The organism is Streptomyces griseoloalbus, assembly GCA_014650015.1.
In the GTDB taxonomy this organism is placed as follows: Bacteria; Actinomycetota; Actinomycetes; order Streptomycetales; family Streptomycetaceae; genus Streptomyces; species Streptomyces griseoloalbus.
Window position 1 is genome coordinate 1 of the sequence record BMUD01000031.1, and the last position, 56,266, is coordinate 56,266.

The 56,266-nt window shown below is 70.7% G+C and carries 52 protein-coding genes (1 of these 52 cut by a window edge); 25 read left to right on the plus strand and 27 right to left on the minus strand.

Annotation, left to right across the window (positions count from 1 at the left end; all coding sequences use genetic code 11):
- Nucleotides 1-248 precede the first annotated feature (248 nt).
- Nucleotides 249-1,226: an arabinan endo-1,5-alpha-L-arabinosidase gene (locus IE178_RS31800; protein ID WP_193514664.1), complete on the plus strand. Its 978-nt coding sequence runs from the start codon at nucleotides 249-251 to the stop codon at nucleotides 1,224-1,226.
- Nucleotides 1,208-2,641, plus strand: a complete 1,434-nt coding sequence (locus IE178_RS31805) for a family 43 glycosylhydrolase (protein ID WP_193514665.1) — start codon at nucleotides 1,208-1,210, stop codon at nucleotides 2,639-2,641. Before IE178_RS31800 ends, IE178_RS31805 begins: the two co-directional genes overlap by 19 nt.
- A 23-nt stretch (nucleotides 2,642-2,664) precedes the next feature.
- Here the strand turns inward: IE178_RS31805 and IE178_RS31810 are convergent, their stop codons facing one another.
- The 8 genes from IE178_RS31810 to IE178_RS31845 all read right to left on the minus strand — a co-directional run bounded on the left by IE178_RS31810 (nucleotide 2,665) and on the right by IE178_RS31845 (nucleotide 13,179).
- Nucleotides 2,665-4,392, minus strand: a complete 1,728-nt coding sequence (locus tag IE178_RS31810; protein WP_193514666.1) for a pyridoxal phosphate-dependent aminotransferase — start codon at nucleotides 4,390-4,392, stop codon at nucleotides 2,665-2,667.
- Nucleotides 4,393-4,550: 158 nt separating this feature from the next.
- Nucleotides 4,551-5,705 carry an aldose epimerase family protein gene (locus tag IE178_RS31815; RefSeq protein ID WP_193514667.1) on the minus strand — a complete coding sequence of 385 codons (1,155 nt, stop codon included), beginning with the start codon at nucleotides 5,703-5,705 and terminating at the stop codon, nucleotides 4,551-4,553.
- A gap of 52 nt (nucleotides 5,706-5,757) precedes the next feature.
- Nucleotides 5,758-6,999 (minus strand): multiple monosaccharide ABC transporter permease, encoded by a 1,242-nt coding sequence (gene mmsB, locus IE178_RS31820; protein WP_184766441.1) that lies wholly within the window; start codon nucleotides 6,997-6,999, stop codon nucleotides 5,758-5,760.
- Nucleotides 6,996-8,546, minus strand: a complete 1,551-nt coding sequence (mmsA, locus tag IE178_RS31825; RefSeq protein WP_184766440.1) for a multiple monosaccharide ABC transporter ATP-binding protein — start codon at nucleotides 8,544-8,546, stop codon at nucleotides 6,996-6,998. The genes mmsB and mmsA overlap by 4 nt, the downstream gene beginning before the upstream one ends.
- A gap of 33 nt (nucleotides 8,547-8,579) precedes the next feature.
- Nucleotides 8,580-9,692: a multiple monosaccharide ABC transporter substrate-binding protein gene (gene chvE, locus IE178_RS31830; RefSeq protein ID WP_193514668.1), complete on the minus strand. Its 1,113-nt coding sequence runs from the start codon at nucleotides 9,690-9,692 to the stop codon at nucleotides 8,580-8,582.
- Between the two features lie 139 nt (nucleotides 9,693-9,831).
- Entirely contained in the window at nucleotides 9,832-10,800 is a 969-nt protein-coding gene (locus IE178_RS31835) for a hypothetical protein (RefSeq protein ID WP_193514669.1), read from the minus strand.
- A gap of 173 nt (nucleotides 10,801-10,973) precedes the next feature.
- The gene (locus IE178_RS31840; protein WP_184766437.1) at nucleotides 10,974-11,978 is read right to left on the minus strand and encodes a zinc-dependent alcohol dehydrogenase; all 1,005 of its coding nucleotides are present in this window, start codon (nucleotides 11,976-11,978) and stop codon (nucleotides 10,974-10,976) included.
- A 37-nt stretch (nucleotides 11,979-12,015) separates the two neighbouring features.
- Entirely contained in the window at nucleotides 12,016-13,179 is a 1,164-nt protein-coding gene (locus IE178_RS31845) for a mandelate racemase/muconate lactonizing enzyme family protein (protein ID WP_193514670.1), read from the minus strand.
- 241 nt (nucleotides 13,180-13,420) lie between these two features.
- Between IE178_RS31845 and IE178_RS31850 the strand changes: the two genes are divergently transcribed.
- Nucleotides 13,421-14,278 (plus strand): SCO2400 family protein, encoded by an 858-nt coding sequence (locus IE178_RS31850; RefSeq protein WP_193514671.1) that lies wholly within the window; start codon nucleotides 13,421-13,423, stop codon nucleotides 14,276-14,278.
- A 105-nt stretch (nucleotides 14,279-14,383) separates the two neighbouring features.
- Here IE178_RS31850 and IE178_RS31855 read toward each other — a convergent pair whose 3' ends face one another.
- Nucleotides 14,384-14,827 (minus strand): MarR family winged helix-turn-helix transcriptional regulator, encoded by a 444-nt coding sequence (locus IE178_RS31855; RefSeq protein ID WP_193514672.1) that lies wholly within the window; start codon nucleotides 14,825-14,827, stop codon nucleotides 14,384-14,386.
- Between the two features lie 93 nt (nucleotides 14,828-14,920).
- Here IE178_RS31855 and IE178_RS31860 point away from each other — a divergent pair, with 93 nt between their 5' ends.
- The 3 genes from IE178_RS31860 (at nucleotide 14,921) to IE178_RS31870 (ending at nucleotide 17,627) form a co-directional block, all read left to right on the plus strand.
- Nucleotides 14,921-15,943, plus strand: coding sequence for an NADP-dependent oxidoreductase (locus tag IE178_RS31860; protein ID WP_184766433.1), 1,023 nt, complete (start codon nucleotides 14,921-14,923; stop codon nucleotides 15,941-15,943).
- Between the two features lie 278 nt (nucleotides 15,944-16,221).
- Entirely contained in the window at nucleotides 16,222-17,016 is a 795-nt protein-coding gene (locus tag IE178_RS31865; RefSeq protein ID WP_193514673.1) for an EI24 domain-containing protein, read from the plus strand.
- Nucleotides 17,013-17,627, plus strand: a complete 615-nt coding sequence (locus tag IE178_RS31870; RefSeq protein WP_193514674.1) for a LysE family translocator — start codon at nucleotides 17,013-17,015, stop codon at nucleotides 17,625-17,627. Before IE178_RS31865 ends, IE178_RS31870 begins: the two co-directional genes overlap by 4 nt.
- On the opposite strand, the gene IE178_RS31875 is transcribed toward IE178_RS31870, so the two are convergent.
- Nucleotides 17,599-18,843, minus strand: coding sequence for a pyroglutamyl-peptidase I (locus IE178_RS31875; RefSeq protein WP_193514675.1), 1,245 nt, complete (start codon nucleotides 18,841-18,843; stop codon nucleotides 17,599-17,601). The two genes, IE178_RS31870 and IE178_RS31875, sit on opposite strands and share 29 nt — an antisense overlap.
- Nucleotides 18,844-19,122: 279 nt before the next feature.
- On the opposite strand from IE178_RS31875, the gene IE178_RS31880 reads away from it, so the two are divergent.
- Nucleotides 19,123-21,549: a glycoside hydrolase family 3 protein gene (locus IE178_RS31880; RefSeq protein ID WP_318280362.1), complete on the plus strand. Its 2,427-nt coding sequence runs from the start codon at nucleotides 19,123-19,125 to the stop codon at nucleotides 21,547-21,549.
- 81 nt (nucleotides 21,550-21,630) lie between these two features.
- Here IE178_RS31880 and IE178_RS31885 read toward each other — a convergent pair whose 3' ends face one another.
- Nucleotides 21,631-22,611: an aldose epimerase family protein gene (locus IE178_RS31885; RefSeq protein ID WP_184766428.1), complete on the minus strand. Its 981-nt coding sequence runs from the start codon at nucleotides 22,609-22,611 to the stop codon at nucleotides 21,631-21,633.
- 15 nt (nucleotides 22,612-22,626) lie between these two features.
- Complete coding sequence (locus tag IE178_RS31890) at nucleotides 22,627-23,535, minus strand: SGNH/GDSL hydrolase family protein (protein WP_193514677.1); 909 nt, start codon at nucleotides 23,533-23,535, stop codon at nucleotides 22,627-22,629.
- A gap of 271 nt (nucleotides 23,536-23,806) precedes the next feature.
- Between IE178_RS31890 and IE178_RS31895 the strand changes: the two genes are divergently transcribed.
- Entirely contained in the window at nucleotides 23,807-24,301 is a 495-nt protein-coding gene (locus IE178_RS31895) for a DUF3145 domain-containing protein (protein ID WP_184766426.1), read from the plus strand.
- Nucleotides 24,302-24,622: 321 nt separating this feature from the next.
- On the opposite strand, the gene fabF is transcribed toward IE178_RS31895, so the two are convergent.
- From fabF to fasR, 5 genes are all read right to left on the minus strand, one after another.
- Entirely contained in the window at nucleotides 24,623-25,894 is a 1,272-nt protein-coding gene (gene fabF / locus IE178_RS31900; protein WP_184766425.1) for a beta-ketoacyl-ACP synthase II, read from the minus strand.
- Between the two features lie 108 nt (nucleotides 25,895-26,002).
- Nucleotides 26,003-26,251 carry an acyl carrier protein gene (locus IE178_RS31905; protein WP_004931691.1) on the minus strand — a complete coding sequence of 83 codons (249 nt, stop codon included), beginning with the start codon at nucleotides 26,249-26,251 and terminating at the stop codon, nucleotides 26,003-26,005.
- An 80-nt stretch (nucleotides 26,252-26,331) separates the two neighbouring features.
- Nucleotides 26,332-27,363, minus strand: coding sequence for a ketoacyl-ACP synthase III (locus tag IE178_RS31910; protein WP_193514678.1), 1,032 nt, complete (start codon nucleotides 27,361-27,363; stop codon nucleotides 26,332-26,334).
- Nucleotides 27,364-27,386: 23 nt separating this feature from the next.
- Nucleotides 27,387-28,298: an ACP S-malonyltransferase gene (locus IE178_RS31915; protein ID WP_184766423.1), complete on the minus strand. Its 912-nt coding sequence runs from the start codon at nucleotides 28,296-28,298 to the stop codon at nucleotides 27,387-27,389.
- Nucleotides 28,299-28,387: 89 nt separating this feature from the next.
- Entirely contained in the window at nucleotides 28,388-29,593 is a 1,206-nt protein-coding gene (gene fasR, locus IE178_RS31920; protein ID WP_184766422.1) for a fatty acid biosynthesis transcriptional regulator FasR, read from the minus strand.
- Between the two features lie 62 nt (nucleotides 29,594-29,655).
- Here fasR and IE178_RS31925 point away from each other — a divergent pair, with 62 nt between their 5' ends.
- Both IE178_RS31925 and IE178_RS31930 read left to right on the plus strand, forming a co-directional pair.
- Complete coding sequence (locus IE178_RS31925; protein ID WP_193514700.1) at nucleotides 29,656-30,327, plus strand: pirin family protein; 672 nt, start codon at nucleotides 29,656-29,658, stop codon at nucleotides 30,325-30,327.
- A gap of 31 nt (nucleotides 30,328-30,358) precedes the next feature.
- Nucleotides 30,359-30,586, plus strand: coding sequence for a hypothetical protein (locus tag IE178_RS31930; RefSeq protein WP_318280364.1), 228 nt, complete (start codon nucleotides 30,359-30,361; stop codon nucleotides 30,584-30,586).
- Between the two features lie 133 nt (nucleotides 30,587-30,719).
- Here the strand turns inward: IE178_RS31930 and IE178_RS31935 are convergent, their stop codons facing one another.
- Entirely contained in the window at nucleotides 30,720-31,541 is an 822-nt protein-coding gene (locus IE178_RS31935) for a serine hydrolase domain-containing protein (RefSeq protein ID WP_193514679.1), read from the minus strand.
- Between the two features lie 18 nt (nucleotides 31,542-31,559).
- A complete protein-coding gene (locus tag IE178_RS31940) occupies nucleotides 31,560-32,033 on the minus strand; it encodes a GNAT family N-acetyltransferase (protein ID WP_193514680.1) in 474 nt (157 codons plus the stop codon).
- 102 nt (nucleotides 32,034-32,135) lie between these two features.
- On the opposite strand from IE178_RS31940, the gene IE178_RS31945 reads away from it, so the two are divergent.
- On the plus strand, nucleotides 32,136-32,600 hold the full coding sequence (locus IE178_RS31945) for a MerR family transcriptional regulator (RefSeq protein ID WP_438874430.1): 465 nt from the start codon (nucleotides 32,136-32,138) through the stop codon (nucleotides 32,598-32,600).
- A complete protein-coding gene (locus IE178_RS31950; RefSeq protein ID WP_193514682.1) occupies nucleotides 32,597-33,613 on the plus strand; it encodes an aldo/keto reductase in 1,017 nt (338 codons plus the stop codon). Before IE178_RS31945 ends, IE178_RS31950 begins: the two co-directional genes overlap by 4 nt.
- Before the next feature lie 79 nt (nucleotides 33,614-33,692).
- On the opposite strand, the gene IE178_RS31955 is transcribed toward IE178_RS31950, so the two are convergent.
- The 3 genes from IE178_RS31955 to IE178_RS31965 form a co-directional block, all read right to left on the minus strand.
- On the minus strand, nucleotides 33,693-34,559 hold the full coding sequence (locus IE178_RS31955) for a DUF4429 domain-containing protein (protein WP_184766417.1): 867 nt from the start codon (nucleotides 34,557-34,559) through the stop codon (nucleotides 33,693-33,695).
- Nucleotides 34,560-34,604: 45 nt separating this feature from the next.
- Nucleotides 34,605-35,822, minus strand: coding sequence for an alpha/beta hydrolase (locus IE178_RS31960; RefSeq protein WP_193514683.1), 1,218 nt, complete (start codon nucleotides 35,820-35,822; stop codon nucleotides 34,605-34,607).
- Between the two features lie 81 nt (nucleotides 35,823-35,903).
- Nucleotides 35,904-36,566: a TetR family transcriptional regulator gene (locus IE178_RS31965; protein ID WP_193514684.1), complete on the minus strand. Its 663-nt coding sequence runs from the start codon at nucleotides 36,564-36,566 to the stop codon at nucleotides 35,904-35,906.
- A gap of 111 nt (nucleotides 36,567-36,677) precedes the next feature.
- Here IE178_RS31965 and IE178_RS31970 point away from each other — a divergent pair, with 111 nt between their 5' ends.
- Nucleotides 36,678-38,297: an MFS transporter gene (locus IE178_RS31970; RefSeq protein ID WP_184766414.1), complete on the plus strand. Its 1,620-nt coding sequence runs from the start codon at nucleotides 36,678-36,680 to the stop codon at nucleotides 38,295-38,297.
- A gap of 263 nt (nucleotides 38,298-38,560) precedes the next feature.
- On the plus strand, nucleotides 38,561-38,869 hold the full coding sequence (locus IE178_RS31975) for a small hydrophobic protein (protein WP_184766413.1): 309 nt from the start codon (nucleotides 38,561-38,563) through the stop codon (nucleotides 38,867-38,869).
- A 351-nt stretch (nucleotides 38,870-39,220) separates the two neighbouring features.
- On the opposite strand, the gene aceE is transcribed toward IE178_RS31975, so the two are convergent.
- Entirely contained in the window at nucleotides 39,221-41,968 is a 2,748-nt protein-coding gene (aceE, locus tag IE178_RS31980; protein WP_193514685.1) for a pyruvate dehydrogenase (acetyl-transferring), homodimeric type, read from the minus strand.
- 402 nt (nucleotides 41,969-42,370) lie between these two features.
- On the opposite strand from aceE, the gene IE178_RS31985 reads away from it, so the two are divergent.
- From IE178_RS31985 to IE178_RS32010, 6 genes are all read left to right on the plus strand, one after another.
- The gene (locus IE178_RS31985; RefSeq protein ID WP_184766411.1) at nucleotides 42,371-42,808 is read left to right on the plus strand and encodes a DUF3052 domain-containing protein; all 438 of its coding nucleotides are present in this window, start codon (nucleotides 42,371-42,373) and stop codon (nucleotides 42,806-42,808) included.
- A gap of 114 nt (nucleotides 42,809-42,922) precedes the next feature.
- Nucleotides 42,923-43,381: a peroxiredoxin gene (locus IE178_RS31990; protein WP_184766410.1), complete on the plus strand. Its 459-nt coding sequence runs from the start codon at nucleotides 42,923-42,925 to the stop codon at nucleotides 43,379-43,381.
- 113 nt (nucleotides 43,382-43,494) lie between these two features.
- Nucleotides 43,495-44,070 (plus strand): calcium homeostasis/redox stress adaptation protein, encoded by a 576-nt coding sequence (locus tag IE178_RS31995; RefSeq protein WP_184766409.1) that lies wholly within the window; start codon nucleotides 43,495-43,497, stop codon nucleotides 44,068-44,070.
- 133 nt (nucleotides 44,071-44,203) lie between these two features.
- Nucleotides 44,204-44,779 (plus strand): TerD family protein, encoded by a 576-nt coding sequence (locus IE178_RS32000; RefSeq protein WP_184766408.1) that lies wholly within the window; start codon nucleotides 44,204-44,206, stop codon nucleotides 44,777-44,779.
- Between the two features lie 49 nt (nucleotides 44,780-44,828).
- Nucleotides 44,829-45,968: a DUF475 domain-containing protein gene (locus tag IE178_RS32005; protein ID WP_184766407.1), complete on the plus strand. Its 1,140-nt coding sequence runs from the start codon at nucleotides 44,829-44,831 to the stop codon at nucleotides 45,966-45,968.
- A 133-nt stretch (nucleotides 45,969-46,101) separates the two neighbouring features.
- Entirely contained in the window at nucleotides 46,102-46,839 is a 738-nt protein-coding gene (locus IE178_RS32010; protein WP_184766406.1) for a TerD family protein, read from the plus strand.
- Nucleotides 46,840-47,083: 244 nt separating this feature from the next.
- Here IE178_RS32010 and IE178_RS32015 read toward each other — a convergent pair whose 3' ends face one another.
- Nucleotides 47,084-48,049, minus strand: coding sequence for a TerD family protein (locus tag IE178_RS32015; RefSeq protein ID WP_193514686.1), 966 nt, complete (start codon nucleotides 48,047-48,049; stop codon nucleotides 47,084-47,086).
- A gap of 171 nt (nucleotides 48,050-48,220) precedes the next feature.
- Between IE178_RS32015 and IE178_RS32020 the strand changes: the two genes are divergently transcribed.
- From IE178_RS32020 to IE178_RS32030, 3 genes are all read left to right on the plus strand, one after another.
- Nucleotides 48,221-49,387: an HpcH/HpaI aldolase/citrate lyase family protein gene (locus tag IE178_RS32020; RefSeq protein ID WP_184766404.1), complete on the plus strand. Its 1,167-nt coding sequence runs from the start codon at nucleotides 48,221-48,223 to the stop codon at nucleotides 49,385-49,387.
- A gap of 109 nt (nucleotides 49,388-49,496) precedes the next feature.
- A complete protein-coding gene (locus tag IE178_RS32025; RefSeq protein WP_193514701.1) occupies nucleotides 49,497-52,163 on the plus strand; it encodes a phosphoribosyltransferase in 2,667 nt (888 codons plus the stop codon).
- Nucleotides 52,163-52,975: an HAD family hydrolase gene (locus IE178_RS32030; RefSeq protein ID WP_184766403.1), complete on the plus strand. Its 813-nt coding sequence runs from the start codon at nucleotides 52,163-52,165 to the stop codon at nucleotides 52,973-52,975. Before IE178_RS32025 ends, IE178_RS32030 begins: the two co-directional genes overlap by 1 nt.
- 9 nt (nucleotides 52,976-52,984) lie before the next feature.
- On the opposite strand, the gene IE178_RS32035 is transcribed toward IE178_RS32030, so the two are convergent.
- Nucleotides 52,985-53,701 (minus strand): DedA family protein, encoded by a 717-nt coding sequence (locus tag IE178_RS32035; RefSeq protein WP_184766402.1) that lies wholly within the window; start codon nucleotides 53,699-53,701, stop codon nucleotides 52,985-52,987.
- Between the two features lie 131 nt (nucleotides 53,702-53,832).
- Between IE178_RS32035 and IE178_RS32040 the strand changes: the two genes are divergently transcribed.
- Both IE178_RS32040 and IE178_RS32045 read left to right on the plus strand, forming a co-directional pair.
- A complete protein-coding gene (locus tag IE178_RS32040; protein WP_184766401.1) occupies nucleotides 53,833-54,975 on the plus strand; it encodes a sensor histidine kinase in 1,143 nt (380 codons plus the stop codon).
- Entirely contained in the window at nucleotides 54,966-55,610 is a 645-nt protein-coding gene (locus IE178_RS32045; protein WP_184766400.1) for a response regulator transcription factor, read from the plus strand. Before IE178_RS32040 ends, IE178_RS32045 begins: the two co-directional genes overlap by 10 nt.
- A 27-nt stretch (nucleotides 55,611-55,637) precedes the next feature.
- On the opposite strand, the gene IE178_RS32050 is transcribed toward IE178_RS32045, so the two are convergent.
- Both IE178_RS32050 and IE178_RS32055 read right to left on the minus strand, forming a co-directional pair.
- Entirely contained in the window at nucleotides 55,638-55,859 is a 222-nt protein-coding gene (locus IE178_RS32050; RefSeq protein WP_193514687.1) for an FmdB family zinc ribbon protein, read from the minus strand.
- Between the two features lie 28 nt (nucleotides 55,860-55,887).
- Nucleotides 55,888-56,266, minus strand: partial view of a hypothetical protein gene (locus IE178_RS32055; RefSeq protein WP_193514688.1) — the end only. 1,061 nt of this gene lie beyond the right edge of the window; the window shows 379 of its 1,440 coding nt (coding positions 1,062-1,440); its start codon lies beyond the right edge, outside the window; it ends in the stop codon at nucleotides 55,888-55,890.

Sequence of the window (56,266 nt, forward strand, 5' to 3'; positions counted from 1 at the left end):
GGAACGTGAGGAAGTCTGCCCAGGTGGTGGGGGAGAGGGCGAGCAGGGGACCCGCCTCGCATCCGCTGCAACAGGCTCACGGAGTCTTGGACGGGTAGAGCCTGCGGAGGGCGATGTCACAGCGGGCGTCGATCGGGGTTGCGCGGGCCATTGACGCGCAAGTGGTTCGATTCTACGGTCCGTTCGAACTTGCGATCGTTGTTCGGAATTCCGAACATGCCGTGACCCCCACCGCAAGGAGAACCCGTATGAGCCGCATCCTCCGAAAGCGCACCGCCCTGCTCGCGCTCCCCACCGCCGCACTGCTCGCCCTGATGCCGACCACCGCCTCGGCGTACCCCAACCCCGGCCGTGTCACCGGCTCCGTCGTCACCCACGACCCGTCGATGATCCGGACCTCCTCCGGGCAGTACCTGCTCTACGCCACCGGCGGCGGCATCGCCAACAAGACCTCCGGCGACCGCACCGCCTTCTCCGCCGGCGCCGACGCGTTCTCGTCCCGGCCGAGCTGGTGGCGCGCCTACTCCTCCGTGCCCGAGGCCTGGGCGCCCGACATCTCGTACCACGGCGGCAAGTACCTGATGTACTACTCCGTCTCGAAGTTCGGCTCGAACACCTCCGCCATCGGGCTGGCCACCTCCAGCACCGGGCAGCCGGGCAGCTGGACCGACCAGGGCACCGTCTACACGTCCGGCTCCTCCAGCGACTTCAACGCCATCGACCCCAACCTCTTCGTCGACGACGACGGCACGTGGTGGCTGTCCTTCGGCAGTTGGTGGACCGGCATCAAGATGATCCAGGTCAACCCGTCCACCGGGAAGCAGCTCTCCTCCAACACCACCCGGTACTCCCTCGCCTCCCGTCCCTCCGGGACCAAGGCCGTCGAGGCGCCGTTCATCGTCAAGCGGGGCGGCTCCTACTACCTCTTCGCCTCCTACGACACCTGCTGCGCCGGCACCAGCTCGACCTACAAGGTCAAGGTCGGCCGCGCCGACAGCGTCACCGGGCCGTACCGCGACAAGAACGGCGTCTCGATGATGAACAACGGCGGCACGCCGGTCCTGGAGTCGCACGGCAGCGTCATCGGACCCGGCGGCCAGTCGATCATGAACGACGTCGACGGTGACCTGATCGTCTACCACTACTACGACGGCAACGACAACGGCACGCCCAAGCTCGGCATCAACCTCCTGAACTGGAGCAGCGGATGGCCCGTCGCCTACTGACCCTGCTGGCCGCCCTGCTGCTCGCCCTCTCGCTCGGGCAGCCGTCCGCGCAGGCGGCCTCCTTCGGCAACCCCGTCAAGGCCCAGAAGGGCGCCGACCCCTGGATCGTCCACCACGACGGCAACTACTACCTGATCAGCACGTCCTGGACCGACGTCATCACCGTCCGCAAGTCGCCCACCCTCGGCGGCCTCGCCACCGCTCCCAGCGTGCAGGTGTGGCAGGGCGACGCGGCCTCCCGCTGCTGCAACATCTGGGCGCCGGAGCTGCACCACCTCAACGGGCGCTGGTACCTGTACTACGTGGCCGGGCAGAACGTCGCCGACTACAACCCCACCCAGCGCAGCCATGTGCTGGAGAGCGCCGGTTCCGACCCCATGGGCCCCTACACCTACCGGGGGCAGCTCAACTCCTCCTGGATGCTGGACCCGACCGTCGCCACCATCAACGGGCAGCTGTACCTCTTCGGCAGCACCCACAACGGGACGCAGAACATCGTCGCCGCGCGCATGTCCAATCCCTACACGGTGAGTTCCTCCTTCACCACCGTCTCCACGCCCACCTACGACTGGGAACGGCAGGGCGGCACCGTCAACGAGGGGCCGGAGATCCTCCAGCGCGACGGGCGGACGTTCCTCATCTACTCCGCGAGCGGCTGCTGGACCCCCGACTACAAGCTCGGGCAGCTCGCCCTCACCGGCTCCAACCCGGCCTCCGCGTCCTCCTGGACGAAGAAGGCCACGCCGGTCTTCCAGCGCAGCGACGGCAACGGCGTCTACGGTCCCGGCCACAACGGGTTCTTCACCTCGCCGGACGGCAAGGAGAGCTGGATCGTCTACCACGCCAACGACTCCGCCTCCGAGGGCTGCGACAACGGGCGTACGGCACGGGCGCAGAAGTTCACCTGGAACTCGGACGGTTCCCCGAACCTCGGTACGCCCGTGCGGCTCGGGGCGGGGCTCGCCGGGCCCTCCGGGGAGCCGTCCACCGTGTCCACCACGTACACCCTCACCAACCGCAACAGCGGGAAGTGCCTGGAGGTGGCGGGGGGTTCGTCGGCCGATGGCGCCAATGTGCGGCAGTACGCCTGCAACGGCGGCGCCAACCAGCGGTGGCGCCCGGAGGATCTCGGGGACGACACGCACCGGTTGGTGAACGTCGCCAGTGGCAAGGCGCTGGACACCGAGAACTGTTCGTCCGCCGACGGCGCCGACCTGCGCCAGTGGTCGTGGCTGGACAACACCTGCCAGCGCTTCCGGTTCCTGGCCACCGACGGTGGTCACGTCCGGATCGTCAACCAGGCCACCGGCAAGGTCGCCGACGTCGCCGACTGTTCCACCGCGGACGGCGCCGACGTACGGCAGTGGTCCTGGCTGAACAACGGCTGCCAGCAGTGGCGGCTGAACCCCGCCTGATGCCGGGGCGGTGAGGGGTGGGCTCAGCCCGTCTGGCCCATCCCCGCCGCGTTCGGCCGGCTCTGCGGTCCCGGCCAGCCCGTCGCCGGGGCCGCGGAGAGGCCGTTGGTGCCCCTGACCTGCGCGGCCGTCAGGCCGCCGCGCGCGGGGACGCCGGGCGGGGTGGGGCCGGTGGGCGGCGGCATCCGTGCCGGTGCCGGGAACGCCGCCGCGGCGGGCATCGGCACCGCCCGCGCCGCGGGCGTGAGCGGCGGGGCGGGCGCCGGCATCGGCGCGGGCGCGGGCTGGGGGAAGGGCACCGGACCCTGCTGGGGTACGGGCGGTGGTATCTGCTGGGGTGCGGGCTGCGGACCCTGCTCCGGCACCGGCTGGGGAACGGCCTGCGGTCCGGGCTGGGCCACCGGCTGTGGCACCTGCTGCGGCATTCCTTGCGCCCCCGTCGACGCGGCGGCGGGGAGCGGCATGCCGGTGCCGGTGCCCGGAGCGGCGGCGAGACCCGGAGCGCCGGCACCGACGGCTCGCGCGGCCAGGCCCCGGGTGCCCGCCCCGTTGGTCTGGCTCACCAGGCGGTCCACGGCCGCCGTGCCCGAGCTGTAGCCGGTCCCGGTGGCCGGCCCAGGCGCGGCGGCTCCCCTTCCGGACGTCCCGTAGAGCACCTGTTCCAGGCCGGACACCAGGCGACGCACATCCACCTGGGGGCGTACCACGAGACGCAGGAAGCGACTGGACGAGCCGATCTTGTTGCCGCACTCGCGGACCAGGATCCGGTGCTCGGTGAGCATCCGGTCCCGGACCACGGTGCCCTCGGCGCCCACGGGGAGGCGCACGAAGAGGAAGTTGCCCTGGGACGGGTAGACCGTCAGCCCGGGCAGTGAGGAGAGCCGGCCGGACATGTCCATCCGGTCGCGGCGGACCTGGTGGAGGCTCTGGGCGTACTCGGCGCCGTGCTCCTTCAGCATGAACACCACGTGCTCGGCGAAGCCGTTGAGGTTCCACTTGGGGAGCATGGACCTCACCCGGCCCGCCAGCGCCGGGTTGGCGACCAGATAGCCGAAGCGGATGCCGTGCAGGCCGAAGTTCTTGCCGAGGCTGCGCAGCACGACGACGTTGGGCCGCAGCATCGCCTCCCGCACCACGCTCGGCTCCACCTCCGCGTCGGCGAACTCCAGGAACGACTCGTCGATCACCACCAGGTCCAGGTCGGCCATCGCGTCCATGAACTGCACGACCGCGTGCTTGTGCAGAAAGCCGCCGTCGGGATTGTTCGGGTTGCAGATCACGGCGACCCGGGTGCCGCGCGCGCGGATGAAGTCGGCGTACCGCGCGAGGTCGAGGGCGAAACCGCTCGACTCCTGGAGCGGGAACATGTCGACCCGCTTGCCGGTCTCCATGGGCTGGTCGGTCCAGCGGCCGAACGTGGGGACGGGGACGGCGAGGGACTCGCGGACCAGGAGGTGGTCGATCCAGGTGATCAGCTCGGTCGATCCGTTGCCCATCGCCACGCACTGCGGCGGCAGCCGGAGCAGACCGCACAGCTCGGCGGTGATGGTGTCGGCGCTGCTCGGGTAATAGGTGATGATGTCGCGCAGCCTGACGGCCATCTCCTCGAACATGGCGGGGGTGGGGAAGTAGGGGTTGCAGGGGATGCAGAAGTCCACCGGGCCGGCCCCGTCGCTCTCCCGCGTCAGCGCCGCCATCGACGGACTGTGCGCTGCGGTGGAGCGGAACAACGAGGTGACGTTGTCGGCCAAGGGAGGACCTCCGTGTGCGGCAGGCCCGCCGGGGACATGCGGCCCGTCATGCCTGGGTGGCCCGCGCGGGGGAGCACGGGCCACCCAGGAGTACGGAGCGGGGCACATGGCCGTTCAGCTCATGTGAGGAAATGGTGAGAGCCGGCGACGTCCGGGGCTCACGATCCGAACGAGTGGACCGTTGTCGTCCGGTAGGTCTGGCCGGGGCGCAGCACGGTCGACGGGAACGACGGCCGGTTCGGCGCGTCCGGGAAGTGCTGGGTCTCCAGGCACAGTGCGTCGCCCTGCCGGTAGACCCGGCCGCCGGTGCCGGTCAGGGTGCCGTCGAGGAAGTTGCCCGAGTAGAACTGCAGGCCGGGCTCGTTGGTGGCGATCCGCAGGGTGCGTCCGGAGGACGGGTCGCGCAGCGTGGCGATGTGCTCGGGGCGGGCGGTGAGGCCCTTGTCGAGGACCCAGTTGTGGTCGAAGCCCTTGGCGGTGATCAGCTGCGGGTGCGCGGCCCGGATGTCCCGGCCGATCGGCTTCGCCCGCCGGAAGTCGAAGGGGGTGCCGGCCACCCGCGCCAGCTCACCGGTGGGGATGAGACCCGCGTCGGTGGGCGTGTAGCGGGAGGCGGCGATCGACAGCTCGTGGTCCTCGATGCCGCCGCTGCCCTCGCCGGCCAGGTTCCAGTAGACGTGGCTGGTGAGGTTGACGACGGTGGCCTTGTCGGTGGTCGCCTCGTAGTCGACGCGCCAGTCGCCGTCGCGGGTGAGCGTGTACGTCACCTTCGCGCGCAGCGTGCCCGGATAGCCCATCTCGCCGTCGACGCTCGTGTAGTGCAGCCGCAGACCGACATCGGAGCCCGCGGTGAACGGCTCGACGTCCCAGACGCGCTGGTCGAAGCCCTTCGCACCGCCGTGCAGACTGTTCTCCCCGTCGTTGACGGACAGCTGGTACGCCGTGCCGTCGAGGGTGAAACGGCCCTTGCCGATGCGGTTGCCGTACCGGCCGATCAGCGCGCCGAAGTACGGGCTGGAGGCGACGTAGTCCTCGATGGTGTCGAAGCCGAGGGAGACGTTGGTGTGACGGCCCCGGCGGTCGGGGATCTCCAGGGACTGGACGATGCCGCCGTAGGACAGGACCTTCATCCGGGTCCCGCCGTTCTCCAACGACCAGCTGTGGACCTTCGTACCGTCCGCGAGCTTGCCGAAGAGCGTCCTCACCGGCTTCCCCCTGCCTCCCGAGGCGTGTGCCGTCCCACCGAACGCGGTGGTGGCGGCGACTGAGGCCGCTGCGGCTCCTGCGATGACCGTGCGTCTGTTCAGTTCCATGTGCGGCTCCCGAAAAGGAGGGGCCCCGCCTTCCGGCGGGGCCCGAGCTGACCTACGAACCGACCTTGCGCTTGTTCCACACGTCGAAGCCCACCGCCGCCAGCAGCACCAGGCCCTTGATGACCTGCTGCCAGTCGGTGCCGATGCCGACGAGGTTCATGCCGTTGTTCAGCACGCCCAGGACCAGACCGCCGATGATCGCGCCGAGCACGGTGCCGACACCGCCGCTCATCGACGCGCCGCCGATGAACGAGGCCGCGATCGCCTCCAGCTCGAAGTTGAGGCCGGCCTTGGGAGAGGCCGCGTTGAAGCGGGCGGCGAAGACCAGACCCGCCAGGGCCGCGAGCATGCCCATGTTCAGGAAGACCAGGAAGGTGACCTTCTTGTCCCGCACACCCGACAGCTTGGCCGCGGGCAGGTTGCCGCCGATGGCGTAGATGTGGCGGCCGATGACGGCGTTGCGCATCACGTAGCCGAAGCCGACGAGCAGCGCGCCGAGGATCAGCAGCACGATCGGGGCGCCCTTGTAGCTGGCCAGCAGCATCGTCACCACGAGAATGGCGGAGCCCAGCGCGACCAGCTTCAGCAGGAACAGCTTGGCCGGCAGGACCTCGAGGGCGAACTCCTTCTGGCGCCGGCGGTCGCGGACCTCCTGGAGGACGACGAGTCCGATCAGCGCGAGGCCGAGAAGCAGGGTGAGATTGTGGTAGTTGGTCTCCGGGCCGACCTCGGGCATGAAGCCGTTGGCGACCTTCTGCAGTCCCTTGGGGAACGGGCCGAGGGTCTGGCCCTCCAGGAAGATCTCGGTCAGACCGCGGAAGGTCAGCATGCCCGCGAGGGTCACGATGAACGACGGTATGCCGCCGTAGGCGATGAACCACCCCTGTATCGCGCCCGCGATGGCGCCCACGGCCAGACACAGCACCACCGCGAGCGGCCACGGTATGTCGTTCCTGACCATGAAGACGGCGGCCATGGAGCCGACGAACGCCGTCAGTGAGCCGACCGACAGGTCGATGTGGCCCGCGATGATGACCAGCATCATGCCGATCGCGAGGATCAGGATGTAGCTGTTCTGCAGCACCAGGTTGGAGACGTTGCGCGGCAGCAGCAGGTCGCCGTCGGTCCACACCGCGAACAGCGCCACGATCAGGCCCAGGGCGATCAGCATGCCGTACTGCCGCATGTTGCGGCGCATACCGTCCAGCATCAGCTGGAGCAGGCCGTCACCGCCGCCCGCCCCGTTCCTGCCCGGCGGCGCCGCGGCCGGGGTCTTGTCGGTGACTGTGCTCATCGGGATACCTCTTTGTCCTTCGTCATCTGACGCATCAGCGATTCCTGGGAGGCCTCGGCCCGCGAGAACTCACCGGTCAGCCGCCCCGCGGCCATCGTGTAGATGCGGTCGCACATGCCGAGCAGCTCGGGCAGTTCGGAGGAGATGAAGACGACCGCCTTGCCCTCGGCGGCCAGTTGGTCGATGACCGTGTAGATCTCGTACTTGGCGCCGACGTCGATGCCGCGCGTCGGCTCGTCCAGGATCAGCACATCGGGACCGGCGAAGATCCACTTGCTGAGGACGACCTTCTGCTGGTTGCCGCCGGACAGCTTGCCCACCGGCTCGAAGACCGTCGGCGCCTTGATGTTCATGGACGTGCGGAAGCCCTCGGCGACCTGCCGCTCCTCGTGCTCGTCCACCACACCGCGCTTGGCGACCTTCTTCAGGGCGCTGAGCGAGATGTTGCGGTTGATGGTGTCGATGAGGTTCAGCCCGTAGTGCTTGCGGTCCTCGGTGACGTACGCGATGCCGTGGCCGACCGCCTCGGGGACGGTCTTCGTACGGATCTCCGCGCCGTCCTTGAGGACGGTGCCGCCCGTGTACCGGCCGTAGGTGCGGCCGAAGACGCTCATCGCGAGCTCGGTGCGGCCGGCGCCCATCAGCCCGGCGATCCCGACGATCTCGCCGCGCCGGACCTCCAGGGACACGTCGTCGACGACCTTGCGCTGCTGGTCGATCGGGTGGTGCACGGTCCAGTTGCGGACCTCCAGAGCGGGGGCGACGCCCTCCTCCGGCCGGTGCGGGGTGCGCTCCGGGAAGCGGTGCTCCAGGTCGCGGCCGACCATCCCGCTGATGATCCGGTCCTCGCTGGTCTCCGCGGCCTTCACGTCGAGCGTCTCGATGGTCCGCCCGTCCCGCAGGATCGTCACCGAGTCGGCGACCTTGCGGATCTCGTTCAGCTTGTGGGAGATGATGATCGAGGTGATGCCCTGGTCCTTCAACTGCAGGATCAGATCCAGGAGTTTGCCGCTGTCCTCGTCGTTGAGCGCCGCGGTCGGCTCGTCGAGGATGAGCAGCTTCACCTCCTTCGACAGCGCCTTGGCGATCTCCACCAGCTGCTGCTTGCCCACGCCGATGTCGGCGACGCGGGTCTCCGGGTGCTCGTCGAGCCCGACCCGGCGCAGCAGCTCGGCGGCGTGCTTGAGCGTCTCGTTCCAGTTGATGAACCCGCGCGTGGCGTGTTCGTTGCCGAGGAAGATGTTCTCCGCGATCGACAGATACGGCACCAGGGCCAGTTCCTGGTGGATGATCACGATGCCGTGTTCTTCACTGGCCCGGATGTCCTTGAACCGGCAGACCTCCTCCTCGAAGAGGATCTCCCCCTCGTAGGTGCCGTGCGGGTGGACGCCGGAGAGGACCTTCATGAGGGTCGACTTGCCGGCGCCGTTCTCGCCGCAGATGGCGTGGACCTCGCCCTGCTGGACGGTCAGTGTGACGTCCGACAGCGCCTTGACGCCGGGAAAGGTCTTGACGATCGAGCGCATTTCCAGGACGGGTCCCGCCATGGTCGTGCCTTCCAATCCGTGGTGAGTCGGCGGTTACTTGAGGTCGCTTTCCTTGATGTAGCCGGAGTCGACCACGGCCTTCTGGTAGTTCGCCTTGTCCACGGCCACCGGCTCCAGCAGGTACGCCGGGACGACCTTCGCGCCGTTGTCGTAGGTCTTGGTGTCGTTGACCTCGGGCTTCTTGTCGTTGAGCAGCGCGTCGACCATGTTGGAGGCCACCTTGGCGAGCTCACGGGTGTCCTTGTAGACGGTCATCGCCTGCTCGTCGGCGACGATCGACTTCACCGAGGCGACCTCGGCGTCCTGACCGGTGACGATCGGCAGCGGCTTGTTCTTGGAGCCGTAGTCGTCGGACTTCAGCGCCGACAGGATGCCGATGGAGATGCCGTCGTACGGGGAGAGGACCGCGTCCACCCGCGTGCTCTTGTAACTCGAGGTGAGGATGTCGTCCATGCGCTTCTGCGCGGTGCCGCCGTCCCAGCGCAGGGTGGTGACCTGGTTCAGGGCGGTCTGCTTGGAGCGGACGACGAGCTGCTTCTTGTCGATGTACGGCTGCAGGACGTTCATCGCGCCCTGGAAGAAGTAGCGGGTGTTGTTGTCGTCGTTGGAGCCGGCGAACAGCTCGATGTTGAAGGGGCCCTTCTCGCTGCCGTCCTTCAGGCCGAGCTTGTCGACGATGTAGGTGCCCTGGAGCTCGCCCACCTTCTCGTTGTCGAAGGAGGCGTAGTAGTCGACGTTCTCCGTGCCGAGGATGAGGCGGTCGTAGGAGATGACCGGGATGTCGGCTTCCTTGGCCTGCTGCAGGACGTTGTTCATCGACTTGTTGTCGATGGCGGCGACGATCAGCGCCTCGACGCCCTGCGTGATCAGGTTCTCGATCTGCGAGACCTGCTGGTCCGGGTCGTCCTCGCCGTAGACCAGCTTGGTCTTGTAGCCCTTGGACTCCAGGTCCTTCTTGACGTAGTTGCCGTCGGCGATCCAGCGCTCGGAGGACTTGGTCGGCATCGCGATGCCGATGGTGGCTCCGTCCGAGCCCGACTTGTTCTCCTCGCTGCCGCCCTCGCTGTTCTGGCCGCAGGCGGTCAGGGTGAGGGCGAGGGAGGCGGCTCCGGCTACGGCGGCGATGGCGGCTCTGCGGTTACGCATGATCATCATCCTTGATGTGTGGGCACGGTCGGTCTGGACGGGCGAAGGCGCTTCCGGGGTGGAACCAGGAGAGACCGAGAGAGGTGTGTGCGATTGTGCGCGGCTGTGTCTACTTCTGTGAAGCCGAGTTTCCGGAACGTTATGACGGAATGTCGAACCGGCTCAGATCGCCCGGAAGCCGCGAACCGAGCGGCGCCATGTCGCCGTCCGCGCCGTGCCGGGCCAGCAGGTCCAGGGCCAGTCTGCCGCGCCGCACCCGCTCCTTCGCGGTCGTCAGGGTCAGCTCCCGCAGATGGTGGCCGTACGGATAGATCCCGGGTGCCTTGGACAGACCGAACTTCAGGTACAGCGGCGCGCCGCGCCGGATCAGTTCGGCGACCTCGTACATCCGCACATAGCCGCCGAGGTCGTCGGGGGCCTCGATGTACATGTCCATCGGGGTGGCCGAAACCCGTCGTATCTCGGTGAGATGATCGAGCGTCAGGTCGCTGGGAACGTTGATCGAGTCCGCGCCGAGCCGCTCGTGGACCGCGTACGCGGCCGGGTTGACCGGTCCGATGAGCGCCGAGACCTTCAGCGTGGTGTCGGCGGGCAGGATGCCGGCCGCCCGCGCCCGGTGCAGCGTCCACAGCACGCCCTCGTCCGCGACGAGCAGGCACTTGACGCCCAGCTCCGTGGCGCGCACGGCGTCTTCGACGCAACCGGCCACCGCGTCGTGGCCCCGGGCGCGCGGTCCGGCGCCGCGCGAGTCGGTACGGGTGGAGCCGCCGATGTCCCAGGTGCCGCGCGGGCCGGTGAACAGGCAGAGCTCGATGTCCCGCTCGGCGGTGGCCTCGACCATCTCGGTGATCTCGGCGTCGGTCAGCATCCAGACGCCGCTGCCCTGGCTGATCCGGTGGATCGGCACATCGAGGCGCGAGGCCTCCTTCAGTACCACGGCCAGCGCCTCGGGGCCCTCGCAGGAGGGGATCTCGGTGCGCCAGCGGCCGCCGCCGGGGAAGGAGTGCGGCGAGGCGTCGGCGGGGTCGAGGGCCGGTGCGGCCAGGCCGAGCGCGGTGAGCGCCTGCTCACCGGGCCTGCGGGGCGCCGTGGTGGAAGCGTCGGTCACAAGGTGTCCTTAGTGTTCGAAATATCGGACAAAGTTCGCGGCTCGGGGTGCGGGTCGGGCCGAGCGGGGAGCGGGGAGCGGTCGGGGTGAGGGCGGGGTGAGGGCCGAGGGCTGGGTGTCCTGGGTGCACGCCGGTACGGGGGCCGTCAGGTCGCCCCCGTACCGGCGTACGTCTAGGGCCGCAGCAGGACCTTGCCCACCTTCGGATCGCCGGATCCCACCAGCTCGATGGCGCGCGGGAACTCGGCGAGCGGCAGCTCATGGGTCACCAGCGGCAGCGGATCGAGCAGCCCGGCGGCGAACACCCGCACGGTGTGCGCCCAGGCGTCCGGCGGCGCGCCGAAGACCGTGTGCACCTCCAGTTGCCGTACGACCAGATCCGTGGGGTCCAGCCCGTCGGCGCCCGGCGCCGGGATGCCGGTCAGGACCAGCCGCCCGCCGCGCCGCAGCAGCGAGGCCGCCGTACGGGCCGCGTCGGCGGACCCGGCGGTCTCGATCACCACGTCGAAGTCGTCCGGGAGTCGCTGCTCCTTCGTGCGGAAATCGGTCGCCCCGTACTGCCGGGACAGCGCCTCACGGTCGCCCCGGGTGCCCACCACCAGCAGCTCGGACGGGGAGTTCGCCCTCAGGAACTGCACGGCGAACATGCCCAGGGTGCCGGTGCCGACCACCGCCACCCGCTCACCGGGAACGGCGTGCGCCTTCAGCGCGGCGGCCGCGATACAGGCGGCCGGCTCCAGCAGCGCGGCGGCACCGAGGTCGGCGTCGTCCGGGAGGACGTGCAGCAGACGGGCCGGAAGGGTCAGCGTGGCGGCCATGGCCCCCGGCTGGGTGAACCCGGTCTCCTCGTACCCCGCCGAGCACAGCGTCGTCTCACCGGCGTGGCAGCGGTCGCAGACCTGACAGTTGCGGAACCCCTCACCGACGACCTTGCGGCCGACGAGCGACTCCGGCACCCCCGCGCCCACCCCCCGCACGGTCCCGGACCACTCGTGGCCCGGCGTCAGCGGGTACCGCACGTACCCCTCGGGCCGGTTGCCCTGGTACACCTCGCGGTCGCTGCCGCAGATACCGGCGGCGTGCACACGGATCAGTGCCTCGCCCGGGCCGGGTTCGCGCGGCTCGTGCGGGACGAGGCGGTGCTCACCGGGGCCCTCGACGACGACGGCGGTGCTCATCGTGCCTCCCCAAAGCGGCAGCGGCGGTGGGCGGCGGTCACTTGGTGCCCTTGGGCTTGCGCTGCTCCCAGCCCTCGGCCCACAGGTCGAAACGGGCCTGCTGCTGCGGGAACTCGGCCGCCGCGTCGACGTCCAGCTCCACGCCGAGGCCGGGGGCGTCGGAGAGGTGGAAGCAGCCGTCCTCCGGGTTCACCTGCGGCGCGCCCTTGACGACCTTCTTGATCTCCGCGTCGGCGAAGTCGTTGAAGTGCTCAAGGATCTTGAAGTTCGGGGAGGTGAAACCGACCTGGAGGGACGCGGCGGTGAGGACCGGGCCGCCGACGTTGTGCGGAGCGACCAGCATGTAGTGGGTCTCGGCGGTCGCGGCGAGCTTGCGGGTCTCCCAGATGCCGCCGATGTGGCCGACGTCCGGCTGGAGGATGTCCACGGCCTGGCTCTCGAACAGCTCGCGGAACTCGATGCGGTCGTGGATGCGCTCACCGGTGGCCACCGGCATGTCGACCTTCGCGGCGACCTTCTCCAGCGCCTTGAGGTTCTCCGGCGGCACCGGCTCCTCCAGCCAGGCAGGCTTGAAGGGCGCGAGCTCCTTGGCCATGCGGATGGCGGTGGCGGGGGAGAAGCGGCCGTGCATCTCCAGCATCAGCTCGGCGTCGGGGCCGATCGCGTCGCGTACCGCCTCGATCAGGGAGACGGCGTACAGGCTCTCCTTGTGGTCGAGCTCGAAGTGGCCGGTGCCGAAGGGGTCGATCTTCAGCGCCCGGTAACCACGCTCCATCACCGTCCGCGCGGCCTTGTGGTACGCCTCCGGCGTGCGCTCGGTCGTGTACCAGCCGTTGGCGTACGCCTTGACCTTGTCGGTGACCTTGCCGCCCAGCAGCTGCCAGACGGGGACGCCGAGCGCCTTGCCCTTGATGTCCCAGCACGCCATCTCGACGACGGCGATACCGGACATCACGATCTCGCCGGCGCGGCCGTAGTCGCCGTACTTCATCCGGCGGACCAGGTCCTCGACAGCGAACGGGTCGGAACCGAGAATGTGATTGACCTCGGCTTCCTTCAGGTAACCCAGAAGGGCGTCGGTGTGGCCCAGCATCCGGGTCTCGCCGACTCCCGTGATGCCCTCGTCGGTGTGCACCTGGACGTACGTCAGGTTGCGCCACGGCGTCCCGACCACGTGTGTGCTGATTCCGGTGATGCGCACGGCAGTCGCCCCTCGCTGCTGTTGTGGACCTGTTGTCGGTGTCTGTACGGTTCGACGTGTTCGATATTTCGGCACACGTTCGAAATGCTGGCGTGACAGTAAGGACGGGGCGGTAGGGGTGTCAATGGGTCACGCGCATAACGGTTTCGGCAGTTTCGAAACCAATGGGCGCTGGTCCACACCGAACATTCACAGCAGGGCCTATGAAGCGGACCCGAACGGAACCTAACCTTCCCGCGTCATGGACTTTTGTCACCCGTGCCGACGGCACCTCAACGGCGCCCTGGCCTGCCCGGGCTGCGGCACGCCCGCCGGGGTGCTCCGCGCCTACGCGGGGGAGCCCGTCGCGCCTGCGGCGTACGAGGGGGAGCCGGCCGGCGCCGGCCGGGGTGAGGAGTCCGGGCACGGGTACGGCGACGGGTACGGCGACGGCTACAGCGCCGAGGACCGTGCCGAGCATCGCGAGGGGTACGACGCCGAGCACCGTGCCGAGCATCGCGAGGGGTACGACGACGAGTACGGCGACGAGGAGCCGCAGGGGCGGCGGGCGGCTCGGCGCCGGGGGAGCGAACCGGGCGCCGAGGGCCGCGGGGCGGGTGCGAGCCGGCGGGACCGCAAGGCCGCGGCGCACCGTCGGCGGCGGCGCCGCACGCTGCTGATCGTGGGGGGCTTCGTCCTCGCGGCGGGCGGGCTGAGTCTCGCGGAACTCGGGATGGACGCGCCCAGGTCGGCGCCGCAGCCGGCGGCGGCCGGGGAGGAGTCCCCGGACGGCGGCGGGGCGGAGCTGGATCCGACGAAGTCGGCGGGCGGCGACTCGGACGCGCCCGCGCCCGGAGAGTCCTCCGGCGCGGCGGCGTCCGGCTCCCCGTCGGCCTCCGGGTCGCCGGAGGACAAGGAGTCCGAGGAGGCGGACGACGAGGGCGAGGGGGACGCCTCGTCCTCCCCCGGGGACGCGCCCTCGACCGACCCGACGACGCCTCCGCCGGCGGAGCCCCCGTCGGAACCGGAGAGCCCGGGGCCGGAGCCGACCACGAAGGAGCCCGAACCGGACCCCGAGCCGACGGAGACGTGCGACCGGTTCCTGTGGTGGTGCGCATAGCGGCCGACTGGCCCGGCCCGGCGTTCGGGCCCCGCTCGGCCCGCTCAGGCAAGGTTCAGCCCGCTCGGCCCTCTCGGTCCGCGCTCGGCCCCCATCGGCCCTCGCTCAGCCCTCGCGCAGCATCCTGCGCAGGGCATCGCGCAGTGCCAGCCGCTCCGCCTCCGAGAGCCCCGCCAGTGGCTCGCGCGCGAACCGCAGGGAGTCCTGCAGGCTCCGGGCCACCCGCCGCCCCTCGGCCGTCGCCGCCGCCAGCTTCACGCGCCGGTCCGCCGGGTCCGGACGGCGCTCCACCAGGCCCCGGGACTCCAGACGGTCGACGATGCCGGTGACGTTCGACGGCTCGCACTTCAGCCGCTGCGCCAGCTTGCGCATGGGAAGCGGCTCCAGGGACAGCAGACTGAGCAGCCGCGCCTGGGCACCCGTCAGCGTGTGACCGGCGGCCGCTTCCTCGTACTCCTCGTGGTAGCGCGCCACCACCGAGCCGATGAGGTCGACGACCTCGAGGGTGAGGTCGTCGGGACGGCGGGGCGTGGTGCGCGGTGTGACCATGCTCCGAAGGGTACCCACTTGCTTGACATCCTGAAATATTCAGCCGCATGGTTGTTTCAGTTAATGAAGTATTTCGAGGAAAGGTGCCAGGTCATGTCCGACGCCCCCACACTCCCCACCACCGGCCGCGAGTGGCATCTGCTGAGCCGGCCCGTCGGCTGGCCGAAGCCCGAGGACTTCGCCCTCGTCGAGGCGGAGGTCCGCACCCCGGGTGAGGGCCAGGTGCTGGTGCGGAACACGTACCTCTCCGTCGACCCGTACATGCGCGGCAGGATGTCGGCCGCCAAGTCCTACGTCGCGCCCTTCGAGCTGGGCAAGGTCATGCAGGGCGGCGCCGTCGGCGAGGTCGTCGCGTCGAACGCCGAGGGGATCGCCGTCGGCGACCACGTCCTGCACTTCTTCGGCTGGCGGGAGTACGCCGTCGTGGACGCGAAGAACGCCGTCACGGTGGACCCCGAGGCGGCGCCCCTCTCGGCGTACCTGGGCGTGCTCGGCATGACCGGCCTCACCGCCTACGCCGGCCTGCTGCGCACCGCCTCCTTCAAGGAGGGCGACTCCGTCTTCGTGTCCGGCGCCGCCGGTGCCGTCGGCAGCCAGGTCGGGCAGATCGCGAAGCTCAAGGGTGCCTCCCGGGTGATCGGCTCCGCCGGGTCCGACGAGAAGGTCAAGCTGCTCGTCGAGGAGTACGGCTTCGACGCCGCGTTCAACTACCGGAACGGCTCCGTGAGCGAGCAGCTGCGCGACGCCGCCCCGGACGGGATCGACGTCTACTTCGACAACGTGGGCGGCGATCACCTGGAGGCGGCCATCGGATCCCTCAACCGGGACGGCCGGATCGCCGTCTGCGGGATGATCTCCGTCTACAACAACACCCGGCCCGCGCCGGGACCGAAGAACCTCGCCCGGCTCATCCAGACCCGGGGCCGCATCGAGGGCTTCCTCGTCGGCGACCACTACGACCTCCAGCCGCAGTTCGTGCGGGAGGTCGGCCCCTGGGTCCGCTCGGGCGAGCTGAAGTACCGCGAGACGGTCGTCGAGGGCATCGAGAACAACCTCGAGGCATTCCTCGGCGTGCTGCGCGGCGACAACACCGGAAAGATGATCGTCAAGCTCTGACGCCGTCCCGGGATGTCCGCCATCCGGTGACTTCTTGGCGACTCGCGGCGACATCACCGTGACGCCGGTCCGACCACGGTCGTTGCGCAGGGCGAGGGCCGCATCCTTGGACGTGGGGTGCGGCCCTCAGCCATGCCCGGCGAGTCGTCGGAGCGTCGGACCGGCCGGCCGGAGGCAGGTGCCCGCGTGGGCGAGTGGGAACCGAGCCGTGGTCATACGTGCCCCCGGGCCGATGCGCGGGTGAGAGTACGTGGCGCGGCCCCGATACAGTCTTCCCCATGCGCGATCTTGGGGCGGGTTTCCGGTACTTGGGGAAGGGCCAGCGATGGGTGGCCCGGCACGGCAAGCAGTTCGGGTTCGGGCTGCTGCCCGGACTGATCACACTCGTGCTGTACGCGGCGGCACTGGTCGCACTGGCCTTGTGGGGGGAGGACCTCGTCACCTGGGCGACGCCGTTCGCCGACGACTGGTCCAGCCCCTGGGCCGGCCTGTTCCGCGGGTTCCTCACCGTCGTCCTGTTCGCGCTCGGACTCCTGCTGTCCGTGCTCACCTTCACGGCGGTGACCCTGCTCATCGGGCAGCCCTTCTACGAGAACCTCTCCGAGAAGGTCGACCGGGACGTGTCCCCCGACGGCACCGCACCCGAGTCCGGGCTGCCGCTGTGGCGGGAGCTGTGGATCTCCGGCCGCGACAGCCTGCGTATCGTCGTCCGCGCCCTGGTGTGGGGCGTGCTGCTCTTCGCGCTCGGCTTCATCCCGGTCATCGGCCAGACCGTCGTACCGGTGATCGGCTTCCTCGTCACCGGGTTCTTCCTCACCGAGGAGCTCACCGCCGTCGCGCTCCAGCGGCGCGGGGTCGAACTGCGCGAGCGGCTGCGCCTGCTGCGGTCCCGCAAGACCCTCGTCTGGGGCTTCGGCACCCCCCTGGCGGTGGCCTTCCTGGTCCCGTTCGTCGCCGTGTTCCTGATGCCGGGCGCGGTCGCCGGAGCCACGCTGATGGCGCGCGACCTGCTCGGTGAGGAGACCACCGGGGACGGCTCCGAGGAGTCCGAGGAGGAGGGCGTCTCCTCGTGACCGAGGTGCTCGCCGTCGCCGTCATCACCGTCCTGGCCGTGATCGCCCCGGGCGCCGACTTCGCCATGGTGGTGCGCAACAGCTACCTCCACGGCCGCCGCACCGGACTGCTCGGCGCGCTCGGGGTCGCCGCCGGTGTCCTGGTGCACGTCACCTACACCATGCTCGGTGTCGGACTGCTGATCGCCTCCTCCACCTTCCTGTTCACGGTCATCAAAATGGTCGGCGCCGCCTACCTCGTGTACATCGGCGTCCGTACCTTCCGCACGCGCGGCGAGGTCACCGTCGACCTGGAGAACAAGTCGGAACTGACGCCGGTCGCGGCCCTGCGCACCGGATTCCTGACCAACGTCCTCAACCCGAAGACGACCCTCTTCGTCGTCTCGACCTTCGCGCAGGTCGTCAGCCCCGGCACGCCGGTCCTCCAGCAGGTGGGCTACGGCCTGTTCATGTCGCTGGCCCACCTGCTGTGGTTCGGCGTCGTCGCGGTGTTCTTCAGCCACGACCGGATGCGCACCCTGATGCTGCGCGGCCAGAAGATCCTCAACAAGGTGATCGGATCCGTGCTGGCCGGGCTCGGCGTCAGTCTCGCGTTCGCTCCGTCGCACTGATCGCCACGGTCACGATCGACCGCACCTGGTCGATGATGTCCACCCGATTCCGCACGAAGTCGGGGTCGGTGACCTCGGTGGTGTTCCCGGCGCCGAACTGCAGGACGGGCGTGTGCACATGGCCGCCCGGCAGCTTCTCGTGCAGCCCGAGCCGGTCCCTCAGCAGGGTCGCCCGGTAGGCGATCTCGTTGGAGAGGTAGTCACCGCCGCCGCCCGCCCGGGCGGTCGAGCCGGGCGTCGGACCCTCCGGCCGGACGACCGGCTCGCTGCCTCCCGCCGGGATCTCCGTCACGCTCGTGTTGTCGTACACCGGGAACCGCCCGGTGACCGCGGCGACGATCCGCGCGTACGGCAGGGTGGTGGACGTCCACTGCGGCTGCGAGGCCGGATCGGTGACCGGGACCGTCTCCGTGCGGCCGATGTTCTCGTTGTCCCCGAAACCGCCCCGCCAGGCCCCGTTGGTCCGCTCGACGTCGAAGCGGCCCACCCGGCCCTGGCTCACCGTGGTGAACAGGTCGACCTTCGGCAGATACGGTCGCAGCGCCCGCTCCACCGTTCCCTCCGCGAAGTCCCGCCACCGCACCGGGAACACGGCCGTCTCGATGCGCGCCGGGCCGTCCGCCGTCTCGATCACCGTGCCGTCGAGGGCGAGCGCGACGGCGCCGGACGGGTTGGAGATACGGATGTCCCGGTCCAGGGTGAACGGGTCGAAGCCCGTCACCAGGATCCGCTTCACGCCCTCGCCGTGCGGATAGCGGATCGCGCTCTGCCCGCGCGAGGTCCGCTCCAGCTCGCCCAGCAGCCGTGCCCGCTGCTCCCCGCTCAGATCGAACTCCGGCTGCCAGGCACGCAGTTCCCGGGTCATGCCGAGCCGCGCCCAGTACAGCGGCCGGTCGTCGTCCCGGCTGAGGTCACCGACCGCGGGGCCGCGTCCCTGCGCCCGGTCGACGGCCCTGCGCCACAGCTCCGTCCCCTCGCGTTCGACGGCACGGCGGGCCTGGGCGTAGGAGCGGGCGCGGTCGAGGGCGCGGACGAGGTCCGGTGCCACGGCGTCGAAGCCGGAGCGCCGCAGTATCTCCTGCGGGGCGGCCCCGTCCAGGCGCTGCTCCTCGACCGTGGGGGTCGTCGGCTCGGCGGCGGTCGCGGTCGTGGGGGCGGCGAGACCGGTCAGCAGCGCCAGACCGAGGACACCGATGCGAACACGTAGGGATCTCAAGGGGGAAGGGGCCTTCCGTCGTCGGGGGGCACGGGGATGCCGGAGGCCGCAGTATCGCGTGACCGGAGTGGTCCACGCCACGGGCGGGGCGCGGAGGGCCTCGGGGACCCGGAGCAGGGATGCGCGTCGGCGCCGCGCCTGCTCCGGCCGGGGCCCGGACCGACGTCGGGATCGTGACCGCCGTACGGAGGGCTGGGCACCCTCCTCACCGGGCAGTGTCAGGAGGTCGAGGACGGCGGGACGGAAGCCGTCCAGGGCTTCGAGGCGGAGGTGCCGGGCGTGGCGGAGACGGTGGAGGAACGGCGCGAGGCGGTCGTGGAGGCGGCGCTCGGCAGACTCGGTCTGGACGCCAAGGCCCGGCTGCTGGCAGGTCAGGACATGTGGAGCCTGCCCGCGCTGCCGGAGATCGGCCTGGAGCCGCTGGTGATGTCCGACGGCCCGATCGGCGTGCGCGGGGTGCGCTGGAGCGCCGACGACCCGTCCGTCGCGCTGCCGTCCCCGACCGCGCTCGCCGCCACCTGGGACCCCGGACTCGCCCGCCGGGCCGGGGTGCTGCTCGCCCAGGAGGCCCGCCGCAAGGGCGTCCACGTGCTGCTCGCGCCCACGGTCAACCTGCACCGCTCCCCGCTCGGCGGCCGCCACTTCGAGGCCTACAGCGAGGACCCGTACCTCACCGGACGCATCGGCGCCGGCTATGTGACGGGCGTCCAGTCCGGCGGCGTCGGCACCACCGTCAAGCACTTCGTCGCCAACGACGCCGAGACCGACCGCTTCACGGTGAACAACCTCGTCAGCGAACGCGCCCTGCGCGAGCTGTACCTGGCCCCCTTCGAGGCCATCGTCGCCGCCGCCCGCCCCTGGGGCATCATGACCGCCTACAACTCGGTCAACGGCACCACGATGACCGAGCACCGGCACCTCGTCGAGGAGGTCCTGCGCGGCGAGTGGGGCTTCGACGGCATCAACGTCTCCGACTGGAACGCCGCCCGCTCCACCGCCGCCGCCCTCACCGGCGGCCTGGACATCGCCATGCCCGGCCCGCGCACCGTCTACGGCCCGGCCCTCGCGCAGGCCGTACGGGACGGCGAGGTCGAGGAGGCCCGGGTCGACGACGCGGTCCGCCGGGTGCTGCGGCTCGCCGCCCGGGTGGGCGCCCTCGCGGGCGCCGAACCGGCCGTCACCGAACCGCCCGGCGCCGTGGACGGGGAGGCGCTGGCCCGCGAGATCGCCCGCCGCTCCTTCGTCCTCCTGCGCAACGACAGCGGCGCGCTGCCGCTGAAACCCGGCACCGTGGCGCTGAGCGGTGCCGCCGCCCGCGACGCCCGCGTCCTCGGCGGCGGCTCCGCCACCGTCTTCCCCGCCCGGACCGTCTCCCCGCTCGACGGCCTCACCGCCGCCCTCCCCGAAGGCACCCTGAGCTACACCGTCGGCGCCGACCCCAACACCGAACTCGCCACCGCCGCCCGCGGCTTCGACCTGCGCGCCGTCTGCCGCGACGCCGACGGCCACGTCATCGGCACCCGCAACGCCCCGGACGGGCACGTCCAGTGGATGGGCGCCGACCTCCCCGACGGCGTCACCCACGCCACCCTCCACACCGTCGAACTCACCGGCACCTTCACCCCGCGCGAGAGCGGCCGGCACACCTTCGGCACCCGCGGTGTCGGCGCCTTCACCCTCACCGTCGACGGCACCACGCACTTCGACGGCATCCAGCCCCCGGTCGAGGGCGACCCCTTCGGCGCCTTCTTCGGCGGCCCGGTGCCCCGCGCCGAGGTCGAACTCACCGCCGGCGTACCCGTCGAGGTGTCCCTCACCCGGGTCGTGGACCGGGCAGCCGGCCGCCCCATGCCGGTCATCACCTTCACCCTCGTCCACCAGGAGCCCCCGCGCGACCCCGACGAGCTGATCGCCGAGGCCGTCGGGGCGGCCCGGGACGCGGACACCGCGGTGGTCGTGGTCGCCACCACCGAGCGGGTCGAGTCCGAGGGCTTCGACCGGGGGGACCTGCGCCTGCCCGGCCGGCAGGACGACCTGGTGCGCGCCGTCGCCGCCGCCAACCCGAACACCGTCGTGGTCGTCAACGCCGGTTCCCCGGTGGAGCTGCCCTGGCGCGAGGACGTCGCCGCCGTGCTGCTGACCTGGTTTCCCGGGCAGGAGGGCGGCGCGGCCCTCGCCGACGTCCTCACCGGCGCCCACGAGCCCGGCGGCCGGCTCCCCACCACCTGGGGCGCCCTGGCGGACGCCCCGGTCACCCGGGTGCGTCCCACCGACGGCGTACTCGCCTACGACGAGGACGTGTTCATCGGCCACCGCGCCTGGGAGCGGGCGGGCCGCACCCCGGCCTATCCGTTCGGCCACGGCCTCGGCTACACCGACTGGGCGTACGAGTCGGTCGAGGTCGACGGGACCACCGTGACGGTCCGCGTCCGCAACACCGGCGAGCGGGCGGGCCGCGAGGTCGTACAGCTCTATCTGGCGCCCGGCGAGCCCGGTGCCCACCGCCCGGCGCGCACGCTGGCCGGGTTCGCCTGCGTCGAGGCCGGGCCCGGGGAGCGCGCCGAGGTCACGGTCGAGCTGCCGCGCCGCGCGTTCGAGATCTGGGACGAGACAGCCGCATCGTGGTCGTATGTGAAGGGTTCGTACGAGATCCAGGTGGGGCGCTCGATCGAGGACCGCAGGATCACCGCAGCGATTACCGTCTGATCCGGGTAGCCCCCACATGAGCAGCCCCGGCCCGGGACCCTGACCCCGGACCGGGGCTCGTGTGCGTGCGGGGGCGGCGGCCTACGGTGCCTGCCGCACGCCGAAGCCGTACACCGTCTCGGAACGCAGCACCTCGCCCGGCCGCAGCACCGTGCTCGGGAAGTCCGGCCGGTTCGGGGAGTCCGGGAAGTGCTGGGTCTCCAGCGCGATGCCGTCACCGGGGGAGAACGGCTCCCCGATGTGGTCCGCGGTGTACAGCTGCATCCCCGGCTCGGTGGTCGACACCGTCAGCACCCGGCCCGACGCCGGGTCGTGCAGCTCGGCGACCTCCACCGGCGTCGCCGTCACGCCCTTGTCGAGCACGAAGTTGTCGTCGTACCCGGAGCCCACCTTGCGCGCCTCGCGGAAGTCGAAGCGGGTGCCGGAGACGTCCGCGAGCTCACCGGTCGGGATCAGCTCCGCGTCGGACGGGGTGAAACGCGAGGCGGCCAGCCGCAGTTCCTGCTCCGCCGCGCTGCCGGATCCGGCGAGGTTCCAGTACGAGTGATTCGTCAGGTTCACGTGCGTCGGAGCGTCCGTCACCGCCTCGTACGCGATTCCCAGCGCGCCCCGCTCGTCCAGCGTGTACGTCACCGAGACCTCCAGACGGCCCGGGAAGCCCTCCTCGCCGTCCGGGCTGACCAGGGAGAGCCGCAGGCCGTGCGCGGCCGGGCTGACGTCCCACACGCGCTTGTCGAAGCCCCGCGCACCGCCGTGCAGCGAGTTCGGCCCGTTGTTCGGTTCGAGCGTGTGGGCGACCCCGTCCAGCCGGAAGCGCGCGCCCGCGATCCGGTTGGCGTACCGGCCGATCAGGGCACCCAGGAAGGGTTCCGGATGCCTGAGATAGCCGTCCAGGTCGGAGAACCCCAGCACCACGCTCCCGGTCCGGCCGTCCCGGTCCGGCACCTCGACGTCCTGCACGATCCCGCCGTACGACAGGATCCGTACCCGTACGCCCGCCCGCTCCAGGGTCCAACGGTGCACCGGGGCGCCGTCGGGAAGTGTGCCGAAGAGTTCGTTCATGTGCGAAACAATAGGTCACGGCCGCTTCGCGGTGACCGTGCGGTACGCGATCTCGGCCAGCTCGGCCTGCCCGTCGACGCTGGGATGGAACCAGTCCCAGCGGCTCAACTGCTCGGTGCCGAAGCGGTACTCGAACACCGCGCCCTCGTCGAAGCGGCAGCGGCGGTCCCGCGCGCAGACCTCCTCCAGCACCTCGTTGTAGTCCTCCACCCGGTTCTGCACCGTCTCGCGCCGCAGCGTCGCCGCCGCGTCCAGCGCGTCCGCGTCGCCGAGCATCGACGGGCAGATGCCCAGCTTCCACACCTGCTTGCCCAGCTCGTTGGTCCGGCCCTGCGACCACAGCCGCTTCAGGTCCGGCACGCTCGCCACATACACCTGGGCCTTGGGCAGTGCTTCGCGCAGCGTGCGCAGGGCGTCCTCGAAGTCGGTGCGGAAGTCCGCCACCGGCGTCATCGCCGACGTGGTCGCCCGGCAGGCGTCGTTCGCCCCGGCCATGACCGCCACCAGCTCCGGACCGTGCCGCACCGCCCGCGCCATCTGGCCCGGCAGATCAGCCATCCGGGCCCCGGTCACCGCGTAGTTCCAGCTCCGCTCGGCCGCCCCCGCCCGCCCGAGCAGCCGTACGGCGAGACTGTCCACCTTCTCGCTGTCGCCCGTCGCCCACGACACCTCGGGACAGTCCGTCAGCACCGCGCAGGCGTCGAAGCCACGCGTGATGGAGTCCCCCACGGCGGCCACCGACTCCGGACTGGTGTCCCACACGGGCGTCGGTTTCGGGGACGGGGAATTCCTCGCCCCCGTGCCGGACGGGGCGGGGGAGTCACCGCCGACGGCATCGCAGCCCGCCACGCCCAGCGCGGCGGCCGTCACCACGGCCAGCACGGCCCGTGAGCGCCGGGTCCGCCTCCGCGTCGCCTGCTCCATCCGTCGCCTCCCCGCGCGTCATGAGGTGTTCGTCCCCCCCACCATGAACAACGCACAGGGGTTCCCGCTCTCCGAAGGGCGCGTCCGAAAGGAACGTCCCCCACCCGCACAGGCGTCCTGCCGGGTGAATGACGGAAGTTTCCCGGCGTCCGGACCGACCGTACGTCACACTCCTTGCGCCGTCGCACGGTAGCCTCGCCATCAACGTGGCCTGCCCGGGCCGCGGCCGTTCCACCCGTTCCAAGACGACCCGCTCAGCCCGGAGGTTCCGGTGACGACTCGTGGAGTTCTGTACGTGCACTCCGCGCCGCGCGCGTTGTGCCCGCACGTCGAGTGGGCCATCGCCGGGGTGCTCGGCACGCGCGTCAGCCTGGACTGGATCCGCCAGCCCGCCGCCCCCGGCACCTGGCGTTCGGAGTTCTCCTGGCAGGGCCAGGCCGGCACCGCCTCCAAACTCGCCTCCGCGCTGCGCGGCTGGCAGATGCTGCGCTTCGAGGTCACGTCCGAGCCCTGCCCCGCCGCCGAGGGCGAGCGCTACAGCTGCACCCCCGACCTCGGCATCTTCCACGCCGTCACGGGCATTCACGGCGACATCCTCATCCCCGAGGACCGGCTGCGCGCCGCCCTGGTCCGCTCCCGGACCGGCGAGACCGACCTGGAAGAGGACATCGCCAAACTCCTCGGCAAGCCCTGGGACGACGAACTGGAACCCTTCAGACACGCAGGAGAAGGCGCCCCGGTCCGCTGGCTCCACCAGGTGGTCTGAACACGTCCCTGGGCCGCAACCCCTTTCAGGGGCGCGGGGAACTGCGCGACCAGCCCCAACGGCCCGGCACCGGACTGACTTCCCCCGGCCCTCTGGGCCAGGGGCAACCCCCTCAGGGGCGCGGGGAACTGCGCGACCAGCCCCAACGGCCCGGCACCCGACTGACTTCCCCCGGCCCCCTGGGGTCAAAGGGGCGAAGCCCCTGGAGGACGGGACGGGTAGGGGCGGCGGGGGCGAAGAAAAGAACACCCCCCGCGCCGGCGCACGCCAAAGGGCCCCCACCCCGACAGAGGTGAGAGCCCCTCAGACCGCCGACGCCAGTTACACCGACCGGAACGCCAGCACCACGTTGTGCCCACCGAACCCGAACGAGTCGTTCAACGCGGCAATCCGCCCGTCCACGGGCAACTTCCGCGCCTCACCGCGCACAACATCCGCGTTCGCCTCGGCCTCCGGATCCAGGTTCTCCACGTTGATGGTCGGCGGAGCCACCCGGTGGTACAGCGCCAGCACCGTAGCCACCGACTCCACACCACCCGCGCCACCGAGCAGATGCCCCGTCATCGACTTGGTCGCGGAGACCGCCATGTGGTCCGCGTCGTCACCGAAGACCTTGCGCAGCGCCTTCAGCTCGGCGATGTCACCGGCCGGCGTCGAGGTGGCGTGCGCGTTGACGTGCACGATCTCGGCCGGGTCCAGGTCGGTGCGCTCCAGCAGGTTCCGCAGGGCCTGCGAGATGCCGCGGCCCCCCGGCTCCGGCTGCACGATGTCGTGCGCGTCGGCCGAGATGCCCTGACCGACCGCCTCCGCGTAGACGCGGGCGCCGCGCGCGGCGGCGTGCTCGGCGGACTCCAGGACGATGACGCCCGCGCCCTCACCGAGGACGAAGCCGTCACGGGCGACGTCGTAGGGACGCGAGGCGCCCTCGGGGTCGTCGTTGTTCTTGGACATCGCCATCATGTTGCCGAACGCGGCGATCGGCAGCGGGTGGATCGCCGCCTCCGTGCCGCCCGCGACGACGACGTCCGCGCGGCCGGTGCGGATCATCTCGATGGCGTAGCCGATGGCCTCCGCGCCCGACGCGCAGGCCGAGACCGGGGTGTGCACGCCCGCGCGGGCGCCCACGGCCAGACCCACGTTGGCCGAGGGGCCGTTCGGCATCAGCATGGGGACGGTGTGCGGGGAGACGCGGCGGACGCCCTTCTCCTTCAGCACGTCGTACTGGTCCAGCAGGGTCGTCACGCCGCCGATGCCGGAGGCGATGACCGCGCCGAGCCGGTCCGGGTCGACCTTCGGGTCCTCGCCGGCCTTGGCCGCGAAACCGGCGTCGGCCCACGCCTCCTTGGCCGCGACCAGCGCGAACTGCGCCGAGCGGTCCAGGCGGCGGGCCTGCGGCCGTGGAATGACCTCGGTGGGCTCCACGGCCACCGGTGCCGCGATACGGACCGCCTGCTCGGCGGCCCACTCCTGCGTGAGCGGCTTGACGCCGGAACGTCCGGCGACCAGGCCCTCCCAGGTTGAGGCTGCGTCGCCACCCAGCGGTGTGGTTGCGCCGATACCGGTGACGACCACGGTGCGATTGGTCGGGCTCATCGGAATTCTTTCTCCAACGGATTACGAGATTCGTACGGCGCCACCGCCGGGTGGCGGGGCCGGGGGCTCCCGGCCTTCGGGCCTCCCGTCCGGAAGGCCCGGCAGGGCTCAGGCCTGGTGCTTGAGGATGTAGTCGGTCGCGTCGCCGACGGTCTTGAGGTTCTTGACGTCGTCGTCCGGGATCTTGACGTCGAAGCGCTCTTCGGCGGCGACGACGACCTCGACCATGGACAGCGAGTCGACGTCCAGGTCGTCGGTGAAGGACTTGTCCAGCTGGACGTCCTCAACCGGGATGCCGGCGATCTCGTTCACGATCTCCGCGAGACCGGCGACGATCTCTTCCTGAGTGGCGGCCATGATGGCGCTCCTTCTTTGTGATTCCAGAGGATGTAACGGTGTTTCCTCGCGTACCGGACGCATGATCCGGCACGGAGTGCCTAGGGGAGGGTAACGACCGTAGCGGCGTAGACCAGACCCGCCCCGAAGCCGATGACGAGCGCGGTGTCGCCGCTCTTCGCCTCGCCGGTCGCCAGGAGCCGCTCCATCGCGAGCGGAATCGAGGCGGCCGAGGTGTTGCCGGTGGTGCGGATGTCACGGGCGACCGTGACGTGCTCCGGCAGTTTCAGGGTCTTCACCATCGAATCGATGATCCGCACATTGGCCTGGTGCGGAATGAAGACGTCCAGGTCGTCCGCGGTGATCCCGGCCGCGTCCAGCGCCTGCTGGGCGACCTTCGCCATCTCGAACACGGCCCAGCGGAACACCGCCTGGCCCTCCTGCGTGATCGCCGGGAACTTGACGTTGCCCGCGCTGTCGAGGGGCAGCTCCGAGACGTCGCCGATCCGGAACCGGTCCCACGGAACCGTCTGCTTGATCGTCTCGGACTTGTCGCCCTCGGAGCCCCACACGGTCGGGCCGATCGCGGGCTCCTGGGACGGGCCGACGATCACCGCGCCCGCGCCGTCGCCGAACAGGAAGGCCGTGGCCCGGTCCTCCAGGTCGGTCAGGTCGCTCAGCCGCTCCACGCCGATGACCAGCACGTACTCCGCCGAGCCCTCGACGACCATGCCCTTGGCGAGGGTCAGGCCGTAGCCGAAGCCCGCGCAGCCGGCCGAGATGTCGAAGGCGGCGGCCTTGTCCGTGCCCAGCCTGTCGGCGATCTCGGTCGCGACGGCCGGGGTCTGGCTGAAGTGGGACACGGTCGAGACGACCACGGCGCCGATCTGCGCGGCGTCGATCCCGGCGTCCGCGATCGCCTTGCCGGACGCCTCGATCGACATCGCCGCGACGGTCTCCTCGGGCGACGCCCAGTGCCGGGTCTCGATGCCGGAGCGCGAGCGGATCCACTCGTCGGACGAGTCGATCGTCTCGAGGATCACCTCGTTCGGCACGACCCGGGTGGGACGGTAGCCGCCCACGCCGAGGATGCGCGCGTACGGGGCGCCCTTGCTGGGCTTGATCTTCGCCATGCGGGTCGGCTCCTTAAAGGGCGTCAGGCGTGCTCGGAGACGAGCTCGCGGGCCGCGTCGAGGTCGGCGGGGGTCTTCAGAGCCAGCGTCTTGACACCGGGCAGCGCCCGCTTGGCGAGGCCGGTCAGGGTGCCGCCGGGGCAGACCTCGAGGAGGGCGGTGACGCCGAGCTCCTTGAACGTATCCATGCACAGGTCCCAGCGGACCGGGTTGGCGACCTGGCCGACCAGGCGCTCCAGCACCTCGGCGCCGGTCGCGACGGCCCGGCCGTCCTTGTTCGACACGTAGGTGATTGTGGGGTCGCCCGGCGTCAGGTCGGCGGCGGCCCGCGCCAGCGTGTCGACCGCGGGGGCCATGTGGCGGGTGTGGAAGGCACCGGCCACCTTGAGCACGACGACCTTGCGCACCCCCTCGGGCTTGTCCGCCTCCAGGGCGGCGAGCTGCTCCTTGGTGCCGGCCGCGACGATCTGGCCCGCGCCGTTGATGTTCGCCGGGGTCAGGCCCAGCTTCTCCAGGTGCTCCACGGTCGTCTCGGGGTCGCCGCCGAGCAGCGCCGCCATGCCGGTCTCGTTGATCGCGGCGGCGTCCGCCATGGCCAGACCCCGCTTGCGGACCAGGGAGAGCGCGGCGGTGTCGTCGAGGACGCCCGCGAAGGCGGCGGCGGTGATCTCGCCGACGCTGTGGCCGGCGACCGCACCCGGAGTGATGTCACCGAGTGCCGTGGCGGACAGCAGCCCGGCCGCGACCAGCAGCGGCTGGGCGACGGCCGTGTCGCGGATCTCGTCCGCGTCGGCCTTCGTCCCGTAGTGGACGAGGTCGAGTCCAATGGCGTCGGACCACGCGGCGACGCGGTCCGCGGCACCGGGGAGGTCGAGCCATTCGGTCAGAAAGCCGGGCGTCTGGGCACCCTGGCCGGGAGCGACGAGTACGAGCACTCTCACACTCTCTCTTGGGGACGGCCGCGACCGCCCGTGAGGACAAGGACGAAGAACAGCAGGGGGTTTTGTGGAGCCTCGACAAAAGGTTAGGACTGAAGATCGCCGTCGGCCAGGCGCCCCAGGATCAGCGCGATCCGCAGCGTGAACGCCGAGCGTACATCGGAGGGTGACCATCCGGTGACGTCAGTCACACGTCGGAGCCGGTAACGCACGGTGTTGGGATGCACGAACAGCATGCGGGCCGCGCCTTCGAGACTGCTCGCCTGTTCGAGATAGACGCTGAGCGTCTCCAGCAGAGCCGCCCCCGCTTCCTCCAGCGGTCTGTAGATCTCCTCCACCAACTGCTCACGTGCGGACGGGTCGCCGGCGATCGCCCGCTCCGGCAGCAGATCGTCCGCCAGCACCGGGCGCGGGGCGTCCTGCCAGGCGGAACACGCCTTGAGGCCCGCCGCGGCGGCCTGCGCGGACCGGGTCGCGGCCTGCAGGTCCGGCACCACCGGACCCGCCACCACCGGGCCCGCCGCGTACGGCCCGATCAGCGACTTCGCCACGGCCAGCGGGTTGTCGCTGCCACCCGCGATCACCACGAGCCGGTCCCCGAGCACGCCGGTCAGCACCTGGAGCTTGGCGTGCCGGGCGGCGCGCCGGATGGCCTCCACGGTCAGTTCGGAATCGCCGTCGGGCGCGGTGCCCAGCACCACGCACACGTGCTCGGGCGAGTTCCAGCCGAGGGCGGCGGCCCGCGACACGGCCCCCTCGTCCGCCTCGCCGCTGAGCACGGCGTTCACGACCAGCGACTCCAGACGCGCGTCCCAGGCACCCCGTGCCTCGGCCGCCTGCGCGTACACCTGGGCGGTGGCGAAGGCGATCTCCCGCGCGTAGACGAGGAGCGCCTCGCGCAGCACGCTCTCGTCGCCCGGCGCCGCCACCTCGTCGATGGCGGACTCCATGACCTCGATGGTGGTGCGCACCATCTCCACGGTCTGCCGCAGGGTGATGGCCCGGGTCAGCTCGCGCGGCGCGGTGCCGAAGACATCGGTGGAGATGGCCTGCGGGGCGTCGGGGCGCCGGAACCACTCGGTGAAGGCGGCGATGCCCGCCTGGGCGACCAGACCGATCCAGGAACGGTTCTCCGGGGGCATGGCCCGGTACCAGGGCAGCGTCTCGTCCATCCGCGCGATCGCCTGCGCGGCGAGGCTGCCGGAGGACCTCTCCAGCCGCTTCAGCGTCGCGACGTGCGGATGTGGGGGCCGTGCTGCGGCTGCGTGGGTGCTGGTTTCTGGTTCGGGCACGGGGACAAGACTGCCTTATCCGGACGGGAACACGTGCCGCAGGGCCTACGGTGGACCACGTGATGGATGTACGGCGCGCGCACCAGCGCTACCGGGGCGGCGATCCTGCGACCGGGATCGACACCTGGCACGCTTTTTCCTTCGGCCCTCATTACGACCCGGACAACCTCCGCTTCGGCGCGGTGATCGCCTGCAACGAGGAACGCCTGGCACCCGGCGCCGGTTTCGACGAGCATCCGCACAGCCACACCGAGATCGTGACCTGGGTGGTGGAGGGTGAGCTGACCCACCAGGACTCCACGGGCCGGGAGACGGTGGTCCGCCCCGGCGACGTACAGCGCCTGAGCGCCGCGTCCGGCGTCCGCCACGTGGAACGCAACGCCGGCCCGGAACCGCTGACCTTCCTCCAGATGTGGCTGGCCCCGCTCGAACCGGGGGGCGAGCCGTCCTACGAGGTCGTTCGCGGCATCGCCGACTCCACTCCCTACGCCCTCCCGGAGGCGGGCGCGATGCTCCACGTACGCAGGCTGGGGGCAGGGGAGCGGACGGCGGTGCCGGACGGGGCGTACATCTTCGTCCATGTGGTGCGCGGTGAGGTGACCCTGGATGGCGAGACCCTGGCCCCGGGTGACGCGGCACGCCTCACGGACGCGAAGGACGTGGAGGCGGTCGCCGTGAGCCCGACGGCGGAGCTGCTGCTGTGGGAGATGCGGGCCGTTGAGGCGGGGCTCTGACTGACGACATGTACCCGGCCGCCGCTGCCGCATGGGCTTCCTCCTCCGGGCCGGCGGACAGCGGGTGGAGGTCGCGGACTGCTGTCCGGAGTTGCCCGCGCGGGCCGTCGGCGGCGGGCTCGGTGAGGGCGGGCGCGGGTTGGCGATCGTGGACGCGGTCACCGACCGGTGGGGTGTCACCGGACACCCCGACGGGCGGGGCACGACGGTCCGGTTCGAGTGCCGGGGCGGCGCCGCGCACCTTCACATACTTACCTGAAAAGTGTGAGCATCTCAGCCCTCGCTGTTCTCACGTCGCTCATTTGAGCCACCTGCCGACACTTCCCCGCCCACTGCTCACGCTTTTCGCCACAGTGGGTCTTCTCCCACCTCGCATGGCCGGAGGGCATGCGTCAGCCGCGCAGCTCCGCGAGCACCGCGTCCGTGAACGGCGGCCACGCCTCGATCGCCCACGGGCCGAAGGCGCGGTCGGTGAGGGCCACGCACGCCGTGCCCGCGTCCGGGTCGATCCACAGGAACGTGCCCGACTGGCCGAAGTGGCCGAAGGCGCGGGGCGAGGAGGAAGCGCCCGTCCAGTGCGGGGACTTGGAGTCGCGGATCTCGAAGCCGAGCCCCCAGTCGTTGGGGTTCTGGTGGCCGTAGCCCGGCAGGACGCCCTTGGTGCCCGGGTACTGGACCGTCATCGCCGCGGCGACCGTGCGGGGGTCGAGGAGGCGCGGGGCCTGGACCTCGGCGGCGAAGCGCAGCAGGTCGTCCACCGTGGAGACGGCGTCCTTCGCCGGGGAGCCCTCCAGTGACGTCGACGTCATTCCCAGGGGCTCCAGCACCGCCTGCCGCAGATACTCGCCGAACGGGATCTCCGTCGCCTTGGCGACATGGTCCCCCAGCTGTTCGAACCCGGCGTTGGAGTACAGCCGACGTTCACCGGGCGCCGAGGTCACACGGTGCTCGTCGAAGGCGAGCCCCGAGGTGTGCGCGAGCAGATGCCGGACCGTCGAGCCGTCCGGGCCCGCCGCCTCGTCCAGCTCGATCGCGCCCTCCTCGTACGCCACGAGCACCGCGTACGCCGCGAGCGGCTTGGTGACCGAGGCCAGCGGGAAGCGGTGGCCGGCCGGCCCGTGGGTGCCCAGGACGGTGCCGTCCGCCCGTACGACACCCGCCGCGGCGGTGGGGACCGGCCAGTTCTCGATCAGCGCGAGGCTCTTCAGCGACATGCCGTCGAGCCTAAGCGCTCACAGGAACAGCTCCAGCAAGGGGTCGGGCTTGGGCCGGAAACCCATGGAGACGTACAGCGGCTCGGCCTGCGCGGACGCGGTGAGGTGGACGCGGCGGGCACCGCGCTCACGGAACCACTCCACCAGCGCCTCCATGGACGCACGCGCATAGCCGCGCCGCCGCGCGTCCGGGTCGGTGGCGACGCTGAAGACGTAGCCGACGGTGCCGTGCGGGTCGCCCGCCTTCCCGATGCGGTAGTCGATCGTCCCGGCGACCAGCGCCGCCAGCGCACCCGGGCGCTGCGGATGGTCCACGACGAACGCGGCGAAGCTCCCCCGCGGCTCCGCCAGCTTCGCGCGCAGCAGTGGCAGGGACTCGGCATGCCAGGCGACGGAGGGGTCGGCCCCGGCCATGGAGTCGATCATCACCTGACGCAGCCGGAGCACTTCCTGCGCGTCCTCGGGTGTCGCACGGCGTACAGAGATCGTCATGTCCGCACGCTAATCAGCCATCCGCCCGGACGTCCTGCCCTTTTCTCACCGATGTCGCTTGCTTGGAGTGCACTCCAGGGATCTAGCGTGGAGGCCATGACGGTGACGGAGACGGAGAGCACGGGTACGCCGACCGACACCTGCGCCGGACCACCGCAGGGGAACCGGCGGCCGGACGGCGCGGACAAGTACACGATCAGCGAGGTCGCGGCCCTCACCGGCCTCACGGCGCACACCCTGCGCTGGTACGAGCGCATCGGACTGATGCCGCACATCGACCGGTCCCACACCGGGCAGCGGCGTTACAGCAACCGCGACCTCGACTGGCTCGCCCTCGTCGGCAAGCTCCGGCTGACCGGAATGCCGGTGGCGGACATGGTGCGGTACGCGGAACTGGTCCGCGCGGGCGACCACACCTACACCGAGCGCTTCGAACTGCTCAAGCGGACCCGTGAGGACGTGCTGGCCCGGATCGCCGAACTCCAGGGCACGCTCGCCGTGCTCGACCGGAAGATCGATTTCTACGCGGACGCCGGGCTCGCCCTGGCCTCGGAGAGGACACGATGACCAACGGCACGATCGGTACGGCGGCACTGGGCGACCAAGGCCCCGAGGTGGGCGTGCAGGGCCTCGGCTGCATGGGCATGAGCTTCGCCTACGGCCCCGTGGACGCGGACGCCTCCCGGGCCACCCTGGAGCGGGCCCTGGAACTGGGCGTCACGCTCTACGACACGGCGGACGCCTACGGCGCGGGGGACAACGAGCGCTTCCTCTCCCCGTTCTTCAAGGCGCACCGGGACGAGGTGGTCATCGCCACCAAGTTCGCCCTGGCGATCCCGCCGGACGAGCCGACCCGGCGGATCATCCGCAACGACCCGCCGTACGTCCGCCAGGCCGTCGAGGCGAGCCTGAAGCGCCTGGACGTCGACGTGATCGACCTCTACTACATGCACCGGCGTGATGTGAACGTGCCGATCGAGGAGACCGTCGGCGTCATGGCCGAGCTGGTGCGCGAGGGCAAGGTCAAGCAACTGGGCCTGAGCGAGGTCACGGCCGCGGAACTGCGCGCCGCGCACGCGGTGCACCCGATCGCCGCCGTGCAGTCGGAGTGGTCGCTGTTCAGCCGGGACATCGAGGCGAAGGTGGTACCGGCCGCGCGCGAGCTGGGCGTGACCCTGGTGCCGTACTCGCCGCTCGGGCGCGGCTTCCTCACGGGTTCCTTCGTCGACGCCGAACAGGATCTGACGGCCGACGACTTCCGCCGCCAGCACCCCCGCTTCACGGGCGACAACGCGGCGGCCAACGCCTCCCTGCTCGAGCCGATCCGCGCGATCGCCGAGGCGCACGGGGCGACCCTCGGCCAGATCGCCCTGGCCTGGGTGCAGCAGCGGGCCACGGTCCACGGCCTCCCGGTCGTCCCCATCCCGGGCACCCGCAAGCCGACCCGGGTGGAGGAGAACACGGCGGCGACCCGCATCACCCTGACGGAAGAGCAGCTGGCCCAGCTGGAGCCCATCGCCGCCAAGGTCGCCGGCACCCGCTACGCGGACATGACGTTCACCTCCGCGGGCAGGGAGTAGGGCACCCCGGGGGGCGCGGGGAACTGGGCGACCGGTTCCGGACGGCCCGGGGGCACAGGACGACCGCACCCGGCGGACGCTAGAGCTCCGAGAGCAACTCCGCCTTCTTGGAGGAGAACTCCTCGTCCGTCACCAGCCCCGCCTGGTGCAGTTCACCGAGGTGCCGAATCCGCTCGGCGATGTCCGCGGGGTCACGGCGCCCCGCCGCGGATACCGCCGGCACCGGCGCGGACGTCCGCACCGCCGCCAGCACGGCCGCCGCGAACGGCAGTGACTCGTGCACGGGCCCGTACCCCAGCCCGAACACCACCGCCGCCGGATCCTGGTCGGCCTGCGCGGGCGGCGCCCCCGCGTCCCGCCGCAGCAGCCGCAGATGCCCCTCGAACACCTCGGGCGACCGCCACTCCACCCCGCTCAGCTCACCGATCGGGAACCGCTGGTCGCCGGCCTTCCACTTCGCCGACGAGGCGCCCGTCCAGAACCAGCGGAAGGACACCGCCGTACCGTCGAAGCCGGCCTTCCCGTCGTACGCCTTGAACTGCAGCGGCGCTTCGGGCGGCGCCACCAGATGGCGTTCGGCGGGTCCGGACTCGGTGAGCAGTGCGCGCAGTTCGTCGGCGTAGTACTCGGCGAGCGTCTCGCGTTCGGCGGGCAGCACCAGCCGGTACGGATCGCTGCTCTCCTTCAGCTGCCCGGCGGCCGCCTCCATGAGCGGATCGGCACCGGGCCGGGGTTCGAGCCGCAGGACCACCGTTCCGCGCCTCCCGGGCGCGAGGGTGACACCCTCGATCGCCTCCAGGGGAACACGCCGCTCCCCGAGCGCCTGGAACAGCTTGGGTGTCCGAATTCCCCGTTCGTACCGGATGAGTACGGAGTCGGACTCGAACCCCCAGGCGGCATGGAATCCGGCCAGTACGTCACCCGTGCGGCTCATCGTATGCGGCATGAGCTTCTTCGTCCCCTCCCCGCGCATACCGCAGTATCTCCGCTTCTACGCGCGTCCGGTAGCCGTCGTGCCGGACGAATCCGCCCGGCAGATGTCGTCCTCGCGCGCACAGGACACCGCGCGGTATGCGCCAACGCCGATCTCGGCGAAGTTCCGCAGACTGTCCGTGCCCGGTTCGAAGTACCCGGCGTGCCCCTTCGCCTCCCGTGCCGACAGCACCCGCGCCCCGAATCCGGCGGCCACCGGGTCGGCACCGTGCCCCAGGCCGCCGAGCTCCATATTGGGCACGTCCTGGATCCAGTCGTCGGCGTCCCGCATCGCCCACACCCGGGCGCCGGTGTGCAGCTGGGACGCCTTCTCGACCCGCATGCCGGGGCTGCCGGCCACCGCGATGTCCGCCACCCGGTCCGGCAGCGCGTGCGCGGCGACCCCGCACACCACGGAGCCGTAGCTGTGGCAGAACAGCGAGACCGGAGCCTTCCCGGGCAGCCCGCGCAGCATCGCGTCCAGCCGCAGTGCGCCGTCCTCGGCGCGCATCGCCGTGGCCGCGTCCATGCCGAGCCCGCTGGGAGCGGTGTAGTCGGCCCAGGCGATCACGGCGGTGCGGGTCGTGGGGTCGGCGTAGCGCTCGGCCGCGTACAGCGACTCGGCCATGCCGACCGGCGCCGCGTACTTGCGGTGGGTGCGCTGGAAGGTGAGCAGATCGGTGTCGGCGCCGGGGACGACGACGGAGACCCGCTCGGCCTCGCGCAGGTCGCCGAAGACCTCGGCGACCCGGCCCGAGCCCGACGGATTGAAGGCGAGGATCTTCCGGCCCGGATGCATCAGCGCCGCGAAGCGGTTCATCCGGCGGCCCGCCTGATGCTGGCCCGAGGCGGTGAGCCGTTTGTCGTGCAGGCGTTTCAGCTCGACCTCGCGGGCCTGCCCCAGCGCGATGCGGTTGGCGCGGTAGCGCAGCTGCACCGGCGCGCCGTTCATGTTGCCGACCGCCAGCGGATAGCGGCGGGCGAGACTCGCACGCTGCCCCTCGGTGAGGGAGGCGAAGAACCGGGCCAGCCGCGCCGGCGCCGACTGCGCGTCCGGCAGCCGGTGGCCGGCTATCCGGCCGTGCTCCCAGGCGCTGAGCGAGGCCTGGAGGGGAGCCGCGTCGCGCTGGTGGCGCAACGCCGTCCAGCCGGTGGTCGCCAGCATCACGAAAACGACGGCGAGCGCGAGCAGCGCACGCCAGAGGTTCAGTTGCGGGGAGGTGTCGAAGGAAGTCACTGGGAGGACACACTAGGAGAACGGGAGGGTCTCGCGTGAATCAAGTGACCGGTATCACGTTTCGGTGAGGCGCATCGGGGATCAACCCGCACGCCAGTTCCCCGCGAGGGCCGGCCCCAGCTGGTCCAGATAGGTCGCCATCAGGTCGCGCATGGCGTCGACCCCGAGGTCGTCCCCGGCCGACCACAGGCGTTCCGTCACCCGGATCACCCCACCGAAGGCGGCCAGCAGGATCCTCGGCCGCGGATCGGCGTCCACGTCGAGCCGCTCCCGCTCGGCGATGATCCGGGCCAGCTCCTCCTCCAGCTCCGCCGCGCGGCGCAGATGGGCGGCGAGCAGCGCGGGCGTCGACTCGATCACCCGGTAGACCCGCATGTGCAGCTCCAGGGGGACGAGCTGTTCGACGGCCGCGTTGATGTCGTCCCAGCTGTCCAGGACGGCCCGGCGCAGCGCCTCCAGCGGCACCTCGTCCGGCGGACGTGCGCGTACGGCGTCGATGACGTGCGACTCCGCGAGCCGCGGGGCGAACAGCGCCACCTCCTCCTTGCTGGCGAAGTAGCGGAAGAACGTGCGCTGCGAGACGTCGACGGCCTCGGCGATGTCGTCGACGGTCGTCCGCTCGTACCCGTGCGTGGCGATCAGCTCCAGTGCGGCCCGGACCAGCGCGTCCCTGGTGCGCTGCTTCTTGCGCTCCCGCAGACCCGGCCGCGGCAGCGCGCCCACGACGGTCCCGACCGTCTCCATGGGTCCTCCTCCCACTGTTTCCCCAGTTCAGGCTACCGGCGAGTGTCATGTCAGTTACCGACTAGTGAATTGGTTTGTCAACTGTCAGTGGCTGACATTAGCCTCGAACACATGACTAGTCAGACCACCATCGACAAGGCGGGGCCGGGGGACGGGACACCGGCTGCCCCGTCGGACGCGACGCCGGGCAAGGGGTTGCGCGGGCACCCCTGGTTCACCCTCTTCACCGTCGCCGTAGGGGTCATGATGGTGGCCCTCGACGGCACCATCGTGGCCATCGCGAACCCGGCCATCGCCAGCGACCTGGGCGCCACCTTCGCCGAGGTCCAGTGGATCACCAACGCCTACTTCCTCGCCCTCGCGGTCTGCCTGATCACCGCGGGCAAGCTCGGTGACCGCTTCGGGCACCGGCAGACCTTCCTCATCGGTGTCGTCGGCTTCGCCGCCGCCTCGGGTGCCATCGGGCTGTCCGACAGCATCGCGATGGTGATCGTCTTCCGTGTGTTCCAGGGCCTGTTCGGCGCGCTGCTGATGCCGGCCGCGCTCGGCCTGCTGCGGGCCACCTTCCCGGCCGAGAAGCTCAACATGGCCATCGGTATCTGGGGCATGGTCATCGGCGCGTCCACCGCGGGCGGCCCGATCCTCGGCGGTGTCCTCGTCGAGCACGTCAACTGGCAGTCGGTGTTCTTCATCAACGTGCCGGTCGGCGTCCTCGCCGTCGCGCTCGGCGCGTGGATCCTGCTCGACCACCGCGCGCAGAACGCCCCGCGCTCCTTCGACATCCTCGGCATAGGCCTGCTGTCCGGCGCGATGTTCTGCCTCGTCTGGGCCCTGATCAAGGCCCCCGAGTGGGGCTGGGGCGACACCAGGACCTGGGCGTTCATCGTGGTCTCGGCCGTCGGCTTCGGACTCTTCGCCTGGTGGGAGACGAAGGTCGAGGAGCCGCTGATCCCGCTGGGGCTGTTCCGCTCCGTCGCGCTGTCCGCGGGCGTCGTGCTGATGGTCCTGATGGCCATCGCCTTCATGGGCGGCCTGTTCTTCGTCACCTTCTATCTGCAGAACGTGCACGGCATGAGCCCGATCGACGCCGGTATGCACCTGCTCCCGCTCACCGGCATGATGATCGTGGGCTCGCCGCTCGCGGGCGCGATGATCACCAAGGTCGGTCCGCGCATCCCGCTGGCCGGCGGCATGGCGTTCACCGCGATCGCCATGTACGGCATGTCGACGCTGGAGACGGACACCGGCAGCGGCGTGATGTCGCTCTGGTTCGCCCTGCTCGGTCTCGGCCTCGCGCCGGTCATGGTCGGCGCCACCGAGGTCATCGTCGGCAACGCTCCGATGGAGCTCTCCGGCGTCGCCGGCGGTCTCCAGCAGGCCGCCATGCAGATCGGCGGCAGCCTCGGTACGGCCGTGCTCGGCGCCGTGATGGCCTCCAAGGTCGACAGTGACCTCGAGGACAACTGGGCGAAGGCCGGACTCCCGCCGCTCACCCCGGAGCAGGCCGGCCAGGCCTCCGAGGCCGTCCAGGTCGGTGTGGCGCCGGTGGCCGAGGGCACGCCCGAGGCGGTCGCCGCGAAGATCACCGACGTCGCCCACGACACCTTCATCTCCGGCATGAGCCTGGCGTCCCTGGTCGCCGCCGGAGTCGCCGCCGCGGCGGTGCTGGTCGCGTTCCTCACCAAGCGCGGTGAGAACGCGGAGGCCGGCGCGGGCGTCGGCCACATCTGACGGACCGGGTGGCCGGGTTCGCTCATCAGAGTGAACCGACCCGGTGATCCCTCCCCTCCGGAAGGCACCGCAGGTCACAGTGGGTCATGTCCTGCGCAGGGCATGGAGGATGCCGGCTGCGGCGCGCTGCTGGAGGGGGGCAGCGCGCAGGCAGCGGCCCTCACCTGCCTTCCGTACGGCGTGAATTCACCGCCGAAGCGGGGGTACCCGCCATGACAACGAACCCGAAGCAACCTCAACCAACCAACGGGTTCAGGGAGTTGATGATGGCGAGCTTCGGACATGGAACGCGCAGGTACCCCCGCTCACGTGGCCGGACGTGGTCACGGACCGGGCCGGATCGCGCGACGCTCGGAATCATCGGAGTCATCTGCGCGGTCGCCGGATTCTTCGTGCTGGGGATCGTCCTCGGCCCCGCGGCGATCGTCTGCGGCTGGCTCGCCATGGGCCGCAGCTGGGCGGGTTCCCGCCCGGTGACGGCCGTGGTCGCCCTCGTCCTGGGCGCCATCGACACGCTTCTGGCGCTCATCCTGCTGGCCGGAGCGACCACGTGGGGCCCCGGGATGTTCTGACCCGGGGTACGAAGGGACGGGCCTCCGGCGTGCCGCCGGAGGCCCACCCGTGTTCCGGTGTGCCGCGGCCGGCTCCAGCGCCGCCACCTCGGCGCGCAGCGCCCGGACCCGCATGGGCGACGGCGAAGGCCACGGCCGGGCCGAGGAGCGGCCGCTGGGTGCGGTGTCCCCAGGGACCTGGGCCGACTGCTGCTTCATGGCCCGCGTCACATCGCATCGCATCGCATCGCGACGGGGCGGTGTACCCGCAGGTGCACCGCCCCGTCACCGCGCCGCACGCGTTACGCGTCGCCGCCCCGTCACCGCGCCGCACGCGTTACGCGTCGCCGCCCCGTCCCCGCGCCGCACGCGTTACGCGTCGCCGCCCGCCACACCCGGGTCGGCCGCGGCGACGTCGAGCAGCTGGTAGCGGTCGATGGCCTGCTTCAGCACGGACCGGTCGACGTGGCCCTCCCGGGCCAGCTCCGTCAGCACGGCGACCACGATCGACTGCGCGTCGATGTGGAAGAACCGCCGGGCGGCCCCGCGCGTGTCCGCGAAGCCGAAGCCGTCCGCGCCCAGCGACTGGTACGTCCCCGGCACCCAGCGCGCGATCTGGTCCGGCACCGACCGCATCCAGTCGGACACGGCCACCACCGGTCCCCGCGCCGCGGCGAGCTTGCGCGTCACGTACGGCACCCGCTGCTCCTCCTCCGGGCGCAGCAGGTTGTGCTCCTCGCAGGCCACCGCCTCGCGCCGCAGCTCGTTCCAGGAGGTGGCGGACCAGACGTCGGCCCTGACGTTCCACTCCTCGGCGAGGATGCGCTGCGCCTCGATCGCCCACGGCAGGGCGACGCCGGAGGCCAGGATCTGCGCCGGGAGCGAGCCCGCCGTGCCCTCGCTGAAGCGGTAGAGGCCCTTGACGATGCCCTCGGCGTCCACGTTCGCGGGTTCGGCCGGGTGCAGGATCGGCTCGTTGTAGACGGTCAGGTAGTAGAAGACGTCCTCGCCGTGCGGGTGCTCCTCGTCACTCCCGTACATCCGGCGCAGACCGTCCCGCACGATGTGCGCGATCTCGAACCCGAAGGCCGGGTCGTACGCGACACAGGCCGGGTTCGTGGACGCCAGCAGCTGCGAGTGGCCGTCCGCGTGCTGCAGACCCTCACCGGTCAGCGTCGTACGTCCCGCGGTCGCACCCAGGACGAAACCACGCGCCAGCTGATCGGACATCTGCCAGAACTGGTCACCGGTGCGCTGGAAACCGAACATCGAGTAGAAGACGTACACCGGGATGAGCGGCTCGCCGTGCGTGGCGTACGCCGATCCCGCGGCGATCAGCGAGGCCGTGCAGCCGGCCTCGGAGATGCCGTCGTGCAGCATCTGCCCGTTCGGCGCCTCCTTGTAGGCGAGCAGCAGCTCCCGGTCCACGGCCTCGTACTGCTGACCGAGCGGGTTGTAGATCTTCGCACTCGGGAAGAACGAGTCCATGCCGAAGGTGCGGTACTCGTCCGGTGCGATGAGGACGAACCGCTTGCCGATCTCCTTGTCCCGCATGAGGTCCTTCAGGAGCCGGACGAAGGCCATGGTCGTCGCGATGGACTGCTGACCCGAACCCTTCTTCACGGTCGCGTATGTCTTGTCCTCGGGCAGCCGCAAGGGCTTCGACCGCACCACCCGCGTCGGCACGTAGCCGCCGAGCGACTTGCGGCGGTCGTGCATGTACTGCATCTCCTCCGTGTCCGGGCCCGGGTGGTAGTAGGGCGGCACACCGGACTCGAGGTCCTTGTCGGGGATCGGCAGGTGCAGCCGGTCCCGGAAGCGCTTGAGGTCGTCGACGGTCAGCTTCTTCATCTGGTGCGTGGCGTTGCGGCCCTCGAAGTTCGGGCCCAGCGTCCAGCCCTTGACCGTCTTGGCGAGGATCACCGTCGGCTGGCCCTTGTGCTCGACCGCCGCCTTGTAGGCCGCGTAGATCTTGCGGTGGTCGTGACCGCCGCGGCCCAGGTGCAGGATCTGGTCGTCGGTCATGCCCTCGACCATCGCGCGCAGCCGGTGGTCGTCGCCGAAGAAGTGGTCCCGGATGTACGCGCCCGACTCGGTGGCGTACGTCTGGAACTGGCCGTCCGGCGTGGTGTTCATCCGGTCGACCAGGATCCCGTCCCGGTCCTGTGCGAGCAGCGGGTCCCAGGTGCGGTCCCAGATCAGCTTGATCACGTTCCAGCCGGCGCCCCGGAAGACCGACTCCAGCTCCTGGATGATCTTGCCGTTGCCGCGCACCGGCCCGTCCAGTCGCTGCAGGTTGCAGTTGACGACGAAGGTCAGGTTGTCCAGGCCCTCCCGCGCGGCGAGGGTCAGCTGGCCGAGCGACTCCGGCTCGTCCATCTCGCCGTCGCCGAGGAACGCCCACACGTGCGAGCGCGAGGTGTCCGCGATCCCGCGCGCGTGCATGTAGCGGTTCATCCGCGCCTGGTAGATCGCGCCGATCGGACCGAGCCCCATCGACACGGTCGGGAACTCCCAGAAGTCCGGCATCGACCGCGGGTGCGGATACGACGACAGGGCGTACGGCGCCTTCGACTTCTCCTGGCGGAAGCCGTCCAGGTGCCGCTCGCTCAGCCGGTCCAGCAGATACGCGCGGGCGTAGATGCCGGGGGAGGCGTGGCCCTGGAAGAAGACCTGGTCGCCGCCGTCGCCCTCGTCCTTGCCGCGGAAGAAGTGGTTGAAGCCCACGTCGTACAGCGACGCGGAGGAGGCGAAGGTGGCGATGTGGCCGCCGACCCCGATGCCCGGCCGCTGCGCACGGGAGACCATCACCGCGGCGTTCCAGCGGGTCGCGTTGAGGATCCTGCGCTCGATCTCCTCGTTGCCCGGGAAGAACGGCTCGGCCCGGGTCGGGATCGTGTTGACGTAGTCCGTGCTGCGCATCTCGGGCACGGCCACACGCTTCTCGCGGGCACGTTCGATCAGTCGCAGCATCAGGTAGCGGGCCCGCTCCCGGCCGCGCTCGTCGACCGCGGCGTCGAGGGAGTCGAGCCACTCCTGCGTTTCCTCGGGATCGAAGTCAGGAACCTGACTCGGAAGGCCGCCAATGATGATCGGGTTGCGATCGGATGCGGAAGCCACGCTGTTCCTTACCTGTCAGAGGGCCGTGAGAAGGCCGCTGTTTCGCTGATACGGCCGGATTTGCGCCGCTCCCCATGGTCCACCTCGAGGCCGCGAACGTCATCTCTACCGGGAGGTAATCCGGACGTGGGACCGGTACGGTGACGCATGGGACGAACACGTGCGAGTCTCGTACCCACGGACGGTTCCCAAACGCCCAAACGGGGCACAAAAGTGTGGTGCACGTCACTGCGGGCCATGATGGTGTGCCTGGAGTTGCGGTGACCCGGCCAGGAACGTCACCGTTTCGGCGGTCCGGACGGCCGGGTACTTGCGCGATCCGTCCCGCCCGTGTGGACTACGGCCAAGCTTCGCGCACGCGCGTGGCTGAGATATTCCCAAGACATGATCAGGAGGCAACCCGTGAGCGCGACCGCGGACCACGCGGAGGAGCGGACGAACCCTGCCGCCAGGCTGGGGTTCCAGCCCGGGCAGGTGGTCCAGGAGATCGGCTACGACGACGACGTCGACCAGGAGCTCCGCGAGGCCATTGAGGGCGTCATCGAGAGCGACCTTGTCGATGAGGACTACGACGACGTGGCCGACGCCGTTGTGTTGTGGTTCCGCGACGACGACGGCGACCTGACGGATGCGCTGGTGGATGCCACCACGTACATCGAAGAAGGCGGCGCGATTCTGCTGTTCACGCCGAAGACCGGCCGTTCGGGGTATGTGGAGCCGAGTGACATCTCGGAAGCCGCCACCACGGCAGGCCTGACGGCGTCCAAGAGCGTCAGCGTCGGCAAGGACTGGAGCGGCAGCCGGCTCGCGACGCCGAAGGCGGCCAAGTCGAAGCGGTAGACCACACCCGGGGGCGGGCCGGCCACATCGTGCGTCGGCCCGTCCGCCGGCCCCGCGGGCTCCCTGCGTAGGGTGTTTCCGAGCGAAGCACCCCCCGAAGGGACGAACACGACGATGGCGATCCAGGTCGGCGACAAGGCCCCCGACTTCGAGCTCAAGGACAACCACGGTGCCACCGTGAAGCTGTCCGACTACCGTGGACGGAAGAACGTGGTGGTGCTCTTCTACCCGTTCGCCTTCACCGGTGTGTGCACGGGCGAGCTGTGCGAGGTCCGTGACCACCTGCCGCAGTTCTCCGACCGGGACACCCAGGTACTCGCCGTGTCCAACGACTCCATCCACACCCTGCGCGTCTTCGCCGAGCAGGAGGGCCTGGAGTACCCGCTGCTCAGCGACTTCTGGCCGCACGGCAACGTCTCGCGCGCGTACGGCGTCTTCGACGAGGACAAGGGATGCGCCGTGCGCGGGACCTTCATCATCGACAAGGAGGGCGTCGTGCGCTGGACCGTCCTCAACGGTCTGCCGGACGCCCGTGACCTGAACGAGTACGTCAAGGCGCTCGACAGCCTGTGATTCTCCGGCTCCAGGACCTGCGGGCGCCGGGAACCCGTCACTAGGATCGACTCGTTGATCCGACATCCAACGCACTACGGGGCTTCCCGCCCCCGGACACCAATGGAGGACTCGTGGGAGTCAGCCTCAGCAAGGGCGGCAACGTATCGCTGACCAAGGAGGCGCCGGGCCTGACCGCGGTCATCATCGGACTGGGGTGGGACGTCCGCACCACGACCGGCACCGACTTCGACCTGGACGCCAGCGCGCTGCTGCTGAACAACTCGGGCAAGGTCGGCAGCGACGCCAACTTCATCTTCTTCAACAACCTCAAGAGCCCGGACGGCTCGGTCGAGCACACCGGTGACAACCTCACCGGTGAGGGCGAGGGCGACGACGAGCAGATCAAGGTCAACCTGGCCGGCGTTCCTGCGGACATCGAGAAGATCGTCTTCCCGGTCTCCATCTACGACGCCGAGAACCGCCAGCAGTCCTTCGGCCAGGTGCGCAACGCGTTCATCCGCGTCGTCAACCAGGCCGGCGGCGCCGAGATCGCCCGCTACGACCTGTCGGAGGACGCCTCCACCGAGACCGCCATGGTCTTCGGCGAGCTCTACCGGCACGGCGCGGAGTGGAAGTTCCGTGCCATCGGCCAGGGCTACGCCTCCGGCCTGCGCGGCATCGCGCAGGACTTCGGAGTGAACGTCTGAGACGGCCACGTCCCGGGCGGGCACGCCCGAGTCCGGCCGCCTCGTACGGCCACACCGCCCGGCGCCGCACGGTTTACGTGCGGCGCCGGACGCGCAGTACCACCTGAGAAACATCACCTGGGAGGGGACCGGAATGGGTGTCACGCTCGCCAAGGGAGGCAACGTCTCCCTGTCCAAGGCCGCACCGAACCTCACGCAGGTGATGGTCGGGCTCGGCTGGGACGCGCGCTCCACCACCGGAGCCCCCTTCGACCTCGACGCCAGCGCACTGGTGTGCAGCGGCGGCCGGGTCATGGGGGACGAGTGGTTCGTCTTCTACAACCAGCTCACGAGCCCGGACGGCTCGGTGGAGCACACCGGTGACAACCTCACCGGCGAGGGCGACGGCGACGACGAATCCCTGCTGGTCGACCTCTCCAAGGTGCCCGCCCAGTGCGACAAGATCGTCTTTCCGGTCTCCATCCACATGGCCGACGAGCGCGGCCAGACCTTCGGCCAGGTCAGCAATGCCTTCATCCGCGTGGTGAACCAGGCGGACGGCCAGGAACTCGCCCGCTACGACCTGTCGGAGGACGCCTCCACCGAGACCGCGATGATCTTCGGCGAGCTCTACCGCTACCAGGGCGAGTGGAAGTTCCGTGCAGTGGGACAGGGGTACGCGTCGGGACTGCGGGGCATCGCTCTAGACTTCGGAGTCAACGTTTCGTAAAGCCGATCACGGCAGCGGGGGAGACCCGTTAACACACCTGGGGTAGCCAGTGGTTTTGAAAACCTTCGGCTGGTCGTTCGCGGTCACCGCGCTCGGCCTGGTCGCAGCGGTTCTCTTCGGGGGGTGGACCGCCTTCGGCATCGTGGCGATCCTTTCCATCCTCGAGATCTCGCTGTCCTTCGACAACGCGGTGGTCAACGCCGGCATCCTGAAGAAGATGAATGCCTTCTGGCAGAAGATCTTCCTCACCATCGGCATTCTGATCGCCGTCTTCGGTATGCGACTGGTCTTCCCCGTCGTGATCGTCGCCATCAGCGCGCAGCTCGGACCGATCGAGGCGGTCGACCTCGCGCTCAGTGACAAGGACCGTTACCAGGAACTCGTCACCGACGCCCACCCGGCGATCGCCGCGTTCGGTGGCATGTTCCTGTTGATGATCTTCCTGGACTTCATCTTCGAGGACCGGGAGATCAAGTGGCTGACCTGGCTGGAGCGTCCGCTGGCCAAGCTCGGCAAGGTCGACATGCTGTCGGTCTGCATCGCCCTGATCATCCTGCTGATCTCCGCGATCACCTTCGCCACCAACGCCCACCAGCACGGCGGCGCGCACGTCGACAAGTCGTCCACCGTCCTCCTCTCCGGTATCGCGGGTCTGATCACCTACATGATCGTGGGCGGTCTCTCCGGCTACTTCGAGGACAAGCTCGAAGAGGAGGAGGAACGCGAGCACGAGGAGGAGGAGAAGGCGGAGCGCTCCGGCAAGCCCCGCACCGCGGTGGCCATGGCGGGCAAGGCCGCGTTCTTCATGTTCCTCTACCTGGAGGTCCTGGACGCGTCCTTCTCCTTCGACGGCGTGATCGGCGCCTTCGCCATCACCAACGACATCGTGCTGATGGCCCTCGGCCTGGGCATCGGTGCCATGTACGTAAGGTCCCTCACGGTCTACCTGGTCCGCCAGGGCACCCTCGACGAATACGTCTACCTGGAGCACGGCGCCCACTACGCCATCGGCGCCCTCGCGCTGATCCTGCTCGTCACCATCCAGTACGAGATCCACGAGCTCATCACCGGCTCCATCGGCGTCATCCTGATCGGCGCCTCCTTCTGGTCCTCCGTGCGCCGCAACAAGGCGCTGGCGGCGGCCGAGGGAAACGCGGACGAGAAGACTGAGGTCTCCTCCGGAGTGTGACAACCCTCCGGGTGAGGAACGCTCTCGACGGGGCGGCCACCGAGGACCACTCCTCGGTGCCGCCCCGTCGGCCGTCCGGGACATGCGGTCCCGGCGGCCCGAGCGGGGTTCGACAACTGGACTTGGGGCGGGAATGGGTTTCCTGGACGGACTGTGGCGCAGCAACGAGAGCGCTTTCGACTCGGGCAACGCGGCCACCAACGCCATCGAGCTGACCAAACGGCACGGTCAGGTGTCCCTGACCAAACAGGGCGCGGCCACCGGCCATCTGCGGATCAACCTGAGCTGGCGCATGCGGACCTCCGACTTCGGCGGCTCCCAGCGGGAGAGCCTGCTGCGTCATCCCCTCAAGGCGCTCAAGCCACCGGAGGTCATCGGCCACAGCCAGAGCATGGTCAACGTCGACCTCGACCTGGGCTGCCTGTACGAGCTCCAGGACGGCACCAAGGGCGTGGTCCAGCCCCTCGGCGGCTTTCTCGGCGACGTCAACGCACCGCCGTACGTCAAGCTCAGCGGCGACGACCGGTTCGGCTCGGGCTCCGGCGAGACGATCTACGTCAACCTGGACCACCGCGAGAACATCAAACGCCTGCTCGTCTTCGCCTACATCTACGACCAGACGCCCGCCTTCGACCGTACGCAGGCCATGGTCACGCTGTACCCCAGCAACGGCCCGCGGATCGAGATAGGCCTCGACGAACGCCATCCGCAGGCCCGCTCCTGCGCGGTGGTGATGATCGAGAACGTCAAGAACGAGATCATCGTCCGCCGCGAGGTGAAGTTCGTCTACGGATTCCAGGCGGAACTGGACCGGCTGTACGGGTGGGGGCTGCAGTGGGGCAGGGGCTTCAAAACGAAGGCCGGACGGTGAAGGCGGGGCTCGGCTTCTCCCACGGGGACGGTGCCGGGGCCGGTGCGCAGGGTGTTCGGCCCTAGTAGGGCCTGTCTGAGTGGGCAATTCCCGCCTGCCTCGCGACGCCATGCGCGCACTCTCGCCGCACCGGGCGCAGAGCCGAGTACATCCCGTACGAGGCTCTACGTCCGGCATGCCGAGAGCACGCACCTGACGCCGCGAGGCCGCCCTGCGGGCGACGACGCGAATGGTCGGACAGGCCCTAACGGCCGATGAACTGCGGGCCCTGCGGCGGGAGCCGGAAGTCCGGGTCGGGAGCCGCGGTGGGGGCCGGCGGCGGGAACCCGTACCCGGACGGCGCGCCCCCGGCGGCGGCCGTGGCGGGCGCCGACGGGTAGCCGTAGGCGGGCTGAACGGCCGGATGCGGATAGCCGTAGGCCGGCTGGGCGGCCGCGGGCTGCTGCGGCGGGTAGCCGTACGCGGGCTGCGCGGGCACCCCCGCCGGCTGCTCGGGCGGCAGCGGACGGGACACCTCGGGGGCCGGCGGGACGATCGGGGCCCGCGGCTGGGTCAGCGCCTCGGAAGAGGGCCGCTCGGGCGCCCCGTCGGGGGCCGGGACGTGGGTCTGCGCCGTGGCGGGCACCTGCTGGGTGATGACGGCGGAATCGCGCTCCTGCGCGGCCTCCGACTCGTCCACCGAGATGCCGAAGTCGGTCGCCAGGCCCTTCAGCCCGTTCGAATAGCCCTCGCCGAGCGCCCGGAACTTCCAGCCCTCCCCGCGCCGGTACAACTCGCCGCAGATCAGCGCGGTCTCCTGGCCCGTCTCCGGCTTGACGTCGAAGTACGCCAGCGCGTCCCCATCGGCGGCCTGCGCGTCGTACAGCAGGATGCGCAGCGCCCGTACGCTGTCGAACGTGACGCCGTCCGCCGAGGCGACGAGCAGAATCCGGCCGACGCCGGACTCGACACCGGCGAGATCTGTCTGGATCGTGTCGGTGAGGCTCTCGGCGACGCGCTTCTTGCCGAGTCGCCACACCTTCCCGGAAGGGTGCCGGGGCTGGTTGTAGAAGACGAAGTCCTCGTCGGAGCGCACACGATCGTCGGGGCCGAGGAGCAGCGCGGAGGCGTCGACGTCCGGCACCCCCTGCCCGGGCGACCAGCGCAGCACGGCACGTACCGTGGTGACCTCGAGTGGGACGTTCGACCCCTTCAGCATCGCGTGCGTCATGCGGTCATCCTGCCTTCTCCGTCCTGGTCACGACAATGCGGGGGGTGTGAGGCCGACACAGCAGGGTTACCTGAAGTTCATGGCCGGAGGGAACCTCCGACATCGATCTCTACGTACTATTACCGGCCACCTTTTCCGATCACGATCACCCAGAGGCCACGGGGGAGTTCAATGCGTCATTTCGGGCACATCGGCCCTGCGGTGCGGAAACGTCTCTTCTACCGGGAGCCGGGCGAGTTCACGCCGGACTCCCCGGCCCGGCTGCTCTCCGCGGCCCTCGGCGCCACGCTCTACAGCCCCGCGACCCGGCCCCGGCTCGCCGACGACATCGTCAAGCAGGGCGGACGCGGTGTGGTCTCGATGGTGCTGTGCCTGGAGGACTCCATCGGCGACGCGGACGTGGCCGCCGGCGAGGAGAACCTCGTGCGCCAGTTCGCGGACCTGGCCGCGCGGCCCGGGGCGGATCTGCCACTGCTGTTCATCCGCGTCCGCACCCCCGAGCAGATCCCGGACCTCGTCCGGCGCCTCGGTCCCGCCGTCCGGCTGCTGTCCGGATGCGTACTGCCCAAGTTCACCGCGGAACGCGGCCTGCCGTTCCTGGAAGCGCTGGCCACCGCCGAGGCCGACAGCGGCCACCGCCTGTTCGCCATGCCGGTACTGGAGTCGCCCGAACTGCTCTACCGCGAGAGCCGCGTGGAGACCCTGGAGGGCATCTTCCGCGCCGTCGACAAGTACCGCGACCGCGTGCTCGCGCTGCGGCTCGGCGTGACCGACTTCTGCTCCTCCTACGGGCTGCGCCGGGACCCCGACATGACGGCGTACGACATCCAGGTCGTCGCCTCCGTGATCGCCGACGTCGTGAACATGCTGGGCCGCGCCGACGGCACCGGATTCACCGTGACCGGGCCGGTCTGGGAGTACTTCCGGACCCAGGAGCGCATGTTCAAGCCGATGCTGCGGCAGAGCCCCTTCCTCGAGGTGCAGGCCGTGGCGCTGCGCGAGACGCTGATCGAACACGCCATGGACGGTCTGCTGCGCGAGATCTCCCTCGACCGGGCCAACGGCCTGCTCGGCAAGACCTGCATCCACCCCTCCCACGTGCTGCCGGTGCACGCGCTGTCCGTCGTCAGCCACGAGGAGTTCAGCGACGCCCAGGACATCCTCCGGCCGGAACGCGGCGGTGGGGGTGTACTGAGGTCGGCCTACACGAACAAGATGAACGAGGTGAAGCCGCACCGCGCCTGGGCCGAGCGGACCCTGCTGCGCGCCGAGGTCTTCGGCGTGGCGAACGAGGACATCGGCTTCGTGGAGCTGCTCGCGGCGGGCCTGGCGGAGTGACCGCACCGACCGCACCGACCACACCGACCGCACCGACGGAACCGATGGAACCGGCGGAACCGGCGGAACCGACCGCAAGGAATCCATGGAGAAGGTTGTGAACGAGGGGATGCACCGCCCGGTGCGTCAGGGGACGCGAGCCGGCGAGGGCGTCTGGTCCGGCAGCTGGGTCACGGAGCGGCTCGGGGTCGAGCTGGCCGGGGACGACCGGCTGACCGAGCTGCTGGGACTGGCACTGCGCCGCAACCCCAAGCGGGCCCACCTGCTGGTGTCCAACGTCCTCGGCAAGCACGTGCCCCAGGCGCCGTCCGTCGTCCACGGCCACGGCGTCGCACTCGGCCGCCGGGTGCGCGAGCTCCTCGGCGACGAGGCGGACGGCGCGGTCGTCCTCGGCTACGCGGAGACCGCCACCGGCCTCGGCCACTCGGTCGCCGACGGCCTGGGCCTCGCCCCCTACCTGCACTCCACCCGCCGCCCGGTCGCCGGAGCCGCCACCGCCGGCGGCTTCGAGGAGTCCCACTCCCACGCGACCTCCCATCTGCTGCTCCCGGAGAACCCGCGGCTGCTGGCCGGGGACGGTCCGCTGGTCCTGGTCGACGACGAGTTCTCCACCGGCAACACGGTGCTGAACACCATCCGGGATCTCCATCTGCGGTATCCGCGCGGCCGCTACGTCGTGGTCGCCCTCGTCGACATGCGCTCGCCCGCCGACGCCGGCCGTCTGGACGACTTCGCCCGCGAGATCGGCGCCCGTGTCGACCTGGTGACGACCGCCTCGGGCACGGTGCGGCTGCCGGACGGCGTCCTGGAGAAGGGGCAGGAGCTGGTGGCGCGGTACGAGAGCGCCGCGGGAGACGGCCGGTCGTCTGCGGCTGCGTCGGGGCCGGTCACGCCGGCCCCCGCACCCCTTGAGGGTGTCGCCGGCGCCGAGAGCTCCGAAACCGACGGTCGGACGGTGCCCCCCGGGGCACGGGACGTAGTCGAGTCCGCGGCTACCGCCGCCCGGGCGCGACCGGCCCAGGACGGCCCGCACCCCGCCGACAAGCCCACGCACGTCGCGCGCGTCGACCTGCGCTGGCCCACCGGCCTCCCCGACGGCGGGCGGCACGGGTTCACGCCCGCGCACCGCGCCCGCCTGGAGAGCGCCCTGCCCGCCATGGCCGGGCGGCTCGCCGAGGCGCTGCCCGACGGCGCCCGCCGCGTCCTCGTCCTCGGCTTCGAGGAACTGATGTACGCGCCGCTGCGTCTCGCCGGCGCACTGGAGCAGGTACTGGCCCGGGAGAGCGACGCCGAGGTGCGCTTCTCCACCACCACCCGCTCGCCCGTCCTCGCCGTCGACGACCCCGGCTACGCGATACGCACCCGCCTGGTCTTCCCCGCCCACGACAACCCCGCCGACGGCCCCGGCGAGCGCTACGCCTACAACGTCGCCGGCAACGGCTTCGACACCGTCGTCGCCGTCGTCGACTCGGCCGCCGACACCCCCGCGCTGCACGCACCCGACGGCCTGCTCGCCCGGCTCGCCGAGCACACACCGCAGGTCCTCCTCGCGGTCGTACCGTCGTACGCACCCGCACTCCCGGACGCCCGACCGGACGCCCCCGAAAGGCCCGCCACGATGCTGCCCGAGCCCCTCAGAGGCCCTGCCTTCTCCTCGTACGCGCCCGAGGAGGTCGGCTGGCTGCTCCAGGACCTCTCGGAGGTGACCCTGGAGGCGCCGACCGAGGAGCGCGAGGAGGCCATCCAGAGCGGCGGCGCCCACTACGCGGAGTCGCTGCCCGTGGAGTACCAGCCGAGCGAGCAGTACCAGGAGCTGTTCCACACGGCACTGAACGAATCCGCGGCCCGCCTCGCCCACGCGGTGGGCGTGGTCACCGAGACGGTGCTCGCCGAACGGTCCCCCCGCCCGGTGCTCGTCTCCCTCGCCCGCGCGGGCACCCCCGTCGGCATCCTGATGCGCCGCTGGGCCCAGTACCGCCACCACCTCGACCTCCCTCACTACGCCGTCTCCATCGTCCGCGGCCGGGGTATCGACGCCAACGCGCTGCGCTGGCTGGCCGCCCACCACGACCCCCGGGACGTCGTGTTCGTCGACGGCTGGACCGGCAAGGGCGCCATCACCCGCGAACTCGCCCAGGCGATCGAGGAGTTCGAGAAGGCCGAGGGCGTCACCGGCTTCGACCCGGAGATCGCGGTCCTGGCCGACCCCGGCTCCTGCGTGCGCACCTACGGCACCCGCGAGGACTACCTGATCCCCTCCGCCTGTCTCAACTCGACCGTCTCCGGCCTGATCTCACGCACCGTGCTCCGCGCCGACCTGGTGGGCCCGCACGACTTCCACGGCGCCAAGTTCTACCGCGAACTCGCCGGCGCGGACCTCTCGGTGGCCTTCCTTGACGCCGTCTCCGCCCGCTTCCCGGAGGTCACGGACGCGGCCTGCGCCCAGGCCAAGGAACTGCTCTCCACCGACCGCACCCCCACCTGGGAGGGCTGGGCCGCGGTCGAACGCATCAGCGAGGAATACGGCATCCACGACGTGAACCTCGTCAAGCCCGGCGTCGGCGAGACCACTCGGGTGCTGCTGCGCCGAGTGCCCTGGAAGGTGCTCGCCCGGGCCGGGGCGGGCAGCGACCTCGACCATGTACGCCTGCTCGCGGAGCAGCGGGGCGTCCCCGTCGAGGAGGTCGCCGAACTCCCCTACACCTGCGTCGGACTGATCCACCCCCGCTACACCCGGGGCGCGACCGGCGCCGACGGCAAGGCGGTGACGCTCTGATGCCCGTCATCGTCGCCAGCGACCTCGACCGCACGCTCATCTACTCCGCCGCCGCCCTCGCCCTGACCATGCCGGACGCGCGGGCACCCCGGCTGCTGTGCGTGGAGGTCCACGAGAGCAAACCGCTGTCCTTCATGACGGAGACGGCGGCCCAGCTCCTCACCGATCTCGGCGACGCCGCCGTCTTCGTGCCCACGACGACCCGCACGCGCAAGCAGTACCAGCGCATCAACCTCCCCGGCCCGGCGCCCACCTACGCGATCTGCGCCAACGGCGGCCACCTCCTCGTCGACGGCGTGTCCGACCGGGACTGGCACGCGCAGGTGCTCGCCCGCCTGGCCGACGAGTGTGCCCCGCTGGCCGAGGTGCAGGAGCACCTCCTGCGGACCGCCGACCCGGTCTGGGTCCGCAAGCACCGCGTCGCCGACGACCTCTTCGCCTACCTCGTCGTCGAGCGTGAGCTGCTGCGCGAGGAGTGGGTGAAGGAACTCGCGGTCTGGGCGGAGAACCGCGGCTGGACGGTGTCCCTCCAGGGCCGCAAGATCTACGCCGTGCCCAAGCCCCTCACCAAGAGCGCGGCCATGCGCGAGGTCGCCCGCCGCACCGGCGCCGACCTCACCCTCGCCGCCGGCGACTCCCTCCTCGACGCCGACCTGCTCCTCGCCGCGGACCAGGGCTGGCGCCCCGGCCACGGAGAACTCGCCGACGCGGACTGGACGGCCCCCGCGATCAGGGCCCTCCCCGAACGAGGCGTACTCGCCGGTGAACGCATCCTGCGCGAGTTCCTCCGGGCGGTCCGCTCGCCCCGGTGAGGGGTCACCTCACCTCTCGCGGGAACGGGTGAGCGGGCTCGTGCCGTCGGCCGCCGCTCGCCCGTCCCGCCTCCGGCTGCCACCTCCCGGACGTATCAGCCGCAGGACCACGAACACCAGCACCGCCAGCGCGGCCACGCCGAGGACCACCTTCGAGTACGCGGAGACGATGTCCGTCACCTGCTGCCAGTTGTCCCCCAGCACATAGCCCGCGAGCACGAACGCCGTGTTCCAGATCGCGCTGCCCAGTGTGGTCAGCCCGAGGAACAGCGGCAGCCGCATCCGCTCCACTCCGGCCGGCACCGATATGAGACTGCGGAAGATGGGGATCATCCGGCCGAAGAACACCGCCTTCGGCCCGTGCCGCACGAACCACGCCTCCGTCCGCTCGATGTCCGCGACCTTCACCAGCGGCAGCCGCCCCGCTATCGCCACCGTCCGGTCCCTGCCGAGCAGCGCGCCCACCCCGTACAACGCGAGCGCGCCGATCACCGAGCCCGCCGTGGTCCACAGGAGCACGGCGAGCAGACCCATCCGCCCACTGCTCGCGGCGAACCCCGCCAGCGGCAGGATCACCTCGCTGGGCAGGGGAGGGAAGAGATTCTCCAGCGCGATGGCGAGGCCGGCCCCGGGGGCGCCCATGGCGTCCATGAGGTCGTGGACCCACTGCGGTCCGGCGGTCCCGTCCGCGGCCGCTGTGATCGTGTGCGCTGCGATGGCTGTCATGCCGACCACGCTAGAAAACCGGAGCTGAAGGGACCCTGAGGAAATCCGCACGATGCGCTGCGGTCTTCCGCAGCCGCAATTGCGGTTTTCCGCAGTGTGCGCGGTCCTCGCCCCCGACTAGCCTCACGATCATGCGAGACATGGTGCGGCGCGTGGTGCGGTGCGCGGTGGGCCTCATCTGGGGGGCCGCCGCGGCCGTCGTCGAGCTGCTCTGCACAGTCCTGGCCGGTCTGCTCCTGCTGCCCGTCGTGGCCTGGCCGCGTGGCCGTCGCGCCGTGCTCCGCCCGGTCCTCGCCGGCGCGCGAAGACTGACGGAGCTGGAGCGCGCCCGGCTGCGGATCTGGCTGAGGGTCCCCATCTCGCCCGCGTACGAGGACACGCAGGCCCTGGGATACCTGGCCTGCCGCTGGTCCCTGGGCGTGCTGGGCGCGGTGGTGATGGTCTCCGTGGCGATCGGCCTCGGGTACGGCACGTCCTGGATGTACCTCTGGCTGCTGGTCGACGACATACGCGACACCGCGGCGGTCGTGTACACGTCCCTCGGCGGACTCTTCCTGCTCTTCCTCGCCGTGCAGGGGATACTCGGCGTGGCCGAACTGGAGGGGAAGCTGGCCCGCCGCCTGCTCGGCCCCCGCCACCCCGAGGCGCTGGAGCGGCGCATCGCCGAGCTGTCCGCGAGCCGCGCGGCCGTGGTCGACGCGGTGAACGACGAGCGGCGGCGCATCGAGCGGGACCTGCACGACGGGGTGCAGCAGCGTCTGGTCGCGCTCGGCATGCTGCTCGGCCGCGCCCTGCGGAGCGAGGACCCCGCCCGCGCGGACCGGCTGCTGCGCCAGGCCCACGAGGAGAGCCGGCACGCCCTGGACGACCTGCGCGAGGTGGCGTGGCGGATCTACCCCACCACCCTGGACGAGGCGGGACTGCGGGCGGCGCTGGAGACGGTCGCCGAGCGGGCGTCCGTCCCGGTACGGGTGGAGTACGGGCTCACCGAAGAGCCCGAGCGGGCCGTGGGGACCGTCGTCTACTTCGTCGTCTGCGAGGCCGTCACCAACGCGGTGAAGCATGCGGCGCCGACCCGGATAGTGGTCGAGCTGGGATCGAGGGAGGGAGCGTTGTACGTGAGCGTCGAGGACGACGGTCGAGGCGGGGCGAACGCGACGGGCAGCGGATTGTTCGGGCTCGCCCGACGGGTCGCCGCGCTCGACGGGCACCTGGAGGTCCGCAGCCCGCCGGGCGGGCCGACCCTGGTGACCGCGGAGCTGCCATGCGCGTGATCCTGGCCGAGGACTCGACCCTGCTGAGAGAGGGCCTGGTGCGGCTGCTGGCGGAGGAGGGGCACCAGGTGCTCGCCGCCGTCGGCAACGCGGAACTGCTGCTGAAGGCGGTCGCCGAGGACCCGCCGGACGTGGTGGTCGCCGATGTGCGGATGCCGCCCACACACACCGACGAAGGGCTGCGCGCGGCCCTGGAGATCCGTCGGCGCTGGCCTTCGGTGGGGGTGCTGGTGCTCTCGCAGTACGTGGAGAAGCGGTATGCCACGGAGTTGCTGACCGGTGAGTCCGAAGGGGTCGGCTATCTGCTGAAGGACCGTGTCGTCCAGGTCGACGAGTTCCTGGACGCCCTGGAGCGGGTGGCCGGCGGCCGCGCCGCCTTCGACCCGGAGGTCGTGCGGCAACTGCTCGGCCGCACGACCCACACCGACCCGCTCGCCCGTCTCACCGCACGGGAGCGGGCGGTACTGGCCGAGATGGCTCAGGGGCACACCAACGCGGCCATCGCGCAGCGCCTGCACATCTCGCAGAGCGCGGTGGAGAAACACACCAACGCGATCTTCGACAAGCTCGGACTGACAGGAGGTGAGGGATACTCCCGCAGGGTGCTGGCGGTGCTGCGCCATCTCGGCAGCTGAGGCGGCGGCTGGGCCGACCGCCGGTGTTCAGCCGCAGCAGCCCCCGCCGCAGCAGCCCCCGCCACCGCCGGTCGCGCGGGGAGCCGGGGCCGGAGCGGAGGCGGTGCCGGCCACCGCGACCGTGGAAAGGAGCTTGACCGTGTCGTCGTGACCCGCCGGGCAGGGCGCGGGAGCGGAGGACTCCGCCATGGGACGGCTCAGTTCGTAGGTGTCGCCGCAGGTCCGGCAGCGGTACTCGTAGCGAGGCATGGGCACAGGTTAACCGGCGCCATGACGGTCAGGGGGCGGTGGCGCCGCGTTCCTCCCGGATCAGCGCCACCACGCGGCCCACCGTCGCCCGTACCTCCTCCGTCTCCGTCAGGAAGTGCCAGTAGTCGGGGTGCCGGCCCTGCAGGCCGGTGATGGCACGCTCCAGACGGGCCACGGCGTCGTCCAGGGGGCGGGCGTGACGCGGGTCGGGGGTGTTGCGGCCGGCCATGGCCAGACGCTGGGCGTCGCGAATGGTGAAGCGGGTGCGTTCGATCTCCTGCTCGGGATCCTTCTGCACCGCGTTCAGCCGCCGCAGCCGGTCACCGGCGGCCGACACGGCTTCGTCGGTCGTGTTCAGCAGCGCCCGCGCGGTCGACAGCAGCGCGGTCGCGTCCGCCCAGCGCTGC

What these genes read in the sequence shown, in the direction of transcription:
- IE178_RS32050 (WP_193514687.1), bottom strand. Translation starts at nt 55,859, where the DNA reads ATGCCTCGCTACGAGTACCGCTGCCGGACCTGCGGCGACACCTACGAA.
- IE178_RS32030 (WP_184766403.1), top strand. Translation starts at nt 52,163, where the DNA reads ATGCCCGTCATCGTCGCCAGCGACCTCGACCGCACGCTCATCTACTCC.
- IE178_RS31805 (WP_193514665.1), top strand. Translation starts at nt 1,208, where the DNA reads ATGGCCCGTCGCCTACTGACCCTGCTGGCCGCCCTGCTGCTCGCCCTC.
- IE178_RS32015 (WP_193514686.1), bottom strand. Translation starts at nt 48,049, where the DNA reads ATGACGCACGCGATGCTGAAGGGGTCGAACGTCCCACTCGAGGTCACC.
- IE178_RS32025 (WP_193514701.1), top strand. Translation starts at nt 49,497, where the DNA reads ATGCACCGCCCGGTGCGTCAGGGGACGCGAGCCGGCGAGGGCGTCTGG.
- IE178_RS31855 (WP_193514672.1), bottom strand. Translation starts at nt 14,827, where the DNA reads ATGGTCACACCGCGCACCACGCCCCGCCGTCCCGACGACCTCACCCTC.
- IE178_RS31950 (WP_193514682.1), top strand. Translation starts at nt 32,597, where the DNA reads ATGACCAACGGCACGATCGGTACGGCGGCACTGGGCGACCAAGGCCCC.
- IE178_RS31890 (WP_193514677.1), bottom strand. Translation starts at nt 23,535, where the DNA reads ATGGAGCAGGCGACGCGGAGGCGGACCCGGCGCTCACGGGCCGTGCTG.
- IE178_RS32020 (WP_184766404.1), top strand. Translation starts at nt 48,221, where the DNA reads ATGCGTCATTTCGGGCACATCGGCCCTGCGGTGCGGAAACGTCTCTTC.
- IE178_RS31990 (WP_184766410.1), top strand. Translation starts at nt 42,923, where the DNA reads ATGGCGATCCAGGTCGGCGACAAGGCCCCCGACTTCGAGCTCAAGGAC.
- IE178_RS31850 (WP_193514671.1), top strand. Translation starts at nt 13,421, where the DNA reads ATGGACTTTTGTCACCCGTGCCGACGGCACCTCAACGGCGCCCTGGCC.
- IE178_RS32045 (WP_184766400.1), top strand. Translation starts at nt 54,966, where the DNA reads ATGCGCGTGATCCTGGCCGAGGACTCGACCCTGCTGAGAGAGGGCCTG.
- IE178_RS31800 (WP_193514664.1), top strand. Translation starts at nt 249, where the DNA reads ATGAGCCGCATCCTCCGAAAGCGCACCGCCCTGCTCGCGCTCCCCACC.
- IE178_RS31905 (WP_004931691.1), bottom strand. Translation starts at nt 26,251, where the DNA reads ATGGCCGCCACTCAGGAAGAGATCGTCGCCGGTCTCGCGGAGATCGTG.
- IE178_RS31975 (WP_184766413.1), top strand. Translation starts at nt 38,561, where the DNA reads ATGATGGCGAGCTTCGGACATGGAACGCGCAGGTACCCCCGCTCACGT.
- IE178_RS31910 (WP_193514678.1), bottom strand. Translation starts at nt 27,363, where the DNA reads ATGGCGAAGATCAAGCCCAGCAAGGGCGCCCCGTACGCGCGCATCCTC.
- IE178_RS31885 (WP_184766428.1), bottom strand. Translation starts at nt 22,611, where the DNA reads ATGAACGAACTCTTCGGCACACTTCCCGACGGCGCCCCGGTGCACCGT.
- IE178_RS31925 (WP_193514700.1), top strand. Translation starts at nt 29,656, where the DNA reads ATGGATGTACGGCGCGCGCACCAGCGCTACCGGGGCGGCGATCCTGCG.
- IE178_RS31965 (WP_193514684.1), bottom strand. Translation starts at nt 36,566, where the DNA reads ATGGAGACGGTCGGGACCGTCGTGGGCGCGCTGCCGCGGCCGGGTCTG.
- IE178_RS32040 (WP_184766401.1), top strand. Translation starts at nt 53,833, where the DNA reads ATGCGAGACATGGTGCGGCGCGTGGTGCGGTGCGCGGTGGGCCTCATC.
- IE178_RS31935 (WP_193514679.1), bottom strand. Translation starts at nt 31,541, where the DNA reads ATGTCGCTGAAGAGCCTCGCGCTGATCGAGAACTGGCCGGTCCCCACC.
- fabF (WP_184766425.1), bottom strand. Translation starts at nt 25,894, where the DNA reads ATGAGCCCGACCAATCGCACCGTGGTCGTCACCGGTATCGGCGCAACC.
- IE178_RS31860 (WP_184766433.1), top strand. Translation starts at nt 14,921, where the DNA reads ATGTCCGACGCCCCCACACTCCCCACCACCGGCCGCGAGTGGCATCTG.
- mmsB (WP_184766441.1), bottom strand. Translation starts at nt 6,999, where the DNA reads ATGAGCACAGTCACCGACAAGACCCCGGCCGCGGCGCCGCCGGGCAGG.
- IE178_RS31970 (WP_184766414.1), top strand. Translation starts at nt 36,678, where the DNA reads ATGACTAGTCAGACCACCATCGACAAGGCGGGGCCGGGGGACGGGACA.
- IE178_RS31840 (WP_184766437.1), bottom strand. Translation starts at nt 11,978, where the DNA reads ATGAGCACCGCCGTCGTCGTCGAGGGCCCCGGTGAGCACCGCCTCGTC.
- IE178_RS31865 (WP_193514673.1), top strand. Translation starts at nt 16,222, where the DNA reads ATGCGCGATCTTGGGGCGGGTTTCCGGTACTTGGGGAAGGGCCAGCGA.
- mmsA (WP_184766440.1), bottom strand. Translation starts at nt 8,546, where the DNA reads ATGGCGGGACCCGTCCTGGAAATGCGCTCGATCGTCAAGACCTTTCCC.
- IE178_RS31930 (WP_318280364.1), top strand. Translation starts at nt 30,359, where the DNA reads ATGGGCTTCCTCCTCCGGGCCGGCGGACAGCGGGTGGAGGTCGCGGAC.
- IE178_RS32010 (WP_184766406.1), top strand. Translation starts at nt 46,102, where the DNA reads ATGGGTTTCCTGGACGGACTGTGGCGCAGCAACGAGAGCGCTTTCGAC.
- IE178_RS31955 (WP_184766417.1), bottom strand. Translation starts at nt 34,559, where the DNA reads ATGCCGCATACGATGAGCCGCACGGGTGACGTACTGGCCGGATTCCAT.
- IE178_RS31940 (WP_193514680.1), bottom strand. Translation starts at nt 32,033, where the DNA reads ATGACGATCTCTGTACGCCGTGCGACACCCGAGGACGCGCAGGAAGTG.
- IE178_RS32000 (WP_184766408.1), top strand. Translation starts at nt 44,204, where the DNA reads ATGGGTGTCACGCTCGCCAAGGGAGGCAACGTCTCCCTGTCCAAGGCC.
- IE178_RS32035 (WP_184766402.1), bottom strand. Translation starts at nt 53,701, where the DNA reads ATGACAGCCATCGCAGCGCACACGATCACAGCGGCCGCGGACGGGACC.
- IE178_RS31815 (WP_193514667.1), bottom strand. Translation starts at nt 5,705, where the DNA reads ATGGAACTGAACAGACGCACGGTCATCGCAGGAGCCGCAGCGGCCTCA.
- chvE (WP_193514668.1), bottom strand. Translation starts at nt 9,692, where the DNA reads ATGCGTAACCGCAGAGCCGCCATCGCCGCCGTAGCCGGAGCCGCCTCC.